This window comes from Pseudodesulfovibrio pelocollis, from assembly GCF_030282845.1.
Classification (GTDB): domain Bacteria; phylum Desulfobacterota; class Desulfovibrionia; order Desulfovibrionales; family Desulfovibrionaceae; genus Pseudodesulfovibrio; species Pseudodesulfovibrio pelocollis.
Genome location: NZ_JASTWE010000028.1, coordinates 1 through 49,998 on the forward strand (window position 1 = coordinate 1; position 49,998 = coordinate 49,998).

The window sequence follows — 49,998 nt, forward strand, 5'->3', positions numbered from 1 at the left end:
CAAACAACTACATCATTCCCGCCGACTACGACCGGCTCAGCGGCTCGTCGGCATTCTACGGCGTCACGCGGGTCCGCGTGGACAAGGTCTAGGGAGGATACGCGCATGACAAAATGGGCCATGGTCATAGACCAGCAAAAGTGCGTGGGCTGCGGTGCCTGCATCATAGCCTGCAAGAACGAGAACAACCTGAGCGAGGGCGTCAACTGGTCGTACAAGCTGACCGAGACGGTGGGGGTCTTCCCCCACGTGCGCTACCACTACACGCCGACCCTGTGCAATCACTGCGAAAACGCGCCCTGCGTGCGCGGCTGTCCCACCAGGGCCATGTACAAGCTCGACAACGGCATCACCATGCATGATCCGAAGAAGTGCATCGGCTGCCGCTACTGCATCGCCAACTGTCCCTACGGCGTCATCTTCTACAACTGGCGCAGACCCAACGAGCAGTGGGAGAACAAGGACGTGCTCATCCCGGGCTGCACCTCCTCGCCCGCCGAGATGGTGGAGAAAACCGGCGGCTCGTGCTCGCCCTATTCCAATCCCGAGCGGGGCACCACCCTGCCCGAGAGCCGCCCCCTGGGCGTGGTGGAGAAGTGCACCTTCTGCGACCACCGGGTGGTGCGCGGGCTGCTGCCCTACTGCGTGGAGGCGTGCCCGGCCGATGCCCGCATCTTCGGCGACCTCGACGACCCGGACAGCACGGTCTCGAAACTCCTTGGCAAGTTCAAGCCCCGGCGGCTGCGTGAACACCTGGGCACCGAGCCGCACGTGTTCTACATCCGCAGCTTCAACCCCGGCAGCTACACCCAGAGCAAGGGAGAGATCTCATGAGCACCAACAAGACCTTCTCCATCGTCTGGACCGCACTGCTGGCCATCGGCCTGATCCTGGGGCTCTTCACCGCAGGCAGGATCGTGACCGGCGGTCTGGGCATCTTCAACACCGACAACACGGTCTTCTGGGGGTTGCCCATGGCGGGCTACCTCTTCTTCGGCCTGACCGCGGCGGGGCTGACCCTGCTTTCGTCCCTGCCCACGGTCTTCGGCCAGAAACACCTCTACCCGGTGGCCAAGCGGGCCGCCATCCTGGCCCTGGCCACCCTGCTGACCGGACTGATGTGCAAGGGGTTGGACCTCGGCCCCTTCAGCACCCTGGTCAACACCCTGGCCCTGGTCTATTCGCCCAACTTCACCTCGCCCATCTGGTGGATGGCGATCCTGTACATGTTCTACTTCGCCTTCGTCACCTTCAAGTTCCTGGCCATGCACCGGGGCAACTGGCATGACCGGGGCGGCGTGGCCACGGCCGTGGGCGCGCTCATGCTCTCGTTCTTCTCCTACCTCTCCCTGTCCGTGGTCTTCGGCACGGTGGAGGCGCGGCTCGGGTTCATGGGCTTCACCATGGGCATCTACTTCCTGGTCACGGCCCTGGCCTCGGGGCTGGCCGCCCTGCTGCTGGCCTCGGTGGCCGGAGCCATGCTGGGCCGAGGCGCCACCGAAACCGAGGCGAGCATCCGAAGCGACCTCTCCAAGTACCTGGGTGTCGCCCTGGGTGCATCCCTGGTGGTCTTCCTGCTGCGCATCCTGCGCGCCTACGCCTCGGACGTGGACCAGATGGCCGGGTTCAAGTACATGACCGGCACCCTGTCCTTCGGTGTCGAACTGTGGGTCGGGCTGTGCATCCCCATCCTCCTGCTGCTGATTCCCACGGTGCGCACGACCCTCGGCGGCCAGTTCGTCGTGGCCCTGATGGCCCTGGTGGGCATGTTCGCGGGCCGCTACGAGCAGCTGCTGTCGGGCAATGTCCAGCCCATGGGCGTGCAGGCCGAGTACATCCACGGCTTCTCCCAGTACTCGCCCAGCCTCTCGGAATGGGGCGTGATCCTGCTGGCCCTGTCCCTCACCCTGACCATCTACACGCTGGGGGTGCGCTACCTGCGCCTCGAGGCCATGCCGGACTGACCCGGCGGCCTGTCCCACGGGTCAGAAATCAGTCACTCTCCTTGCGCGGGGCCGGATCTCCCGGCCCCGCGCCACACCCCGCAGCACGGAGACCCAGCCATGAACCAGACACCCGACCCCCGATGCCTCGCCGCCATGGAGATATTCTCCCTCCTGGCGACATGCTATTCGACCCCGGTCCCGGAACTCCCGAAAAAAATAGCTGACACGCCCGGACGGCTGCTCCCGCTGGGCGAGGACATCGCCGCCCAGGCCCGCCAACTGGCCGAGGCCCTGGAGGGCGAAGACCCCCAGGAATTGCTCAAGGACTATTCACGGCTCTTTGTCGGCCCCTTCGAACTGCTCGCCCCGCCATTCGGCTCGGTCTATCTGGACAAGGGCCGGGTGATGATGGGCGACTCGACCCGGGAAGTGCTGCGCCACTACCGCGAGGCGGGCATGAACATGAGCGACGGGTTCAAAAGCCCGCCCGACCATGTCGTGGCCGAACTGGAATTCCTCGCCCTCCAGGCCTACAGGACCATGGAGGCCGAGACCCGGGGCGATCCCGACAGTGCCCGGGAGCATGCCGACAGGCTGCGGAACTTCTTCGCCGCCCACCCCGGCAGATGGCTCGATCGCTTCGCCTCGGCCGTGGCCCAGGAGGCGCAGACCGGGTTCTACCGCGCCCTTGGCCGGTTCACGGGCCATATCCTGCCACCGCTGCGGGCCGCCATGGCCCCGGACACCTCCCGTCCCTGACACGGCCAGCCCGCTCATGAAATCTGCCTCTTTGCGCAATCAGCCCTTGACAGCGCCCATATTTGGTCATATTGCCAAATAACGAAAACGAAGGAGACGACCCCTGTGCAGCCCATCAGAACAGACACCGCCGAGGATTTCGCCCGCAGGGCGCAGGTGATGAAGGCGCTGGGCCATCCCTCGCGGCTGCGGCTGGTGGACGAGCTGTCGCGCGGCGAGCGGTGCGTCTGCGACCTGACCCAGGTCATCGGCCACGACATGTCCACCGTATCCAAGCACTTGCGCGTGCTGCGCAAGGCGGGAATAGTGGTGGACGACAAACGCGGGCTCCAGGTTTTCTATCGCCTCAAGGTGCCGTGCGTGCTCAACTTCTTCCACTGCGTGGACGCCGTGCTCGACGCCAGGTGATTTTTTTCGGACCGCTATTTGGCTGATTTGGCAAATATCAAATTGTAAGAGGCGTGAAATGACCTGGAAAACCGAATGGAAACCGCTGCTTGTCGTGCTTGGCGTGTTTCTGGCGTTCTTCTACCTCCCCCTTGGGGGAGAGCGCTTTGACAACGCCGTGTTCGAGGCCCTGTACCTGGCCCAGGACTACGCCCGCGAGCATGTGCTGCTCTGCCTTGTGCCCGCCTTCTTCATCGCCGGGGCCATCGGCGTGTTCATCAGCCAGGCCGCGGTCATGAAATACCTGGGCCCCAAGGCCAACAAGGCGGTGGCCTACGGCGTGGCCTCCTGCTCGGGCACCATCCTGGCCGTGTGCTCCTGCACCATCCTGCCGCTCTTCGCAGGCATCTGGCGCATGGGCGCGGGTCTTGGCCCGGCCTCGGCCTTTCTCTACGCGGGTCCGGCCATCAACATCCTGGCCGTGATCCTTACGGCGCGCATCCTGGGACCGGGGCTCGGTCTGGCTCGCGCCATCGGGGCCATCGTCTTCAGCATCGTCATCGGGTTGCTCATGCACTTCATCTTCCGCAAGGAGGAGAAGGAAAAGGCCGCGCAGATGGCGGCCATGCCCGAGGCCGAGGTGGCCCGTCCCCTGTGGCAGAACGCCATCTACTTCGCCACCATGATCGGCGTGCTCGTCTTTGCCAACTGGGGCAAGCCCGGCGAGCCCACCGGCCTGTGGCACGCCATCTATTCGGCCAAGTGGGTCGTCACCTCCCTCTTTTCCCTGGGCTTTGCCGCCTGTCTGGTGGCTTGGTTCCATGTCCGGCTGTGGCAGATGGGTCTGGCCGCCCTGCCCGCCGTGGCCCTGGGCCTGCTCTTCCCGCAGATGCCGCAGCTGGCCTTTGTGGCCGGAATCCTCGGCCTGTCCATGCTGACCTCCACGCGCGGGGGCGAGCTTGGCGAGTGGTTTGACCAGAGCTGGGGATTTGCCAAGCAGATCCTGCCGCTGCTCCTCTTTGGCGTGCTCATCGCGGGCCTGCTGCTGGGCAGGCCCGGCGAGGAAGGGCTGATTCCGTCCGCCTGGGTGGCCCAGGCCGTGGGCGGCAATTCGCTCCTGTCCAACTTCGTGGCATCCTTTGCCGGAGCCTTCATGTACTTCGCCACCCTGACCGAGGTGCCCATCCTCCAGGGTCTCATCGGCAACGGCATGGGCCAGGGACCGGCCCTGGCGCTGCTCCTGGCCGGACCGGCCTTGAGCCTGCCCAACATGCTGGTCATCAGAAGCGTCATGGGCACGCAGAAAACCGTGGTGTTTGTCTTGCTGGTGGTGGTCATGGCCACCATAAGCGGCATGATTTATGGAACCTTTTTCGGATAAGGAGACGACAATGAAGAAGATTCTTGTTCTGGGCCCCGGCTGCCCCAAGTGTGAGAAGCTGAAGAACGACGTGGAGACCGCCGCAAAAGAGTTGGGCATCGAGTACGAGTTGACCAAGATCGGCGACATCAACGAGATGATGAAGTACGGCGTGATGACCACGCCCGCCCTGGTGGTGGACGGCGAGGTCAAGGTGGTCGGCAAGGTGCCGTCCGTGGACGAACTCAAGAAGATGCTTGCCTGACGGGCGATTGGAGACACCGACATGATCAAACCTTGCGCATGCAGTGCGGCCCCGACGCTGATCTTCTCCTGCTCTGGAGCCGCCGACGTGGGCGAGATCGCCGACCGGACGGCCCGGCTGCTGACCCGCCAGGGCCAGGGCAAGATGTCCTGCCTAGCCGGCATCGGCGGCCGGGTATCGGGCACGATCAAGAGCACGGAAGCGGCTGGCCGCATCCTGGCCATTGACGGCTGCCCGCAAAACTGCGCCCGCAAAACGCTGGAGGAGGCCGGGTTCACCCAGTACGATCACCTCCAGCTCGACGAGATCGGCCTGAAGAAAGGCGCGTCCGAGCCCTCGGCCCACACCATCGAACTGGCCGCCGCCAAGGCTGCCGAACTCCTGAAGTAGGCAATGATGAAAAAACCCTTCCTGCTGGCCGGGCTGCTCATTCTGGCCGTGCTCGCCACCGTGGCCGTGCATGTCCTTGATCCCGCCCCGGAGAGCGCCGCGCCCGGCGCAACGCCGCAAGGCATGACCGTTTCGCCCGCCACGGCATCCGACGGCCCGGCCCTGTCCCCGGGCGTGGCCGAGCTGCTCTCGGGCAAGCCCCAGGTCACGCCAGTGCCCGGGCTGGTGACCATGGTGGACATCGGCGCGCACTCCTGCATCCCCTGCAAGATGATGGCCCCGATCCTCAAGGAGGTGGCCGCCGAGCTGGAAGGCCGCGCCGCCATCGTCTTCATCGACGTGTGGCAGTTCAACGACGAGGTGAAGAAGTACGGCATCCGAGTCATCCCCACCCAGATATTCTATGATGCACAGGGCAATGAACGGTATCGCCACGAGGGCTTCATGAGCAAGGCGGACATCGTGGTCAAGCTCGTTGAACTGGGCATGCCCGGGGAGTAGCCGATGGATCAATTCTACCTGCTCATCAACCAGTGGATCGGGAGCGGGCTGGCCCTGGCCGCCCTGGGGTGCTTCCTGTGGGGCGTGGTCAGCGTCCTCTTCTCGCCGTGCCATCTGGCCTCCATCCCGCTCATCGTCGGCTATGTGGGCGGCCAGGAGGAGCCGGTGCAGGGGCGCCGCGCCGTGGGCTACGCCCTGCTCTTCTCCACCGGGCTGTTCATCACCATCGCCCTGGTGGGCATCATCTGCGCCATGCTCGGCCGGATGCTCGGCGACGTGCCGTCGTGGTGGACCATCCTGGTGGGGCTGGTGCTGCTGTGGGTGGCTCTGGACATGCTCGGCGTGGCCCGTTGTTCCATGTCAGGCAGCCTGATGGGGCGGCTGCGGCTGCGGGGGCTTTCCGGCGCGCTGGTGCTGGGGCTGGCTTACGGCGTGCTCTCCGGGTCGTGCACCTTCGGGTTCATCGCCCCCATCCTGGCCATCATCATGGTTCAGGAGCGCGTTGCCTCGGGCATGCTGCTCATTGTCCTGTTTGGCATCGGCCACTGCCTGCCCATCCTGCTGGCCGGAAGCTCCACGGCCTGGGTCAAGCGGGTGCTCGCGAGCAGCGCCTTCGGCAGCGCGGGCCAGCGGTTCCGCCGTCTGGCCGGGGCGACCATCGGCCTTCTGGGCGTCTATTTCATCGCCCTGCCGTTTTTCGACTGATCATCCCCCGCGCCCTTTTCGGACATGCCCATTGCCTGGCCATCGAAAAGGCCAGAACATGCAGACTGTTCTAAAATGGTGAGATGCTAGGCGCGAAAAAGGTTCACAAATCCGCTGTCCTGCGGATTTGTGAACCTTTTTAATAAGTTCTCTGTACGGCTCGAAGACTCGCCTACAGTCACTTAACGACAGCAGATTGCCGTTTTTGAACAGTCTGTTACACGAAGACGATGCTGTCCGCCTGCACCGCGTCGCCCATGACCTGGGCGATCTGCACGGCGGACTCGCTGTTGGTCCCGTCCGCGTAGAACCAGAGGATGGAGGACTCGAAGTAGAAGCAGGCGCTGCTCACGTCGATCAGGGCGGCGGAGGTGAAAAAGTATTCCGCCCCCAGGGTGCCTGTGCCCGACTGCCCGAACTCGGCATAGGCGAAGTGGAAGAGGTCCTCGAAATAGTCGAAGTCCGTGATCAGGTCGCCGCCCTCGTCGGGCGAGCCGTAGTAGAAGGTGTCGTTGCCGGTGCCGCCGGTCAGGGTGTCCGCGCCCTGGCCGCCGCTGATCAGGTCGTTGCCCGCGCCGCCGAAGATGACGTCGTTGCCGCGCCAGCCGAAGAGGACGTTGTTGGCGTCGTTGCCGATGATGGTATCGTTGCCGTCGCCGGTGTGGACGTTCTCAATGATGGTGGTCCCGGAAATGGTCAGGGACGCGCCCGCGATGGTGCTGACCGCGCCGGGGGTGAGGTCGATGTAGCTGTTGCCGGTCACGGCCGAGGCGTTGATGGTGTCCGTGCCCCCGTCGTCGTCCGTGAGGGTGGCCCGCGCCGGGTCGGTGGCCGCCAGCGAGGCGTATTCGTCGGTGAAGATGTAGTAATCGTCATTGGAAGGATTGTCGCCGTACAGGGTCAGGCTCCAGCCGTTGAAGGTGCCGATGTCGCCAAGGACCGTGTCCTTGACCGTCAGCACCCAGTCGCCCAGGCCGAACTCGCCGAACGGGGTCACAGTCATGAAGGACCAGGTGGTGTCGGTTTGGTTGAAGGTGGAGGTCTTGGCGGCCAGGTAATCCGAGGCGGACATCTTCAACTCCGTGGCGATGCCCTCGATGCTCGGATGGTACAGGAGCACGCTGTATGTACCGTCTGGCGAGGTCAGGGTGATTTCGAGGTCGTCGAAGCGGGGGTGGGTGATGTCCACGGTGACCACGGCCTGCTGCACGATGATGTCCGAGCCGATGGTGATGGTGGAGGTCGCACCCGTGGTCGAGCCGTCGGGGATGGCCTGGAGCGGGGCCTGGGAGCCGGTGCGCGTCTGCTGATTGGCGTGGGTCCGGGCGGTCTGGTCCCAGGACTCGGCCAGGCGCACTGCCGCCGTGGCGTCCACCAGCCCGAAGCCGTAGTCGTGGCTGGCGTGCATGCCGCCGCCGTTCCAGTTTTCCGCGCCGTTGATCTGCCAGTCCCAGGGTTTGCCGTCGGCCGAGGTCATGCCTGAGGTGCGCACGGCCGTGGCCGCCAGGATGGTCTGCACGTCGCGGTAGCCCAGGCCCGGGTTGGCCTCAAGCATCAGGGCCACCACGCCGCTGACCATGGGCGAGGAGTAGGACGTGCCGCTGCCCGAGTGGAAATAGGAGTTGGGGTCATCCCCGGCCGGGGGCGTTCTGTCCGTGGTCAGCACGTCATGACCCGGGGCCGTGACCAGCAGGTTGGGCCCGGCGCAGCTGAAATCGGCATAACTGCCATCCCTGTTCACCGCACCCACGGAGAAGGCAAAGGGCGAATTGTTGGTGTTGTAGTAGGTGGACATGATCTCCAGCTCGCGCTCGTTGGAGCCTGCAAAAACCACCACCGTGCCCAGCCCGCCGCGTCCGCTCTGGGCCAGGGTCTCCACGGAATCCAGGACCGTGGTGGGATTGACAAAGGGAGACAGGGTCCAGCTGTTCTGGGAAATGTCAAAGGTGGTTTGGCGCAGCAGGACAGGCGCCAGCGCGCCTTCCACGTCACCATCCACGAAGGAGGCGATCTTTGCATCGTAGGCCACGCCCTGGATGCCGTACCCGTTCTTGGCCGCGGCGATGAAACCGGCCACGGCCGTGCCGTGGTTCTGGCCTTCGGCCGGGTAGCCGTCGGTCCCGTCACTTTCGTTGTAGCCCTCGCCCACCAGATAGTTGGGCGCCAGGTCGGGATGGTTGTAGTCCACGCCGTCGTCGCACACGGCAATGCGGATGCCCTTGCCGGTGTAGTCCTCCCACGCCTTGACCACGTTGAGGTCCACCCCGCCGGTGGTGTTCTTGATATACCACTGCTGGGACACGAGGGGGTCGAAAGAATCGACCACCGGCACGTCTGCCGGTTTGTCCTCGATGTTCCGCTCCTCGTTGACCACGCCAACCTGCCCGGAGCCCGGGGGCGGCCCAAAGGAGCCGAAGGGCACCGGCGGCGAATAGGCGATGTCAAGCAGCAGGCCGGGATCGGGAAGACCGGGCGAGCCGCCGGAAGGCCCGCCAAAGGGGCCGCCAAACGGTGTGCCAAACTGTCCGCCTTCGCCCATTCCGCCGCCAAGACCTCCGTCCGCCAGAGGGCCGGTGGGCCACAGCAGCGACGACCCGCCGCCAAGGCCGCCCGGGCCGAAGCCTCCGGAAAAATCATCCTCGGTGTCGGCCCCGTCGCCGCTGTCCCCATCCTGATTCAAGCCGCCGAACACACCCTCGCCGGAACCGTCGTCACCATCGGGATCGCCGAAATCGGCATCGTCAGGGTCCACAAAGGGGGTCGGCGGCATGCCGCCCGGTCCGGGCTGGGGCTGCGGGGAAAGCTGCGCCACCATCTCGCGGGGAGTGGGGCTGGGGCTTGCGATGGGGTTCGAAGCGCCGAAAATCTGCGGGGCGGTCAGTTTGTTCTGATCGGGCATCGGTGGCGCACCTGCGGCTTGGGTTTGGGTAATCTCAATGGAAGCTTACCCATAAGGCATGGCAGCCGTAAATACAAGCCGTGAATATCCGCGAGATGGTGAAATCGCCGGGTCGCGGACAACATTGCCTGTTGCCGGGGACGGCCCGGGTTGCTAGAGAAGGGCCAGCGCGGGCACGAGCCCGCAACCGGCTTCCCGCGCACGCGCCGGGGAGCGCGCAACACCCGGTCGGGCACGGCCCGGCACCGGAGGAACCATGCACAAATTCGGAACAGTGGCCCTGATCGGTCCGCCCAACGCGGGCAAGAGCACCCTGATGAACCACTATTTAGGGCAGAAGGTGGCCATTGTCTCGCCCAGGCCCCAGACCACGCGCAACCGCATCAGCGGCATCCTGTCCACGGACGAGGCCCAGGTGGTGTTTCTCGACACCCCGGGCATCCACCAGCTGCGCGGCAAGATGAACCGCTTTCTGCTGGAGGCGGCCTGGAGCGCCCTGGCCGGGGCCGACGTGGTGGTGGTGCTCATCGACGCGGCCCTGTACTCGAGCAAGCCGCACATGATGGACAAGGAGCTCAAGCCCCTGGTCAAACCCGTGGCCGAAACAGGCAGGCCGGTGCTGGTGGCGATCAACAAGATCGACCGGGTCAAGGACAAGGCGGCCCTGCTGCCGCTTCTGGCCCGGACGGGCGAGCTGTGGCCCGAGGCGGAATTCATCCCGATCTCGGCCCTCAGGGGCCAGGGTGCGGATGTGCTGCTCAAGCGGGTGCTCGATTTCATCCCCGAAGGCCCGGCCATGTTCCCGGAAGACCAGCTCTCCACCGCCCCGGTGCGCTTCATGGCCGCCGAGATCATCAGGGAAAAGCTCTTCTACCAGCTGCGCCAGGAGCTGCCCTACACCACGGCCGTGGAGATCGAGGCCTGGGACGAGACCGCCCGCGAAGGCATGACCGTGATCAACGCGGTCATCTACACGGCCCAGAAGAGCCACAAGGGCATGATCATCGGCAAGCAGGGCGCGAGCCTCAAGAGGATCGGGTCCGAGGCGCGCCTTGAGATCGCCGAGCTGCTGGGCACCAAGGTCCACCTCGAGCTGTGGGTCAAGGTGCGCGACGGCTGGACCGAGGACCCCGGATTCCTGCGCGCCATGGGCCTTGGCGAGTAGCAGGCTGTTGAAAAACGGCCAGAGAGGGATTAGCCGTCCAGGAATCCTGTCAGCACCTTGATGAACTTTTCGAGGGCCTCGTGGTCTTCCCGGCCCTGCTGGGCGTCGCTGACCGTGTCGGTGTAGCAGCGCAGCATGTAACGCTTGAGGATGAGCTTGTTGGCGGACTGAAGGGCCGAGCGCACGGCGCGCACCTGGACCAAAATGTCCTCGCACTCCTTGCCCTCCTCGATCATGCGCTGGATGCCGCGCACCTGCCCCTCGATGCGCTTCATGCGCGAAAGGACGTTCTGCTTGAGTTTTTCCTGTTCCTGCTCGTTCGCGTTCATGGCTCGCTCCTTGTCCGATGCTCTCGCCCCGGCCTGTGCGGGGCGGTTCGTTTCGTGGTCAGGCCGGTCCCCGCATTGCCGGGGCGGCGAAAATACCGTACGCTCGCAGGGTATCTACGCTTGCGCGTAAGGAGGAGCGTCCGTGGCCGGTTTCGCCATCACCAACCATACCGACAGAGTCTTTCTACTCAACGCCTTGGAGCTGCTTGCAACCGTGTTCCGCGGTCCTGACAGGGACGGCTGGCAGGGGGTTTTCGACACCGGACTGCCCGAGCTGATGGCCCAGGCCCCGTCGCGGTTCGGGCACCTTACCGACATCCTTGGAGGTCTGCAAGCGGCCCGGCCCGCCGACCTCGACGAGCTGGAGAGCGAATACGTGCGCCTTTTCATCGCGGCCGGGGGCGGGGTGGCCGCGCCCCTCTACGAGTCGTGCCACACGGGCACCACACCCCGGGTCATGGGCGAGAGCGCCCTGGCCATGAGCCGCCGTCTGGCCGAGGCCGGGCTGGAACCGGCCGGGCAGGCCAACGAGCCGCCCGACCACCTGGCAACGGAGATCGAATACCTCTACCACCTGCTGGCCACGGGCTGGACCCGCGACGATCCCGAGGCCGAGGCCCTGGGCCTCGCCTTTGCCCGCGAGGTCATGCGCCCGTGGACCGGCCGGTTTACTGCGGCCCTGGACGCGGGCAGTCCGCACCCGGTCTACGCCGGGACGGCCAGCCTGCTCTGCGCCCTGCTCGACGCCTTGACCGACGCGTCGTTCAAGGCGCAACCCAGTGCGACAGGCCACGCCTAGTCCGTGCCTTCGGCGCGGATGACCGCGCTGCGAATGGCGGCCAGAAACGCCTCGTCCGGCTCGAAGTAGCCCCGCTTGACCAGCTCGATGTTCCAGGTGCCATCACCCCTGGCCCGCAGCAGGTAGGCCAGGGGCACCTGGGCCTGCCCCAGGCAGCTGAATATCTCGCCGTGCCGGTCCGCGAAGAGCGGATAGGGCACCTCGTGACGCCGCCTGAACTTCACCACAGCAAGGTTGCTGTCATAGATGAAGATGCCGATGATCTTGAGCCTGCCAGCCAGCACCGGGTCCGCCTCCACCAGCCTGAAGAAGTCACCGAGCCTGTGTGTCTCGCGCACGCACTCGGGGCAACTGGTGTTGGAGAGTTGGATGAGGGCGAACCGGGCGCTCAGATCGGCCAGCGAGAGCCACTTGGTGTCGGGCGGCAGACCGAGGTATTCGCGGTCGCCCTCGCCACTGAGCAGGGCCAGCCGACAGTCCGGGAAGGAGTCGCCAGGGGCCAGGGCGCGCTGCTCGGGCACGATTCCTTCCACCAACTCGGCATGAGCCTCCTTCCACTCGAAAAGTCCGCCCGGATACCTGTACACCGCCACATATCCCATACGCACTGCCCAGCGCGCCGCGATGCCGCTGCGCACGCACCGGAAATTGCGGCAGTAGAGGACCACGGGCCGTGTCTTGTCTTCGCCCACCAGGGCCTCGAAGGCGGCCCGCTTGGCCGGGCCAGGATCGCCCCGGTCGCCCAAGTCGAACTCCAGGTTCACGGCCCCGGTCACATGCCCGGCCTCGTATTCGTAGTCGGCCCGCACGTCGATGACCAGGGGCGACCGCTCGGCGCGAAGCATCTGAAGCAGCCCGGCCGTGTCCACCAGCCGGTAGCCGTCGCGCGCGGCCTCCTCCCGGGCCATGGCCCACCAGGAGTCGCCCGTATCGGCCAGCGCCCGGAGCGGAAAAAGGAGCAGGGCGAGAAGCAGCACGGTCAGGAAAGATTCCGATCTGGACATGCGCGCTCCTCGCCCCTGGGGGGCGCGGGACCGGAAGGATGGAGGTGACGGTTTGCCCTCCCGGTCCCGCTGGGTGTGGCTGATGGCTACTTGTTGGGGGAGATCTCGTAGCTGTTGTTGTCGCCGAACTTGATGGTGGCCTCAAGGTAGTAGACGTCCGCCACCTCGGGCCGCAGGTCCTTGAACAGGTAGAAGGCCTCGCCCGAGCGCGCGCCGGTGGCGCAGACAAAGACGATGGGCTTGTCCACGGCCATGGTCGCGGCCTGCCGCTCCACCATGTCCACGGTCATGTTCACAGAGCCGGGGATGTGACCCCCATTGAACTCGGCCACGTCGCGCACGTCGATGAGGTACACGGAGTCGGGCCGCTCCTTGAGGATGGTCTCGAACTGGGCGGTGTCGATGGCACCCTCGACCTCGCCCGCCTTGACGGCCACGCCGCCAGCCGCGCCGTAAAGCTCCTTCCAGGCCGGGTAGCCGGCCTCGGCCACCATGACCGTCTTGTAGCCCAGGGCGCGGGCCTTGATGGCCGACTTGTGGGAGAGGACGCAATCAAAGCCGCCGCAGTAGTAAATCAGGGAGACCTCGTCCTTGCCCACGGGCAGCATGCCTCGCTTGTCAGCGAACTCGCGCTCCGGGATGGAGATGGCCGAAGGGATGGCCCCTTCCAGGAAGAGCTTGGCCGGGCGGGCGTCCACCAGCATGTACTTCTCGCCCTTGGTCATCATCTCCATGACCACTTCCACGCCGATGGAGTGATAGGAGGCCTTCTTCTTCCAGTCCGGATATCCGGCGGCGTAGACATGGACATTGGTGTAGCCCAAGGCTTCGGCCATGAAGGCCGCCTTGTGCGAGAGCGGGCAGTCGAACCCGCCGCAGTAGAAGATGAGGACGGCCGCCTTGTTGGCTGGCAACTGGTCGGTCATCTTCTCGAACTGGCTGGTGGGGATGGACACCGCCGTGGGGATGTATCCGGCCACGAAGGTGGGCTTGTAGGGCCGCGAGTCGATGATCATCGCGTCCTTGGGCTTGGGCATGACCGCGTACTTGGCCACAAAGCTGTAATCCACGATGGAATGGAATTCCTTGAACTGGGGCTTGGCGCCCTCCTGGGCCAGAACCGGGCTCGCCATCAAGGCAAAAGCCAGAAACATGGCCATCCAGATGCGTGTCGTTTGCATGATGCATTCCCTCTTGTTGCTGTGTGTCGTTTGCCCTGCCTGCCAGCCCCTCGCTGTCGGGCGGGGCGTTTCCTTCCCTCGTATCCGTACCGGCGGCGTCACTCGCCGTCGGTGGTGATCTTGTTCCACCACAGCCGGTGGTGGTGTCTGGCGTAGCCGTCGGGCACCACGCCGGTGAACATGGACTTGAATCCGGGCCGCTCCTCGGGCGAGATGGCCGCCATGTAGATGTGGACCAGCAGCCCGGCAAAGACGAGGCCCACGGCGATGAAGTGCAGGGTCACGGACCAGCCCACCAGCCCCGATGCACCGGAACCCAGAGCACGGTCGGACAGGAGCATGATCAGCCCGGTCACGGCGATGACCACGCCGCCCACCACGCTGGCCTGGGCAAAGGCCTTCTGGCCCATGTTGTAGTATCCCTGGTCGGGCAGTTCCGGGTCCATGCCCACGGCCTTGAGCGCCCGGGGGCCGAGGGTCATCAGGACCATCTTCCTGACCAGCCAGGCCATGTCGCGGGCCGGACTGACCGAGAAGACCTCGCCCAGAAAGAACCGGGCACCCTTGAAGTTGACGATCAGGTAGAGGACAAAGCCGAGTATCCAGACCACGCCGATGACCTCGTGGATGATCAGCAGGTTGGCCCCGCCGCCCACCAGGGCGCGCATGGCCTCGGGATAGCCCGAGCCGAACGGGTCGATGGCCGGGTTCTGGATCAGCCCCACCCCGGTGAGCAGGAGCAGCAGCCAGCAGGCCGCGTTGAACCAGTGGATGAAGATGTCGGAGCGGTCGTGTCGCTTGTGCACTCTAGGCATCGGTATTCTCCTTGTCGCCGGACGGACCGGAGCCGGAGTGACTGTCGCCGGACCCGGCCAGCAGCTGGCGGCCGAGCATGACCAGCACGCCGAGGCCGGACAGGGCAACGATGCCCTTGATCAGCGGGGCCGACTGCTTCAGGGCCACCATGGAGGCCGGGATGACGGCCTCGCCCGCCCAGTGCTCCGGGCCGGGGTCGCCGAGGTAGAACATGTTGGGCTTGGTGTCAGTGGCCGCCACCACCCGGGCGAGGCGCTCCTTGTTGGCCAGATAGAGCCGCCCGGCCTCGCTCTGCGGGTCGTTGATGTCGCCGAACACGCGGGCCTTGGTCGGGCAGGTGTCCACACAGGCGGGGTCGAGCCCGGCCGAGCGGCGCTCGGGGCAGTAGTTGCACTTGTCCGCCTTGCGCTTCTCCGCGTTGCGGAAGCGGGCGTGGTAGGGACAGGCCGGGAGGCAGTTGCCGCAGCCGATGCACAGCCCCTCGTCAATGACCACCTCGCCTGTTTCGGCGTCCTTGTAGGTGGCCCCGGTGGGGCAGGCGGCCACGCAGGTGGGGTTATCGCAGTGCATGCACGCCCCGGGCTGGAAGCGGGCCTTGCGGTTGCTGGCACCGGGCCTGGGCGGGCTGTCGTCGAGCTTGATCCAGTTGCGCCACTGGCCCTCGGGCGTGTGGTTGGCCACCTTGCAGGCGGCCACGCAGGCCTTGCAGTCCATGCACTTGGCCGAATCGATGACCATTGCCAGTTGCCGTGCCATCATGCCACCTTCCTTGTTACGGTCACGAATGTCAGGTGCAGGGCCGCGTTGCCGGTGACGGTGTCGTAGCCGCCGTCGAGGATCTCGGCGATGCTCGCGCCGTTGCCGTGGGCCAGCCGCTGCTGGGTGGACAGGGTGTTGAATCCGGTCAGCATGTAGACCGTGTCCTCGCGGATCTTGTCCGTGACCTCGGCCCTGATGGCCTGGCGGCCCACCGCGCTCGATACCTCCACCAGATCGCCGTCCGCTATGCCCAGCTTCCCGGCCGGGCCGGGGTTGAGCCACAGGGTGTTGGTGGGCACGAACTCGTGCAACAGGGTATTGTTGGTGGTGGACCCCTGGGTGACCAGGGCGTTGCGCCCCACCACCAGCCGGAACTGGTTCGCAGGCGGCTGGACGGGCGGGGTGTAGACCGGCAGCGGATCGATGCCCATCTGCTCGTAGCGCTGGTTGTACAGCTCCACCTTCTGGGACAGGGTCTTGTAGACCAGCCCGTCGTAGATGCCGTAGACCTTGCTCGGATTGTAGTAGACGCCGTCGCGATCCATGATCCCGTCGGCTCCGGGCAGGTCGGCCAGCTGCTTCTCGCGGAACTGCTCGATGGTGAAGTCGAAATACTCGCCAAGGTCCAGGCGGCCCGCGATGCCCTTGACGATGTCGAAAAGGGGCCTGGATTCGTAGAGCGGCTCGATGACCGGATCGCGCTTGACCACGCAGGCGCAGGCGGACGAGCCCTGGAGGCCCGAGCAGGGGTCGATGCGCTCCAGATAGCTCTGGGAGGGCAGGACCAGGTCGGCATACCAGGCCGTGTCGGACATGGCGATGTCCACCACGGTGACAAAGTCCATCTTGTGCATCATCTCGATGGTCTTGGCGCGGTTGGGCGCGGTGGCCATGGGGTTGGTCTTGTACACGAACCAGCCCCGGATGGGATACGGGTCGTCGGCCAGGATCGAGTCGCGGGTGACCATGAAGCTGCCCTCGTGCTCGAACATCATGGGCACCTTGCCCGCGTCGATGCGGTCGTCGTGGTTGTCGTCGTACCAGGGGGCGTCGTAGGGCACGCCCTTGAGGCCCACGGCCCTGGCTCCCAGCAGGCCGCCGGGGCGGTCCCAGTTGCCGAGCAGGCCGTTGACGATGGCAAAGGAGCGGCGAATCTGGGTGGAATCCTCATAGTCCGAGCTGCGGCGGCCGGGATAGACCATGGAGGCCGGGGCGGCCGCGGCCAGCTCCCGGGCAATGCGGGCGATATCCTCGGCCGGGATGCCGCACTGCTCGGCGGCGAAGCCCGGGGTATAGGGCTTCACATGCTCGCGCAGCTGCTCCATGCCGTAGGTCTTCTCCTCGATCCACTGCGGGTCGTAGAGGCCCTCGCCGACGATGACGTGGGCCAGGGCGAGCATGAAGGCCATGTCCGTGCCCGGCCTGATGGGATACCACTCGTCGGACAGGGCCGCGGTCTTGGTATAGCGCGGGTCCAGGGTGACGAGCTTGCAGCCGTGCTCGCGCATGGCGGTCATCAGGTCCATGGAGTCCGGGGTGACCAAGGCTTCGAAGCGGTTGGCCCCGACCATGATCACGTACTTGGAGTGGAGCACGTCGGCAAAGGGCACCTCGCCAAAAGTGTCGAGGAAGGCGCGGCTGCCCGAGACCAGACACAGGGACTCATGCGAGGTGAGATTGAAGGAGCCGTATGCCTCGGCCAGCCGCTCCACGAACAGGGACTGCATGTCGGTCCCGGCCGTGAAGAGGTGGCCGCAGGGCAGGTACTTTTCCCGCACCTCGTCCATCTTCTGCGCGGCCATGTCCAGGGCCTCGTCCCAGGGAATGCGCTGCCACTTGCCCTCGCCGCGCCCGCCCTTGCGCAGCAGGGGGTGCTTGAGCCGGTCCGGGTCGTAGACGTGGCTGATGCCCGCGTTGCCGCGCGCGCAGAGCATGCCGCGCGACTTGACGAACTTGGGGTTGGGGTCGAGCTTGGTCACCACCCCGTTTTCCACGCGGGCGATGAGGCCGCACTTGTTGAAGCACATGTCGCAGACTCCGAACCTGGAGTCCCAGGCCGGGGTCATGGTCTCTGTGGCGGCCTGGGCCGTGCGCAGACCGCCCAAGAGAGCCGGGCCGCCCAGCGCGCCCGCCGCCAACAGGCCGGATGCCTTGAAGAACTCGCGACGCGAAAGGGTGCGAGAGGTTTGCGCCATCAATGATCGCCTCCTGGCGTCGGGGCGACCCGGCGACCGATCAGGCCGCCGGGTCGGCACCCCCGCCGTTTTCTGGCCGCCGTCCCCGCCCCCCGGGGGGACGGAAAGGACCGGGACGGTGCGGCCGATTTCGACACGCCCCTCAGAGAGAGGCCGCGTCGCGGTCGGTTGGCTCGATTAGCTGCACTTGGCCGGGGACGGGGAATCCTTGGCGTAATCGTACAGGTAGGTGTAGATGTCGTTGATGTCCTCGTCGCTCAGGGTCCAGTCGCCGCTGCACTTGATCTTGCCCATGTCCGAGAAGGTGGCCTGCCACTCGGCCTGGGTCCGGTCGGCCGGGCTCAGGTCAGCGGCGGTGCCCCCGTTGTGACAGGAGCGGCAGTTCTTGCTGTACAGGAACTTGCCCTTGCGTCCGTTGCCGCCGCCCAGGGCAAAGGCCATGGACACGGACATGCCCAGAACCAGGGCCGCAGCGGTGAGAATCATGAATTTGCGGTGCATATCTTCCTCCAATGATCAGATGTTCCAAAAACGATTCCTCTGTGGAACGCGTTTGGCCGACCCCTCGGCCGAATACCCCGCCTGGGTATGACGCGTTTGTCTCACCAATACCCATACCGGGTATCCATGTCAAGGGGGTTCGTCAAATAATAACGCCCGCCCGCATCGGCGCTTTCCATTGAAATACAACGAAAAACTGCATGGTGAGCCATGTCGGGCCTGACGTGAAGGATAATTTTTATCGAATAGCGAGGGCGTTTAAAAAGACAGAATAAGAAGGCTTTTCAAAAATGGTGAGATGCTAGGCGCGAGAAAAGTTCAAGGCCGAAGCCCTTGAGCCGTTGGCGAGTCTTCGAGCCTTACGGATCATGAGAGCAGAGATGTACTTCCTGTACGCGAGGATTTGAACTTTTTAAAGCAACGACGCAGATCGCCGTTTTTCAACAGCCTGACAGGAGGAGGGGAAACGGCTACCAGAGCCTGTCGGCAAAGGCCCGGGGGAATCCCCTGGCCTCGATCAGGGCCACGGTGGCCGCGATGTCGTAGGGCACGCGGCGCAGGGTCACGGTGCGCGTGGCCGTGTCGAAGAGCACGTACTTGGCCCGGTTGTCGCCATCGCGGGGCTGACCCACCGCGCCCACGTTGATCAGGTGGCGCAGGCCCGGCTCAAGCACGGTCTCGCCCGGTGGCAGTGCCAGTCTGGGGCTGGCTCCGATGCCCGGTTGGTAGGTGAAGCGCATCAGGTCGTGGGTGTGGCCCACAAAGCAGAATTCCTCGGGATACCGGGCAAAAATCTCGCCCATGTTGGTCTCGTGCCGCCACAGGTACTCGCTGACCGAATCGGGCGGCGTGCCGTGGACCATGCGGCAGCCATGGGCCACCAGCCCCTTGGGCCGCGATATGAGCCACTGATAGGTGGTCTCGTCGATCAGCTCGCGGGTGCGGCGCAGCACATCGGCCGCAGGCTGGTTGAAGCCGCGCAGGTAGTGAATGTTGATCAGCCCCTGCTCGTGGTTGCCCATGAGCAGCGTCACCCGGGCCTCGCGCAGCAGGTCGCAGCACTCCTGCGGCTGCGGGCCATAGCCGATGGCGTCGCCCAGGCAGTATGTCGCGTCCGCGCCCTGATCGACCACGTCGGCCAGCACCCGGGTCAGGGCCGCCACATTGGCGTGGGGATCGGACATGATGGCAAGGCGCGGCATGATCCGATGGTATACCCTTGCCCGGTTCAGGGCAACAGCCCGGCCCGCTGCACCACCTCCAGGCAGAGGTCGGCCCGGTTGAAGGGATAGAGATGGACGCCCGGTGCGCCGTGCCTGAGCAGGTCGGCCACCTGGGTGGCGGCCAGGGCCACGCCGTATCGGCGCACGCCCTGGTCGCCGTCTTGGGCGTGGGCGGCCTCGATGGCGGCCAGGATTCTGCCCGGCACTGGCGCGTCGCACAACTCCGTGACCCGCTTGATCTGCCCGAGGCTGCGCACGGGCAGCACGCTGGGGATGACCGGCTTGGCGCAACCCATGGCGGCCAACCGGTCCACCATGTCGAAATAGCGGCGGTTGTCGAAGAAGAGCTGGGTCACGGCGAAATCCGCGCCCTGGTCGAGCTTGAACTTCAGGAACGCAATGTCATCAACCATGGAGCGCGAATCCGGGTGGCCGTCCGGGTAGGCGGCCACGCCCACGGCCATGCCCGGGGCCAATTTCCGCACTCGGGCGACCAGGTCCGAGGCGTGGCGGAATCCACCGGATTGCGGCTCGGCACCCGGCGGGAAATCGCCGCGCACGGCCAGCACGTTGCGTATCCCGCCCCCTTGCAGCGCTTCCAGCCGGTCGGCCAGCCCGGTCGGTTCCTCATGCACGCAGGTCAGGTGCGGCATGACCGTGAACCCGTGGTCCCCGGCCAGGGCGCGGGCTGTCTCCGCAGTGCCCACGGCCCCGCGTCCGCCCGCCCCGCAGGTCACGGCCGCAAAGAGCGGGTGCACCGCCTTGAGGGCCTCCACGGCCTGCCAAAACCCGCCCTGCTCTGCCTCGCCGCGCGGCGGCAGCAGCTCCACGGACACAAAGGGCCGCTCACTGGCCCGGATGGCCTCGGGAATATGCATTGCAACCTCCTGTCTTTGTGCGTATATCAATATATCCCAATATACGGATTAATTGATGTGTGTCTACAGCGACCAGTCCGGGGCGTCAAGAAAAAAGGGGGCACGGCAGAAGGGGCGCGAAACAGCGCCGGGCTTTGATGCGCAATCGTCGGCCCGCCGTCACCGAAGCGTCAATCATCACGGGCCGGACAGGGGTAGATGAAGCCATCATCACTCTCATCTTCCGGAGGACTCCATGACCGATACGCAACGTCGCGAGATCAAGGACCACCTGTTGAACGGATTGAGCACCCTGGCCGCGCAGGAAACCGCCGAGATTTTTACGGTGGAGAACTGCCCGGACGACACCGACTTTGCCGCCCAGCTGGCGCAGCAGGGGGTGAGTCTGGCCATGCAGCGCCGCCGCATGGCGCGCATCAAGGAATACGAGGCCGCCATCAGACGGCTGCACGAGACCCACTACGGCACCTGCGAGGAGTGCGGCGACCCCATCGGGCTGGCCCGGCTCAAGGCCAATCCCTCGGCCCGGCTGTGCATCCTCTGCCAGTGCGCAGCCGAGGACGGCCTGCTCTCGGACGCTGTGCGCTGCGCCTGACGCGCCGCCAAAACCAAGCGAGGCATTCATGGCCGAATCCCGGTTCCGGGTGGACATGCACGTCCACTCCAAGCATTCCACCCGTCCCTCGCAGTGGATCCTGCAAAAGATCGGCTGCCCGGAGAGCTTCACCGAGCCCGCCGCCCTCTACGCCACTGCCCGCGAGCGCGGCATGGATCTGGTGACCATCACCGACCACAACACCATCCGGGGCAGCCTTGAGATCGCCGGGCTGCCCGGCGCATTCGTCAGCGAGGAGATCACCACCTATTTTCCCGAGGACAAGTGCAAGCTGCACGTCCTGGCCTACGACATCACCGAGGCCCAGCACGACGACATCCAGCACTGCCGCGAGAACGTCTTCGATCTGGTGGCCTATCTGCGCGGACAGGACATCGTCCATGTCCTGGCCCATCCCCTGTTCGCGGTCAACGACCGGCTGACCCCGGCCCACTTCGAGCAGAGCCTGCTGCTCTTTGACGTGTTCGAGGAGAACGGCACCCGCGACGCGCGCCAGAACCAGGTCCTGCGCCAGATCCTGACCAAGCTGACCCCGGTGGACATGGAGCGGCTGGCCAACACCCACGGCATCGCGCCCCACGGCGACAGGCCGTGGGAAAAGGGAATCATCGGCGGGTCCGACGATCACAGCTCGCTGAACATCGCGCGCATGCACACCGAATTTCGCGGCGAGCCATCGCTGGGCGCGGTGCTCTCCGGGGTGCGCGACCACACGGCCCGGCCCGGCGGCACCCCGGCCACGCCCCGGACCATGGCCCACAATCTCTACGGCATCGCCTACGGTTTCTATCGCTCGCGCATCGGCTCCCTGGGCCACGCGGCCAGCGAGCACCTCTGCTTTCGCTTTGCCCGGCACGCCCTCTCTCCCGAGCGCTCGGCGAGCTGCTCGCTGGTGGAGCGCTTCCTGCGACTGGTGGGCCGGGGCAAGGCCTCGCTGCACCGGGAATACGGTTCGACCCGTTCTGTGCAGGAAATGCTGCTCAAGGAGGCGGGCAACATCGTGGCCCGCGACCCGTCCCTGATGCGCATCGCCCGGGGCGAGGAGCGCGACCCGCTGGTGCTGGAACGGGAGTGGTCCCGGTTCGTGTCCCTGGCCGCCAACCGTGTCCTGGCCCAGTTCGCGGACCGCACCCTGAGCGCCGCCCTGGGTGCCAACCTCTTTGATGTCTTCCACTCCATGGGCTCGGCCGGGTCCCTCTATACCCTGCTGGCCCCGTACTTCGTGGGCTACGATCTTTTCTCGCGCGAGCGGCGCTTCTCGCTCGATTGCCTGGCCCGGTTCCGGCCCAAGGCCGCCAGACGCGACGCCACCAACCTGCGCATCGCCCATTTCACCGACACCTTTGACGAGATCAACGGCGTGGCCCGGACCATCCGCCAGCAGCTGGCCATGGTCGCCCGCCACGGCAAGGACATGACCGTGATCACCTGCGGGGCCAGCGCCGACATCCCGGGCGCGGTCAGTTTCGCGCCGGTCGGCCGGTTCGCCATTCCCGAATACCCGGAGATCGAGCTGGCCTATCCGCCCTTTCTGGACATGCTCACCCACTGCTTCGAGCAGGAGTACGACTGCATCCTGGCGGCCACGCCCGGCCCGGTGGGCCTGGCCGCCCTGGCCATCGCCCGCATCCTCAAGCTGCCCTTTCACGGCACCTACCACACCGCCTTTCCCGACTACGTGGGCGCCCTGACCGGCGATTCGGCCCTGGAGGACGGCTGCTGGCGCTACATGAGCTGGTTCTACAACCAGATGCAGGTCATCTACGCACCCAGCGAGGCCACCCGCTTCGAGCTGGCCGACCACGGCATCGACCAGCACAAGATCGTGACCTACCCGCGCGGGGTGGATACCGACCGATTCCATCCGGCCAAGCGAAACGGATTTTTCTCCAGGTACGAGGTGGAGGGGCGGACCAAGCTGCTCTATGTGGGCCGCGTGTCCCGCGAAAAGGGGCTGGACGTGCTGGCCGAGGCCTACCTCAAGGCCGCGCGCCTGCGCCACGGGCTCCAGCTCATCGTGGTGGGCGACGGCCCCTACCTGGCCGAGATGAAACGGCTGCTGCGCGGCTCCCCCGCCACCTTCACCGGCATCCTCAAGGGCGAGGCCCTGGCCCAGGCCTACGCCAGCTCGGACATCTTCGTCTTCCCCTCGGCCACGGACACCTTTGGCAACGTCATCCTCGAGGCCCAGGCCTCGGGCCTGCCGGTCATCGTCACCGACAAGGGCGGCCCGTGCGAGAACATGCTCCCCAACGAAACCGGCCTCGTGGTCCCGGCCGGGAACCCGGACGCCCTGCTGCGGGCGGTGCTGCACCTCGTCGACACCCCGGAGCGCATCGAATACATGCGCCGCAAGGCCCGCTCCCACGTGGAGAACCGGACCTTTGACGCCACCTTCCTCAAGACCTGGGAAATCTTCGGCTCCCACGTGGCCCGCCAAGGCCACGCGTCGTAAGGGGGGCGGCTTACCGTGTGTAAACGGCGATGTTACACAGCAATATACGAGCGCGAATAGCTATGCTGTTGTTCACATCTTGATACAGTATTCGCTGACCCGCCCGTTGTGGCAGAGCCAGAGGACGAGTAGGTGTGAGGGTTTTGATTACAAAAATTAGTGAGCAATGCTGCAAAGGGCATGCCGAATAACCACACTAAATATATGCGGTAGCTTATTCCCGGTCATGTTAGGGCTTCAATTTCTAGGAGAAGGCTTGAAGTCGTATTGAGTTCAACGCATGAAGGTCTGTATATTGCGAGACGTTCAGAATCACCACCTTTTGCATTTATTGTAATAACTTCTGATACTGTGAAGCAGATGAACTGCTTGATGGTCTTGCGTTTAGTTTGATCTTCGCATGAAACTCTTGCTATCAGAAGATCACCACAGGAAGGCTTATAGTCAGAGATTTCCATGAGTGAATACGTAAAATTATGTCCAGGGTACATTGTGTAGGAATATTGCCTATCAAAGATTTTCACGGGCTTGCTATCAATGAAAAGAAAAATCTCTAGCTTTGGGTCTAAGGCTGTTAGCTCCCCATAATTGTGAATCCTGTAGTTGAGCCATTTGCCTTCTTTTACGTTAAATAAAGGAGCATCCCAGTCTGCGCCTATGCGAACGTGCTTATTCCGCTGATCAAGAGTAAAAAGGTAAATGCTGAAAGCAACAGAGATGCAGGCAGAAACACTTGCAATGCCTGACAGCAAGATAGCAACAATATCAATATTTTGAGTCAGCTGTCCTCGAAAAACAATAGCTAGGGCTAACAAAGAAACAATAGTCACGCCGAGGGTTATTTTTAAGGCGTTATTCACTGAATCCTCCTTATCCATGGACAAATCACAAACACTCAGCAATTGAACCGGTTGAAAAAAATTGTCTGTCTCTCCGCCTATTTTGGTATGTAGTATTGCCCTTTCGGGCGGCCTTCCTGTCTTCCGGCAGGGTTTTGCGGGCTCAGAATCCCACGCGCAGGTAGTCTCGGTCGAGGCGGTTGATGAGCTGGATGTAGCGGGCGTTGCCCTTGAGCTGGGCCTCTTCCACGATCTGGTAGCCCCGGCTGCGGCAGTCCGGGCAGGCGTGGATGGGGATTTCCACGCCCAGGCACTGGGGGCCGGAGTCGGCACGGGTCTCGATCTTGAGCAGGCCTCGGCACTTTTCGCACAGAAACAGGGTCTCGCGCTGGGTCTCGTTGATGCCGTCGGTGTCGTAGTAGATCTGGCGCTGCCTGACCAGGGTGTCGCCAGAGATCACGCCTTGGCGGACGTCGTTCTTGCGGTTGTAGGGCGGCGGGTCAAAGTAGAGGGCGGGCAGCTGGCGGCACAGCTCCTCGATGTAGGCGGTGGTGCGCGCGTCCTGGCGGATGAGCTCCGGGCTGAAATTGGGCTCGCGGATGTGGGAGTAGTCCACCCCGGCCATGGACAGGCACAGGCCGAGGTTGATGTAGGGCAGTGCGCCCTGGATGGAGTAGCCCCCTTCGAGCACCGCGATGTCCGGCTTGAGCATCTCGCTTAAGGCCGCGTAGCCCCGGGCCGAGAAGTTCATGTCCGTGATGGGGTCGGTGAAGTGGTTGTCCTGTCCGGCCGAGTTGATGACCAGATCGGGCTTGAAGTGGTCGAGGATGGGCATGACCACGCGCTCCATGACCATGAGGAATCCCTCGTCAGAAGTATTGGGCGGCAGGGGGATGTTCAGGGTCCGGCCCATGGCCTGTGGCCCGCCCAGCTCATGGGGAAAGCCCGAGCCGGGATACAAGGTGCGCCCGTCCTGGTGCAGGGAGATGAACAGGGTGTCCGGGTCATGCCAGTAGACGTCCTGGGTGCCGTCGCCGTGGTGGCAGTCGGTGTCCACGATGGCCACGCGCTTGTGGCCGTAGGTCTCGCGGATGTGCTCGACCATGACGGCCTCGATGTTGATGCTGCAGAAGCCGCGCGCGCCATGGACCACCTTCATGGCGTGGTGGCCGGGCGGCCGGACCATGGCAAAGGCCCGGTCGCACTCGCCGCGCATGACGAGGTCTGCGGCCTTCATGGCCCCGCCCGCCGAGATGAGGTGCGAGCGGGTGGTCACCGCGCTGACCTCGGGGAAGCAGAAGTGGACGCGCTCCACATCCTCGATGGCGGCCACGTCGGGCTTGTGCTCGGTGACGCCCTCGATGTCGAAGAGCCCTTCCTCGCGCAGCTGATCCTGGGTGTAGAGCAGCCGCTCCTGTCGCTCCGGGTGGGTGGGCGAGATGGCCCAGTCGAAAGCCGGGAAAAAAACGATCCCCAGGGATTTGTCCGCCTTGAGCATGATCAGCCCTCCCGAATAATGGCGACCACGCCGGGCCGAACCTGACATTTGACGCGAATGTTGCGGCCCACCAGATCCATGTCCTCGACCATGTTGAAGCTCGACGCGTGGGTGATCTGGGCGTCCTCGGGCCGCAGGAACACGCCCATGGAGTCGAGCTGCATGGCCAGCTGGTTCATGGCGTCCTTTTCCGCATCGCGCTGGTCGTAGCTGGTGTGGATGTTCTCGCGATAGGACAGGGACGGGATGAAGAGCACATGGCGCTGGGTATCGGCGAAAAGCTCCAGCTCCCAGGTGGTGCGGGTCAGGGCCGCGCCGATGGCGTTGGCCACCTCGTAGTGCTCCGGCACCTCGGTGGAAAGCTGGAACCGCTGGAACAGCTCCATCTTCAGCGCATTGGCCGGGCCGCCCATCAGGTAGACCTTCTTGGGCACCACCCGTTTGTCTTCGAGCAGTTCGTGGATGGTGTAGACGGGCTTGGAGTTGATCTCGTCGATGAGGTCGCGGGTGGCGTTGTGAATGGTTGTGGAGGCGTAGTCCACGGCATCGCGGGCCATGGCCTCGGTGCTCAACCCGTGGGCGGCGGCCAGGGTGTTCAGGGCCGCGCGCGAGGCGGCCGTGTCGCCCACGGCGCAGGCGCCGATGACGTTGAGGGCGTCGGTCAGGGCCGGTCGCTCGCCGCCCAGGCACACGGACGGTCCCAGCCGGTTCGGCCCCACGCGCACGGTGGACGACGCCTCGGACACCGAGATGGCAGAGTCGCCGCCGATGCCGATGGAGAGCACCTTGAGGGCCGGAACCAGGGTGGGGTGCGAGCCGATGGCGATGCCCTCGCGCTCGATGAGGGGCGCGCCGTCGGCGAACACGGCGATGTCCGTAGTGGTGCCGCCGATGTCGAGGATGATGGAGTCGTGAAAGATGTCGGTCAGGGCGATGATGCCCATGACCGAGGCGGCCGGACCGGAAAAGATGGACTGCACGGGCATGCGCCGCGAGCGGGTCAGGGGCATGGTCCCGCCGTCGGCCTTGAGCATGTTGACCTTGACGTGGCCAAGGCCCATGCCCTCCAGGGCGCGCTCCACGGCCGTGGCAAAGGTGTTGTAGAGCCGCCACACGGCGCAGTTGAAATAGGCGGTGGCCACCCGGCGCGGGAAATTGAGCGCCCCGCCCAGTTGGTGGCCCGAGGTGACGAAGTCCGCATACTCGCAGTCCGCTTCCTCGCGGCACTGGAGCACGGCGCGGCGGATGGCGTTTTCGTGGCGTGGGTTGCGGGTGGAGAACTTCGATACTGCCGCGTAGACGCGCACCTCGTTGGCCCGGCAGGCGTCCACCGCGTCCGAGAGCTGGCGCGGCGACAGGGCGCGCACCTCGTTACCCCGGTGGTCGATGGACCCGTCGATGACGTGGAAGTCGCGGCACGGCATGAAGTTGTGCGGGTCAATGCCCGGCCCGGCGCTGACGATGACGCCCACGTCCTCGATCTTGCCCTGGACGATGGCGTTGGTGGACAGGGTGGTGGACAGGTTGAGCTGAGTCACCCCGGCCGGGTCCACTTGGCCCAGGATGTTTTCCAGGGCCTCGGTCACGGACGAAAGCAGGGCGTCGTGGCGGGTGGGCACCTTGCAGGAGGCAAGGATGCGGGCTCCCCCTTTCAGGCCTATGGCGACGGCGTCGGTGTGGGTGCCGCCCACGTCAATTCCAAGCAGCATGCGCTCTCCTTGAACTATTTCAAGCCAACTCTGCGTCTAGCACCGCGCAGGGCGGGTGCGCAACCCGGAATTCGGCGAGCGGCCGGTTTGGGACGGGGAGTGGTCGGACCGAGATCAAGGCCATGGCCGGGCGTGCGAGGGCGGAAACGGGGAAACGATCAGTCGTTGTCGCGGTTGCGCAGGTCGTCACGCCATGCGTTGAGGGGGGCGCAGCAGCCCTGGCCTTCGTGCTGGCCCTCGCGCACCTCGGCGGCGGTCTCGGGGTTGAGCATCAGGTCGCACAGGTAGCGCCCTTGCGCCTCGTCCCAGCGCAGGTCCGGGCATCGGCGCAGGTAGCCGTAGCGTCTGTGCGAGTCCATGCAGGGGTCGGTCAGGCAGCACCAGCCGCAGCCGACGCAGGGTTTGGTCATGCATATCCCGTGGTTTGTCGTGTGCCGGAGCCGTGGCGATACGACGGACGGGCCGCAAAGGCAAGCCCGGTCAGCGGATCACAGGATGAAGTCCTGGATCACCTGCCAGCCGGTGCGGATCTGGAACAGGGCCAGGGCCAGGAGCAGCAGGTTGCACACCCCGTGCGCCAGGGGCAGGGTCGTGCGCCGCGCCCGGACCCGGTCCATGTACGCCCCGGAGACGAGGCCGAAGACCAGCAGCGGCAGCATGATCAGGGCCACCTGATAGTGCGCGCCGGTGACGAAGTTGACCCCCCACTGGATGCGGGCCACGGCCAGTCCGCCCAGCAGCCCGAGCAGCCACAGGACCATGGCGGCCCGGCCGGTGTTGACGTGTCCCTTCCACCGGAAGGTCACCCTGGCCCCGAAATGGTTGGCGCGCAGCCGTTGCAGGCCCAGCCATGCGGCGTAGAGCCCAAGCAGCGTGGCCACTGATTGCAGAATAGGGTGGAACCAGAGCATGGCGACCTCCTTGTCAGGCTGTTCAAAAATGTCCGATTGCTGCGTTGCTTCAAAAAGATCAAATCCTCGCGTACAGGAAGTACGCTTCGGCCTTGTTCTTTTTTCGCGCCTGGCACTCGAACCTTTTTGAACAGCCTGGAGAAATGATTAATCAACTCCCAGCTGTGGCGGTGGTTGGCGGCACAGGGACTGGCCTCAAGCCTACACCAACTTTTGCCCGAGTCAAAGGGGCGGCGCGGAAATCAGGAAAAGAGCTTGGGTGCCAGGGCGCTCCAGACCATGTCCGGGGTCAGGGCGCGCATGCAGTTGTGATGGCCCAGCGGGCAGCGTTTTGGGCCGTGCAGGCCGCAGGGGCGGCAGTCAAGGGGCATTTCCAGGACGGCTGAGCCCTTGCCGCGCGGAAAGAAGCCAAGGGTGCGCACCGTGGGGCCGAACAGGGCCACCAGGGGGGTCTCCTGCACCCAGGCCAGATGCATGGGGCCGGAGTCGTTGGTCAGGTAGGCGTCGAGCCGGTCGATCCAGGTGGCCAGCTCGGGCAGGGAGAGCTTGCCGGCGAGATTGACAAGTCCGTCCGGGGGTGCGCCCCGGGCCAGGGCTTCGGCCGTCACCGCATCGGCCACGGCCTCCTCGCCCGGCCCGGCAAAGACCAGCACCAGCGCGCCCGCCCCGGCAGCCATGGCCGCCACCTGGCCGAAGTATTCCACGGGCCAGCACTTGGTAGGCCAGGTGGAGCCGGGGTGGATGCCCAGCACCGGACCCTGGCCGCAATGCTCGCGCCAGAAGGCATCGGCCTTGGCCACGGCCGCAGGCGGCAGCACCAGCCGCGCCTCGGGTGCCGGGGCGTCACTGCCCAGCGGGCCGAGCAGCCCCATGAGCCGCTCCACCTCCTCCAGTTCGTGAAAACGCCGATTGACCACATCGGTGTAGGCCAGCCGGTTGAACCACGGCCGGTTGTAGCCGATGCGCCGGGAGATGCCCGTGGCCGCCGCCACAGCGGCAGAGCGCAGGCTGGCATGGGCCGAAATCCACAGGTCGAATCCCTGGCGGCCGATGTCGCGTCCCATCGTGAGCGCCGAGAGCATGGATTTTTGCGCGCCGCGTTTGGCAAAGCCGCGCACCGCTGTCAGCTCGGGCTGGGCCTCGAAGAGCGACTCCAGCCCGGCCCGCACAAAGAGATGGATCTCGGCCCCGGGGTGCGCGTCGGCCAGGGCGCGGAGCATGGGCAGGGTGAGCACGGCGTCGCCCAAAAAGGCGGTCTGCCAGACCCCGATCTTGCTATATGGCTGCATCGGCCCGTCATATCGCGTGGCTGCGGTTCAGGCAATGGTTGATATCGTGTCCGCAACCGCCTATTGTGCGACAAACGGTCGGTCGGTATCCGGTCGGTGCAGTCACATTCAAGCGGCAGGAGCGAGGCCATGAAGTACATCATGTTCGAGGATTTTTCCGGCGCGCCCACGCCCATCATCTTTCCCAACCGCATCGACCATGCGGACATGCGCGAGCAGATGCCCTACACCAGGGCGCTCTCGGCGGGCTATGTGTCCATGCGGGCCGATGGCTTCCACTGCCACGGCAGTTCCAAAGGGCTCGACCTCAAGGCAGAGCCGGGCGATGCGGCCATCATCGCCGACAAGTTCGCGGACCCGGAGAGTTAGGAGCGCAAACACACAGGGGGAACGCATGTTTTGTCTCTACGCCTTCAGCGGGGAGTTGTCCTGTTTCGTCCATGTGCTGCTCAACGGCCTGGACATGGCCGAGCGGGGGCACAAGGTGGCCATCGTCTTCGAGGGCGCGGCCGTGACCCTGGTGCCGGAGCTGGAAAAGCCCGACAACCCGCTCAATGCCCTGTACCGCAAGGCGCGGCAGCAGGGGCTGGTGGACGGTGCCTGCCGCGCCTGCTCGTCCACGCTCGGCGTGCTCGACGCGGTCCGGGCGGCCGGGCTGCCCCTGCTCGACGACATGTCCGGCCACCCGTCCATGGCCGAATACGTCAGCCAGGGCTACACCATCGTCACCTTCTGACCTGCGCTGCCGACCCTTTTCGCCACTAGATGCGGGTGGCCTGAGGACGGTGAACACGGCCGTGCTCGCGCGTTTCCAGCGCTTTTCCCATTAGGCATTGTCCCTTCCCTCTTCCCCTGCTACGCTCATCCTGCCCGGAACCGGGTCGCGGCCTGGTGACGGAGCAATACAGACAGGAGGAACAGCCATGAGAAAGGTGACGGATTGCGTGTCGTGGGTCGGGGTCACGGATTGGGACAGGCGGCTTTTCGATTCCCTCATCCCCCTGCCGGACGGCACCACATACAACGCCTACCTTGTCAGGGGCTCGGAAAAAACCGCGCTGCTCGACACGGTGGACCCCGACTTTTCCGAGACCCTCCTGGCCGCCCTGGATTCGGTGGCCCGGCTGGACTACATCGTGTCGCACCACGCCGAGCAGGACCATTCGGGGACCATCCCCCTGGTCCTTTCCCGTTTTCCCGAGGCCAGGGTCGTGGTCACGGCCAAGGCCAAGGGGCTGCTCATGGACCTGATGCCCATCGCCGAGGAGCGCTTCATCGTGGTCAATGACGGCGACACCCTCTCCCTGGGCGACAAGACCCTGCGCTTCATTCACACCCCATGGGTGCACTGGCCCGAGACCATGGTCACCTATCTCGCCGAGGACAAGGTGCTTTTCAGCTGCGACTTCTTCGGCTCCCACATCGCGGCCAGCGAACTCTTCGTCAGGGACCAGTGCCGGGTGCACGAGGCCGCGAAGCGCTATTTCGCCGAGATCATGATGCCCTTTCGCTCCGTCATCGCCAAGAACCTGGAAAAGCTGGCGGACTGCGACATCGCCATGATCGCCCCCAGCCACGGCCAGATATACGGGGAGCCGACCTGGATCATGGAATCCTACCGGGAGTGGGTGTCCGCCCCGCCCAAAAATCTGGTGACGCTGCCCTTCGTGTCCATGCACGGCAGCACGCGCATCATGGTCGATCACCTGGCCGAGGCCCTGTCCGGGCGCGGCGTGGAGGTGGAGCTGTACAACCTCGCGGTGACGGACATCGGCAAGCTGGCCATGTCCCTGGTCGATGCGGGGAGCGTGGTGCTGGGCGTGCCCACCGTGCTGGCCGGGCCGCACCCTCTGGCGGCCTATGCCGCTTTCCTGGCCAACGCCCTGCGGCCCAAGGCCCGGTTTTTGTCCATTGTCGGCTCCTACGGCTGGGGCGGCAAGACGGTCGAGACCCTGGCCGGGATGATCCCGAACCTCAAGGTGGAGGTGCTGGACCCGGTGCTGTGCAAGGGCGTGCCCCGGCAGGAGACCCTGGCCGCCCTCGACAGGCTGGCCGAGGCCATCGCGGCCAGGCATCTGGAGGCCGGTTTCGAGAACCGGTGAGGGGACAGGCTGCCACCCGGGGGTTGTCCCCGCCCTGCGGCCCGGGCTATCCTCAGAGGATGAAGAAAGCACTTTCCCTTGCCGCTCTTTCCGCAGCGGCCGCCGCAGTGGTCGCGCTGGCCGGGCTCCATTACGGGCTGGCCGTGCCCAATGGGCTGCTGTGGAACAGCGAACGCGTGACCGTGACCGCCTACAATTCCACCCCGCGCCAGACCGTGGGCGATCCCTTTGTGGCCGCCTGGGGCGACCGGCTTGAACCGGGCATGATGAGCGTGGCCGTGTCGCGCGACCTGCTTGAGCTGGGCCTTGACCATCGCACCGAAATCCACATCGAGGGGCTGGGCGGGCCGTACCTGGTGCTCGACAAGATGCACCACCGTTTCGAGCGGCGGGTGGACGTCTATTTCGGCCTTGATGTGACGGCGGCCAGGGAGTTCGGCAGGCAGGAGGCCGTGATCTACTGGCGGTGAGAGGGACATGAACCAAGGCGCGGCCCGTTCTTCCAAGGGGAAGGACGGGCCGCGAACCGTTGATGCGGGGGATGTCTGCGGCCTGGGCCGCCGGGGGTCACATGGCGTCGCAGTGCTTGAGCACAAAGGCCTCGGCCTGCTCCACCGAGGTGACGTCGTTGGCGATCTGGGCGGTGAGCAGGGCATCGCGGATGACGCCGATCATGGGGCCGGGCTTGAGTCCGGTCAGGGTCATGATCCGGTTGCCGTCCAGCAGCGGCTCGATCTCGTCCTCGGGAATGTCGGCCCGCTCGGCCATCTTCAGGTTGTGGTTGAACTCGCGCCAGGAGCCGTTTCTGGCCTTGATGTCGGCCCGGACCATTTCCATGACCCGCGGGTATTCGTCCAGGGAGCGCAGGCGGCGGATGCCCTTGTCCGTGAGCATGAAGTGGGGCCGCATGTGGTTCTTGACCAGATCGCAGATCAGCTCGATGTCCTGCTCCTCGAAGCGCAGCCGCTTGAGGATCTTGCGCGTGACCTTGGCCCCCACCCGGTGGTGCTGCAGGAAGTTCCAGCGGCCGTCGTAGTGTTCGGCGGTGTAGAGCTTGCCCACATCGTGGAAGAGGCAGGCCACCGTGCCGAACCAGTCGTAGGGCAGTTCCTCGGGGTATGCCTTCATCACCGCGAAGGTGTGCTCGATGACGGTCTCTTCCGCTGTGGCGTCCGGGTTCTTGATCTGCTTGACCCGCGACAGGGCGGCGATCTCCGGGATCAGGCCGTGCAGCAGGAGGGAGTCGAAGAGCAGGCGGAAGAAGCGGTGCATGCACTCGGCCTCGACCTTGCGCCACTCGTCGAGGAAATCGCTCATGGGCACGTAGTCGAGCACGCGGCGCGCGTTGCGCACGATGGCTATCCAGGAGTTGGCCTCGATCTCCTTGTCGAAGTTGGCGGCAAAACGCAGGGCGCGGTAGGCCAGGGAGTAGTCCTTTTTCAGGGCCTGATCGGGCACGCCCTTGAAGCGGATGACGCCCTCGGAAAAGTCCGCGAAGTCCGCGTACATGTCCTTGGCCTTGGGGATGAAGGGGCACACGGCCGAGAGCGGGATGTCGCCGCGCTTCTCAAGCCTGCGCAGCAGCCTCGGGGTCATGGTGGACACGGCCTCCTCTGTGTAGGAGGCGTCGTCCACGTCGGCCGGGTAGAAGTAGTAGGTCACGCCGCCTTCGCTCAAGGTGCCGAGCACCTCCTTGTCGCGCGACTCCTCGATGGCCGGGAAGTATTTCTGCAATTCCGAGAATCCCGCCTCGGTGCAGATGTCCAGTTCGCGTTCGCTGCCCGTCTCGTCCAGGGTCAGGGCCTGGAGCCGGACGTTGATGACGTAGGCGTCGTAGCCGTTGCGCATGATGGTCTTGCAAAAGCCCACGGCGTCCTTGAAAGGCTGGCTCATATATTTCCTCACGAAATGCTTGATTGATTGGACCACCTGTCCGCGAAGCCTCTGGTTTCGCAGCCCAGCCTATACAATCTTTTTGCCCTGAATGAAATGGGTTTTTACCCGCCCCCGCAGGACAGAGCCTGTCAGCGGCGTGTTCTTGCCCTTGGAGCGCAGGGTGTCCGGGCCCACGGTCCACGCCTCGTCCGGGTCAAAGAGGAAGAAATCCGCCGGATCGCCCGGGGTGAAGGTGTTCACCGGCAGGCCGAAGATGGCGCACGGCCCGGTGGTCCAGGCGCGCAGGAAGGTTTCTCGCGAGAGTCTGCCGTCGGCCACCAGCGCCCAGGTCACGGACAGGGCGGTGTCCAGGCCGGTGATGCCGCAGGGGGCCACGTCGAACTCGGTCTCCTTTTCGTGGGCCGCGTGGGGGGCGTGGTCCGTGGCCAGGATGTCGATGGTGCCATCGGCCAGCCCGTCGAAGAGGGCCTGCTGGTCGTCGGGCGTGCGAAGCGGCGGGTTGACCTTGGCGTTGGTGTCATATTCCGTGGCCTCGGCTTCCAGGTATTCCTCGGTCAGAATCAGGTAGTGTGGCGCGGTCTCGGCCGTGACCCGCACCCCGCGCCCCTTGGCAAAGCGGATCAGGTCCACGGACTTGCGGCAGGAGATGTGGGCCAGATGGATGGGCAGGTCCAGGTACTCGGCCAGCAGGATGTCGCGGCCCACCTGGAGCGCCTCGGCCACGTCGGGCTGTGCCGGCAGGCCCAGGCGGCTCGACACCGCGCCCTCGTTGACCCCGGCGCCCACGCCCAGGTAGGGGTCCTCGCAGTGGTCGATGACCACCCGGTCCCAGTTGGCGGCGTATTCCATGGCCCGGCGGAACAGCTCGGTGGACCTGACCGGCACGCCGTCGTTGGAAAAGGCCACACAGCCCGCCCGGGCCAGCTCGGCCATGGGGGCCAGCTCCTCGCCTTTGAGCCCCTTGGTCAGCGCGCCGATGGGGAAGAGGCGCGGCCCCTTGGGCCAGGCGCGCCGCGCCTTGTCGAGCATCAGTTCGGTCACGGAGCCGTCGTCGTTGACCGGCCTGGTGTTGGCCATGCACATGATGTTGGAGAACCCACCCCAGGCCGCAGCCCGCAGCCCGGACTCGATGTCCTCCTTGTACTCGAAGCCCGGCTCGCGCAGATGGACATGGGCATCGGTCATGGACGGCATGAGCGTCAGCCCGAAGGCCTCCTCCACCGTCGCCTCGGCCACGGCGTCCCTCGGCTCAAGAGTCTTGGCCGAGGGCGCGACCTCGACGATCTTCCCCCGGCTCACGAACACGTCCACGTCCCTGCCGTCGAGCTTCGCCCTGCGGACGATCAAATCAATCCTGGCCATCTTTTGTCTCCGTCGCCTTGAGTCTCAATCGATCAGATGTATTGCCATAAGGCTGTTCAATTTGCCGTTCTTATTCGCCCTTGCGGGTCATATAGAGGAAGAGCAGGGCCATGCGCACCACCACGCCGCTTGCCACCTGATCGAGGATCAGGGAGTCGGCGCAGTCGGCCAGCTCGGAATTGATCTCCACCCCCCGGTTCATGGGACCGGGGTGGAGGATCTTGACCTCGGACTTGGCCAGTTCCACATGGCGCGGCCCCAGGCCGTAGGTGCGGGCGTACTCGCGCAGGTCGGGCAGCAGGCCGTCCTGCTGGCGCTCCAGTTGCAGGCGCAGGCACATGACCGCGTCCACGCCGCGCACCGCCTCGCAGAGGTCCGAATACACGGTGGCGGGCCAGGAGCGCACCTGGGGCGGCAGCAGGGTGCGCGGCGCGCACAGGCGCACCGTGGCCCCCAGCTTGTTGAGCAGGATGACGTTTGACCGGGCCACCCGGCTGTGGGCGATGTCGCCCAGGATGAGGATGGTCTTGCCCGCCACCTCGCCCCATTCCTGGTGCAGGGTGAAGCTGTCGAGCAGCGCCTGGGTGGGGTGGGCGTGACGGCCGTCGCCCGCGTTGATCACCGAGCATTCCACCCGCCGGGCCAGGAACCGGGCCGCGCCGCTGCACCAGTGGCGCAGGACGATAGCGTCCGGGGCCATGGCCTGGAGCGTCAGGGCCGTGTCCTTGAGGGTCTCGCCCTTGGTCAGGCTGGACGAGCTTTTGGCCAGGGAGAAGGTGTCGGCCGAGAGGCGCTTGCCCGCCACGTCGAAGCTGGTCTTGGTGCGCGTGCTCGGCTCGGCGAAGAAGAGAATGACGCTACGTCCCTTGAGGGTGGGCACCTTCTTGACCGGCCGCTGTTGCAACTCCTGGAACCGGCCCGCTGTCTCGAAGATCGCCATGACCTCGGCGCGCGACAGCTGGGACACGTCCAGCAGGTCCTTGTGTAGCCACTTCATATGCTCTCATGCCTCCGGCGCTGGTGGAATGGTCGATGGAAATGGTCGGTGGAAATGGTCGATGACGGCCGCTGGGACCGTGGAAAAGGCGGCCACCCGGCCCGGCTCGATGGTCCCCAGCCGATCTCCCGCGCCCAGGATACGGGCCGGGGTCCGGGTGATCATGGCCAAAAGCTCGGTCAGGCTCAGGTCGCCCTCAAACCGCTCGGCGAAATACAGGGCCTCGGCATACAGGTCGAGGTCGTGGTTGGAGGCCAGGGAGTCGGTGCCCAGGCACAGGGGCGTGCCCGAGGCGACCCATTTTTCCCACGGAGCGCGGTCTCCGCCGATGAAGTGGTTGGAGCGCGGGCACAGGCAGACCGTGGCCCCGGATGCGCGCACGGTTTCGATGTCCTGGTCCGTGACCTTGACGCAGTGCACGGCCAGGGTCGTCTCGTCGAGCAGGCCGAGGTCTGCCGCGTGCTGCACCGGGCCCTTGCCGGGCGGGGCGAAATCGAGCAGCCGCCCCCGGCTTCGGAGCAGGTCGAGAAACGCGCTCGGTTCCCCGGCCATGATGGCCACCTCGTCGTCGTGCTCGGCCAGATGCAGCGAGAAGGGCAGCCCGCGCGCTCCGGCCTCGGCCTTGGCCGCGCGAAGCACCTCGCGATGGGTGGTGTAGAGCGAGTGCCCGGCGACAGACAGGACACCTCGGCCGTGCCCGGCCTGGGGGATGAAGCTCTTTTTGGGCACGGCCTCGCCGATGGCCTCGGCAAAGACCACGAAAAAAAGGCCGGAAGCTTCGAGCGTTCCGGCCATCTCCTTAGCAAAGCGGGTGGCGATGTCTCCGACCATGACGGTCCCGGTTCGTTTCAGCTCGTCAAGGGCCTTGTAGAGCAGGGCGGGATCGAGGTCGAAGATGGGCCGGGTCAGCAGGTCCTCGACCCAGGCCATGAACCCCTGGCCCTGGGGGCACAGGCCGCGCAGGTGGGCCAGCTCGAGATGGGAGTGGGCGTTGACCAGACCCGGGGCGAGGGTGACGTCGCCCAGATCGGTCACGGGGCCGCAATGGGTCGGGGCGAGGCAACGGTAGGTGCCGACCTCGGTGACGATCCCCTGGCTGACGATGACGGCCGCGTCGTCGATGACGGGCGCGCCGGGGATCATGGTCGCGGCCTTGGCCGCACGAAACAATTCAGGCATTCGCTGCTTCCGGCTCCCCCATGGTCAGGGCTGATTGGCTGGTGACGTGTCCGCGCACGGACTGAAATTGGTGAATACCCCGTTTTGCCGTCAGGGTCCAGGGAAATCGGGCCGCCGGGCAGGACTGACGCCCCCCCCTTCTCAAACCATGGACGAACGCGCAAAACACGGGTATCAAAAGGGGATGAAGTGGTTTTTCATACTTTTTGCCCTGCTGGCCGGGGCGGGCATGCCGCTTCAGGCGGGCATCAATCTGCGCCTGCGCCACGCCCTGGGCGAGCCGGTCATGGCCGCGCTGGTGTCCTTTGCCGTGGGCACGGTGTGCCTGCTGGCCTATGCGGCAGCGGCGCGGACGCCCCTGCCGCCCGCGGGCGTGCTGGTCGGCACGCCCTGGTGGGCCTGGACCGGCGGGGCGCTGGGCGCGTTCTTCGTCTTTGCCACCATTGTCCTGGCCGGGCAGCTGGGCGCGGCCACCACCATGGCCTGGCTGCTGGCCGGGCAGTTTCTGGCCGCCCTGCTCCTGGACCACTACGGGCTGGTCAGCTTTGCCATGCGCGAGATCACCTGGCCGCGCGTGGCGGGCGTGGCCCTGATCATCGCGGGCGCGGTGCTGGTCAACAGATACTGACCCGCACGCCCGGCCCCGCACACCCGAGGGAGGAACCCATGTCGTTTGCCAAGGACCTGAGCGTGGTCTGCCGGATGATCAAGATCGAGCACTCGGTCTTTGCCCTGCCCTTTGCCTATGCCGGGGCCTTTCTGGCCGCCGGGGGATGGCCCGGGGTGTGGAACATGCTCATCCTGACCATCGCCATGGTGGCCGTGCGCTCCTTTGCCATGGCCTTCAACCGCTACGCCGACCTGGACATCGACCGAGACAACCCGAGAACCCAGGACCGGCCACTGGTCACGGGCGAGGTGTCCACCCGGTTCACCCTGGTCTTCATCGTCGCCACGGCAGTCATCTTCATGGCCGCCTGCGCGCTGATGAACCCGCTGTGCCTGCTGCTCTCGCCTGTGGCGCTGGGGCTCTCGGCCTTTTACAGCTTCTGCAAGCGGCTGACCCGCTGGTGCCATTTCGTGCTCGGCGCGGTGCTGGGGCTGGCCCCTGTGGCGGGCTGGCTGTGCGTGGACCCGGTGCTGACCCTGCCCGCTGTGCTCCTCTTTTTCGGCGTCACCTTCTGGGTGGCCGGATTCGACATCCTCTACGCCTGCCAGGATGCGCAGTTCGACACCGAGCGCGACCTGCATTCCATGCCCGCGCGACTGGGCATCGCCTGCGCCCTGGAAATTTCCACCATGAGCCACGTGGTCACCGGCGTCTTCTTCCTGCTGGCCGGCTGGAGCGCGGGCCTCTCCTGGCTCTATGCCCTGGTGGCCCTGGCCGTGTGGGTGGTGCTCATGGTCGAGCACAGGCTGGTGCGGCCCGATGACCTGAGCCGGGTCAACGTGGCCTTCTTCACCCTCAACGGACTGATCTCGGTGGCCCTCTTCGCCGGGGTGGTCATTGATCTGGCCCTGACCGGCCCCTAGCCGCACCCGGAGCCCCGCGCATGGAGCAGCTCGACCGCATCGTCGCCTTCCTCGGGCAATGGCTCGACGCCAATGTCCTCAACTGGCTGATGGCCGTGCAATGGGGCGTGGTGGCCGGGTGTCTGGTCCTGGCCGCGCTCCTGTGGCGCACCGTCGGGGGCCAGGCCGTCCGCCTTGTCGAGGCCAACGTGCCCGGGGCGCTGGTGCGCTCCATGCTCACGGCCCTGCTCGGGGTGGGGGCCAGCGTCCTCTTCCTTGTCCTGCTGCGCGCCAGCGCCGCCGTGTTCACCGCTGCCGACTTCTCGCCCTGGCTGCTCCACGCGGCCAGCGATCTGGCCGTGGCCTGGATCGCCATCAGGCTGCTCACGGGCATGATGGTCAGCCGATCCCTGGCCCGGGCCGTGGCCGTGACCGTCTGGACCGTGGCGGCCATGAGCGTCTTCGGCCTGCTCTCGCCCATCACGGACTTTTTGCAGAGCTTGAGCTTTTCGGTGGGGGACAGCACCTTCACCGCCCTGGGGGCCATCAAGGGCTTTCTCCTGGCCGGAATCTGCCTCCAGGTGGCCTCGGTGGCCGCCCGCTTCGCCGAGGGACGCATCCACACCGTGGCCGACCTCTCGCCCTCGCTCCAGACCCTGCTGGTCAAGACGGTCAAGGTGGCCCTGTTCACCACGGCCATCCTCTTCGCCCTGTCCAGCGTGGGCATCGACCTGACCAACCTAGCCATCTTTTCCAGCGCCCTTGGCGTGGGCATCGGCTTTGGCCTCAGGACGATCATCTCCAACTACGTGGCCGGGGTGCTCCTGCTCCTCGACCATTCCATCAAGCCGGGCGATACCGTGGAGGTGGGCGGCGTGTTCGGCGTGGTGCGCGGCATGCACAGCCGCTACACCACCGTCCTGACCCGCGACGGCAAGGAATTCCTCGTTCCCAACGAGCAACTCATTTCGGGCGAGGTGGTCAACTGGACCCACTCGGACACCAATGTACGCCTGAAGATTCCCGTGGGCGTGGCCTACGGGAGCGATGTGGAAAAGGCCCTGGCCCTGCTCGAACAGGCAGCCCAGGCGGCCCCGCGCGTGCTGCGCGACCCGGCTCCGGCGGCCCGGCTGATGGGCTTTGGCGACAGTTCGGTGGACCTTGAGTTGCGCGTCTGGATCGCGGACGCGGAAAAAGGGCTGGGCAGCGTGCGCAGCGACGTGCTGCTGGCCGTGTGGAAACTTTTCCACGAGCACGGGGTGGAGTTCCCGTTCCCGCAGCGCGATGTGCTGCTCAAGCCGGGCTCGAACCTGTCCGTGACCATGAACCGTCCCGGTAAAACCGGCAGCACAGACAAGGAAGACGGCGGCACCTGATCCACTCACGCGGACAACCCCGGGCCGGGACCGGGCCACGGCAACGTTGAAGGGAGAAAGCCATGGGCAAACTGTGGATAGTGATCATCCTGGTGGGCGGGTTCCTGCTCTGGGACGTGGGCTGGTGGCTCGGCTACGGCGTGTCGCCCATGAGCCCGAGGGAGCTGAAGCTGGCGGTCAACGAGGGCCGCGCCCCGGTGATCATCGACGTGCGCACCCGGGCCGAGTTCGAGTCCTTCCACATTCCCGGCGCGGTCAACGTGCCCTACCCGGCCACCCTGGCCGCGCTGGCCTCGACCTCCCCAGACCCCACCCGGGCCGTGGTGGTGGTCTGCCTGACCGGCCACCGCTCGCCGCCCGTGGCCGACCAGATGCGCCGGGGCGGCTACACCGCCGTGACCAACCTCACCTGGGGCATGCTCGCCTGGAAACTCTTCGGCGGCGAGACGGTCTCCGGGCCGTGAAACCCCGCACCCCGCCATTGACCGGACCGGGCACCAATCGTACCATGACCCCATGAGTGAATACCTCGACGACCTCGACACCGGGCCGGGCGTGGGCCTTGTGGAAAAACAGTTCTTCACCTTTGGCTCACCGGACAAGCCCCTGGTGCTGGAGAGCGGCCGCTCGCTGGGGCCGGTGACCCTGGCCTACGAGACCTGCGGCACATTGAGCGCGGCCCGGGACAACGCGGTGCTGGTGTGCCACGCCCTGACCGGCGACTCGCACGTGGCCGGACGCTATAATGAGGACGACCCCAAGCCCGGCTGGTGGGACATCATGGTCGGCCCTGGCAAGCCCATCGACACGGACAAATACTTTGTCATCTGCTCCAACGTCATCGGCGGGTGCATGGGCTCCACCGGCCCCATGTGCCTTGACCCGGCCGATGGCCCTCACCAGGGCACGCCCTATGGCACGCGCTTCCCCGTGGTCACCATCGGCGACATGGTCCGCTGCCAGCGACGGCTCATCGACCACCTGGGCATCGGGCGGCTGCTGGCCGTGGTGGGTGGGTCGGTGGGCGGCATGCAGGTGCTGGAGTGGTCGGTGCGCTACCCGGAGCGCGTCTGCGCGGCCCTGCCCCTGGCCACCACCACCAAGCACTCGGCCCAGGCCATCGCCTTCAACGAGGTGGCCCGGCAGGCGATCATGGCCGACCCGGCCTGGATGGGCGGCGACTATTACGCCACGGGCCGCCCCGAACACGGGCTGGCCGTGGCCCGGATGATCGGCCACATCACCTATCTCTCGGACGAGTCCATGCGCGACAAGTTCGACCGCAGGCTCCAGGACCGGTGCGAGCTGTCCTTTGATTTCGAGGCCGACTTCCAGGTGGAGAGCTATCTGCGCTACCAGGGCAACAAGTTCGTCAGCCGGTTCGACGCCAACAGCTTCCTCTACCTGACCAAGGCCGCCGACTATTTCAACCTCGAGAACCAGCACGGCGATGGCTCGCTGGTGGCCGCCTTTGCCAAGGCGCGCTGCCGGTATCTGGTGGTCTCCTTCACCTCGGACTGGCTCTATCCCACCTACCAGTCGCGGGACATGGTCAAGGCCATGAAGAAGAACGGGCTGGACGTCAGCTTTTGCGAGATCGAGGCCCCCTGGGGGCACGACGCCTTCCTGCTGCCCAACGCGCGATTCGACGCGCTCATCGCCGGGTTCCTGGAGCGGGTCAAGGGCCAGTGCGCAGCCGGCCAGTGCGACGCGGCCAGCGCAGGCGCAGGGAATGCGGGGACCGGATGCGGCGCGGACCAAGGCGGAGGCTGCCATGCGCTTTGATCTCCAGGTCATCGCCTCCTGGATCGAGCCCGGGGCGCGGGTGCTGGACCTCGGCTGCCGCACCGGATCGCTGCTCGATCACCTGCGCCGGGAAAAGCACATCCGGGGCACGGGCATCGAGATCGACGAGCAGGCCGCGGGCGAGGCCATCGCCAAGGGGCTCTCGGTCATCCACGGCGACATCTACGAGGAGATCGAGGACTACCCGGACAACGCCTTTGACCACGTCATCCTCTCCCAGACCCTGCAACAGGTGCACGACCCGGCCCGGCTGATCCGCGAGATGCTGCGGGTCGGGACGCGCTGCATCGTCTCGTTCCCCAACTTCACCCACATCGGCAACCGGATGCAGATGTTCTTCACCGGCCGCGCGCCCGTGTCGCGCGAGCTGCCCTACCAGTGGTACGACACGCCCAACATCCGGGTCATCCCCATCACCGATTTCCGGCGTTTCTGCCGCGACATCGGCGTGCCCATCGTCAGGGAGGTGGCCATCTCCACCCACCACCACGACACCCGGGGGCGGGTCATCACCTTTCTGCCCAACCTGCTGGCCACCTTCGGCATCTTCATGCTGGGCAGCCCCGGCCAGGGAAGCGGGCCGGAGGTTTCAAAGCCGGACGGTTCATAGCCGGGCGGTTCACAGATCAAAGCGAAAGGTCTTGTCCCCGGTCTCCTTCTTCCCCTTCCCGGCCTTTTTCCCCCGGCCCTTTTTGCCTCGGACCGGCTTTCCGGCCAGGGCGTCCACGTCGTACTCGCTGCCGCCCTTGGCCTTGTCCTGACCGCCCCGGCTCCTGCCCGTCGAGGGCACGCGGTTTTGCGCGCGCTTGAGGCGCTGCCGGGCCGTGGTGTTGTCAGGGTCGAGAACGAGGACATGCTCGAAGAAGGGGACCGCGTCGTCATAGCGGCGCAGGTCGAGAAACAGGGAGCCGATGTTCAGGGCCACGCCCACGCTGCCCGTGAAAAAGGCCTGGTCCAGGGCGAGGGCCGCCTCGAAGCAGCCCAGGGCGGTCATCCGCTCGCCGCCCTCCCAGTAGGCCAGGCCCATGTTGTAGTGGATGGCCGGGTCGTCGCGGACGATGCCCAGCGCCCTTTCGTAGACCTCCACCGCCTCCTGCCACTTGCCCTGGCCGCGCAGGATGATGCCCAACCGGTTGAAGTGGACGAGATCGTCGCGGCCGAGCACCCGCTTGCCGCCCAGCACCCGTTGCAGGTACTTGACGGCCAGCTCCGGGGCGCGCCCGGCCACGGCGTCCACGATGCGCTCTGTCAGGTCGCCCGCGATGCTCAGCTGCTCGCGCTCGGCCACGTCCACGCTCTGGTCCAGGTAGGTTTCGGCCTGCTCGGGCTCGTCGCGCAGCAGATGCTGGCGGGCAATCTCTATCTTTCGTTCGGGGTTGAGGGGGCTGATCTCGTCGAGCTGCTTCATGTAGGCCAGGGCGCGCTCGTCCTCCATGTCGACGAAAACACCGGCCAGCTTGATGAGCGGGGCCATGAAGATGGGGCGGCTCTCGTGGGCGGCCATGTAGGCCTGGACCGCCTTGTCCGGCTCGCCGATGCCCATCAGGGCGTCGCCGCGCATGACCAGCCCGCGCGCGCTGTCCGGCTTGAGCAGCAGGATGCGGTCGGTCGCTTCCAGGGCCTTGTCGTACTCGCGGGCCTTGAGCAGCTGCTCGCAGCGGTCCATCTGCCGCTTGAGGACCGAGGGCGGGTTGATGGCCGCGGCCAGATCCTCGATGACCCTGTTGGCCGAGGCGGGCTTGACCAGCACCCGGCTGACACCCAGCTCGAAGAAATAGGCCACGGTCTCGCGCGTGGCCTCCCAGGTGAGCACCACCATGCGCACCTCGGGAAACTCGCGGCGAAGGCGCAGGATGAAATCCGTGGTCGGCCGCTCGGCCAGCATGCGCTCCACAAAGACCACGCAGGGCACGCCCGCGTCGCGCAGCTCAAGACACTTGTCCATGGCCGTCTGGGGCTGGGCAAAGGGAAAGAGCACGTCCCCCTTGGAGCCGATGATCCGGCCGACGATGTTGCGCAGGGCGCGGATGAAGACGGTGTCGTCCGAAAGATAGACGATGACCCCCCGCTCCAGGAACTCCTGGACGATGTGGTCGTACTGGTGGGCGTCGGCCATGAACCCTCCCGGGCGCGCCGCGTCATGGCGGCGGCACTTGTCCGGGAGGGTACGTGAAATCCGGCTGCGGGGTCAAGGATGGGGCCGGAGTCTTATCGATTGAGGGCGTCGAGCTTCTGCCTGGCCGTGGTGTTGCGCGGGTTGAGGGCCAGGGCGTTTTCCAGGAAGGGGATGGCCTTCTCTGGCTGGCGCAGGTCGGCGTAGATGGTGCCCAGGTTGAGGGAAGCCACCTCGCTCGACTTGTGGAACTCGGGATTCTTGTCCAGGGCGGTCTCGAAGCACTTGGCGGCCATGCGCTTGTCGCCGCCGTCGAAGTAGGCCATGCCCATGTTGTAGTAGAGCCCCTCGTCGTCGGGCGATATCTCCAGGGCGCGGGAGTAGTTGTCGATGGCCTCGCGCCACTTGCCCTGGCCGCGCAGGGCGATGCCCAGCTTGTTGAATAGGGCGATGTCGTCCTTGCACAGGGAGCGCCCCTTGGATTCGAGCACCTTGCTCAGGTATTTCTCGGACATCTGCGGCGAGACCTGACCCACGGCCTCGGATATCCGCTCGGCCACGGAACCGACCATGCTCATGGCCTCGCGAGTGGCGGCCTCGATGGCCTGGTCAAAGTATTTCTCGGCCCGGTCCATCTCCCTGCGCTGCACATGGACCCGGCCTATGTCGGTCTTGCGCTCGGTGTTCAGCGGGCTGAGTCTGTCGAGCTTCTTGAGGTATTCGAGGTGTTTGTCTTCGTCCACGCCTTCATAGGCGCGAGCCAGCCGCTTGAGCGGCTCCAGGTACAGGCGCGAGCTTTCGTGGGCCTTCATGTAGCTTTCCACGGCATCCTCGCGGCGGCCCGCCTCAAGGAAGACATCGCCGCGCAGCATCAGCCCGGCCGGGCTGTTGGGCTTGATGGTCAGGATCTTGTCGCTGATCTGCAGGGCCTCCCGATACTTGCCTGCGGCCAGGAAGCGCTTGCCCGTCTCCATGTATTCGCTCAGCTTGCCCAGGGGCTTGATGGTGAAGGCCATCTTCTCGATGAGGTTGTTCATGGACGCGGGTTTGGAGATGACGTTGTTGACGCCGATCTCGTAGAAATAGGCGATGTTCTCGCGCTTGGTCTCGCTCACCAGGACGATGACCCTCTGGTCCGGCAGGAGCCGCTTGATGGTGATGATGGTGTCCGTGCTCGGGCGGCCGCCGATGAGCCGCTCGATGAAGACGATGCACTCGATCTTGCTTTTCTGGCACTCCTGGAGCTTGCGCAGGCCCACCTGGACGTTTTCATAAGCGAAGAAGCAGTCGCGTTTGGTGCCGATGATCTTGAAGATGGTCGAGGAGAGCGTTTTCTTGAAAAGGGGGTCCTCGCTCAGGAGCAGGACCGCCCCGTTTCCGTTCTCGAAAAAGTCGTAGACGATGGAATCGTATTTCTTGTCCGCCATTTGATCCTCATGTCCGTCCCATCCCCCGGGACGGCGTGTGGTTTTTCCGCGCGGGACCCTCTTCCCGCACGGCAATTGTCTCATGAAACGGGTTTCGTCGGAAGGAAATTATTTTTTTGCCGGGTCGCACCCAGGACAGCTTACAGTGGCCGCCGAAGGGAGCCGAGATAGATGGCCGCCAGGGCCAGAACCACGCCGGTCAGCTCCACCGGGGAGGTGGGCTTGCCGAAGAACAGAATGTCCCAGACATAGGACAGGGTGGGCTGCAACAGCAGGATGAGCCCCACCAGCGAGGTGCGCACCTGCTGGATGCCCCGGGTGATGAGATACCAGCCCACGGCATGGCAGACAAGGGCCAGTACGGCCAGGGCAGCCAGGGAGCGGGTGTCGGGGATGGCGAAGGAGTCGCCCCGGCCAAGGGCCAGCCCGCCCAGCATCAGGCCGGTGATCAGGGCCACGGACCCGGCCATGGCCAGGGGATCGACCCCGGCCCGGCTCAGGGAGAATTTGAGGGCGAGCAGGTACAGGGCATAGAACAGGGCGGTGAACAGTCCATAGACCACGCCCAGCCTGAAGTCCGGGGTGAAGGAAGCCCAGGACACCCCGACCATGAGGTAGAGCCCGGCCAGGGCCATGGGGATGGCCAGCAGAAACGGCCTGGACACGCGCTCCTTCAGGAAGAGGACCGAGACCGCTGCCAGCGCGATGACCTGGAAATTGGCGAGCATGGTGGCCAGCCCGGGCCCCACCAGCCCGATGGCCCTGTGCCAGCAGTAGAAATCGGCGGCAAAGAACAGGGCCGAGACCAGGGACCAGCGCCAGACATGCGGCGTCATCTGGCGCAGCTTGCCCAGCCGCCAGAGGATCACGGCCATGCCCAGGCCGCCCACCGTCAGCCGGTAGAAGCCCGCCACGTCCGGCGGCACGTTGGCCAGCTTGACCATGACCGACGAGAAGCTGATGATCACGGCCCCGACGATGAACCCGGTCATGGCCGCACCACCCGGAGCCTCTGGGCCAGCCGGACGCCGGACTGGTCCACCTCGGCCACCAGGGGCCACGCCTCCACGCCCCGGTCAAGGGCCTCGCAAAACAGCCCGGCATAGACCGGGTCCACCACGTCTGCCGGGCCGAAGCAGCGACCGTCAGTTCGCTGGACAAGGAAGAAGAGGGCCACGCGCGCCCCGGTCTTGGCCAGGGCCATCAGCTCGCGCAGGTGCTTGTGGCCGCGCTCGGTCACGGCGTCGGGAAAGCAGGCCACCTCGTCCTCGACCATGGTCACGTTCTTGCACTCGACCCACAGCGTGCCGCCCGGCCCGTCCAGCCGGGCGTCCAGGCGGCTTTCTCCGGTCCGGGCCTCGGCGCGGAAGGTGTCGTACCCCGCCAGTTCCGGCAGGGCGCGGGTCTCCCAGGCGCGGCGCAGCATGCGGTTTGGCATCAGGGTGTTGACCCCGACAAATCGGCCGTCAAGCTCCAGCGCCTCCAGGGTATAGGGCAGCTTGCGGCCCGGACTGGCCGCGGGCGAGAGCAGGGCCGTGGCCCCGGGCCGCAGCAGGCCGAGCATGGAGCCGGTGTTGTTGGTGTGGGCCAGCACGGTGCGCCCGGCATCGGGTCCGTCCAGAGCCACGGCCTCCACCGTGAACCGCTTGTCCCGCCGGACAAATGTGGCCCGGCAGCATTGGCCGGGGTGGAGGATGAAGCATGTGGTGTCAGCCAAGTCGCCTCCCTGTGGGCTTCAAGCAACGGATTTCTCACTCTTTTGCACCCGTGGCAAGGAGTATTCCTGTTGCCTGGCGGGCGGAAATCGACTACCCTGATAAACAAGGGCTTTTTTGCGGGGAGGATGTCCGTGCCGAAAATGAATCTGTCGCAGCTTGAACCGGGCATGATCCTGGCCGATGACCTGACCACGACCGAGGGGCGCATGCTCCTGCCCCGCGGGGCCATGCTCACCGAGGCGCACATCCGCACCTGCCGGGTCTGGGGCGTGGTGGAGGCCGACATCCAGGGCGACGAGGACGAAACCGACGACCGCTTCACCTCCTTTGACCAGATCCACCCCGAGGTACTCGACGCCTGCAAGATCATGGCGGCCCAGCGCTTTGTGCTCAACAACGCCCAGCGGCCCGCTGTCAGGGAGATGGCCCGGCTCTACGTGCTGCATCAGGCGCGCGGGCTTGGGCCCGAGCAGGCGCGCTGGATGGTGACCACCTGCCAGCACGACGACGCGGTGGACATCTTCGCCCCGCCGCCCACCAGCGAAGCGGGCATCAATCCCGAGGCCGTGGTGCGCCAGGAGATGGAGCTTGCCTCGCTACCCAACATCTTTTTCCAGATCACCGAAAGCCTGAACAATCCGCGCAGCTCCGCTTCCTATGTGGCCGAGGTCATCAGCAAGGACGTGGCCCTCTCGGCCAGGCTGCTCAAGATGGTCAACACCCCCTTCTACGGCTTCCCCAGCCGGATCGACACCCTGTCCCGGGCCGTGACCATCGTGGGCACCAACCAGCTGACCAACCTGGCCCTTGGCGTGTCGGTCATCGCGGCCTTTGACGGCGTGCCCGAGGAATTCTTCACCCTCAAGGAGTTCTGGCTCCACTCGGTGACCTGCGGCATCTTGGCCCGGCTGCTGGCTGGCCGCGCCGGACTGGGCGGCGACGAGAAGTTCTTCGTGGCCGGACTGCTCCACGACATCGGGCGGCTGGTCATGCTCAAGAACCACCTCAAGGCGTCCATCGAGGTGCTGCGCCCGGCCAAGGTGGGGCGGCGCGGGCTGGTGGACGTGGAGCGCGCGGTCTGGGGCTGCACCCATGCCGACATCGGCGGCCGGATGCTCAAGAGCTGGGGGCTGCCCCCCTTCCTCGAGGTGCTGGTCCACCATCACCACACGCCCATGGAGGCGTCCATGCCCGTGGAGGCGGCGGTGGTCCATGTGGCCGACTTCATGACCCACGGCATCGGCATCGGCTCAAGCGGCGCCTCGCTGGTACCGGAGCTTGACGAGCGGGCGTGGAAACGGCTCGGCCTGAGCGAGGCGGACATGCCCGAGATCGTGCGCCAGGCCGAGCGCCAGGCCGGGGATGTCATGGCCGCCTTCTTCCCCGACGAGCAATAGCCCCGGTCACTCTCCCGCTTTTGGCCACCCTCTGCCCGGAGTGTTGACGGCCGCAAGCACCTTCTCCCCCTCGCCCTCGTAGGCCGTGCGCTCCTCCCGGGGCGTGGGTCGCGTCACCGACGACCAGACGCCGGGCTGCGGCTCAGGGCCCTTGCGGGCCTCGACGCTGGGCTCGGTGTCGGCCATGGCCGGGGTCCTGCGGATGTCCACGCCCGGCACGGGCGCGCTGAACTCGATGGGGATGTTGTTGGGGTCAAAGGCGTAGATGGAGTGGATGAAGCCGTGGTCCACCACCTCGGAGCACCAGAACCCGGCCGCTTCGAGTTTGTCCTTGATCTCCCACAGGTCGTCCTCGCCCGCCACGCCAAAGGAGACGTGATCGAAACAGACCGGCCCCCGGACCGGGAAGCCGTGATCGCGCTCGGGCACAGGCTCGATGCCCGGCCACTCGAAAAAGGCGATCATGTCCTGGTCGGAAATCTCAAGGAAATAATGGCGGTAGCCGGGATGGCCCAGCCCGGCCACCAGACGCATGCCCAGGAGATCGCGCCAGAAGCGCAGGGTGGCGTCCATGTCGCCGGTGACCATGGCCAGATGATTGATGCCTGTGTAGGTGGGCATGACGCTCCTCTTGGCTCGGGGTGGGGTCGGGCGGCCAGATTCGGCGGCCGGCTCGGGCGGCTCAATCAGGCTGGCTGGGCCTTGCCCTCCTCGATGGCCCGTTCGCGCTGGCGCATCTCGCGCCGCAGTTCGGCCTCGCGGTGGCGGCGCTGGGCCGTGGGGGTGTCCAGCAGCAGGGGCGGCACGGGCATGGGCTTGCCGTTGTCGTCCAGGGCCACAAAGGTGAGGTAGGCTGAATTGGTGTGGCGCACCTCGCCGGTGCGCAGATTCTCTGCCTCCACGCGCACGCCGATCTCCATGCTGGAGCGGCCCACATGGTTGAGGCTGGCCTTGAAGGTGAGCAGCTCGCCCATGTAGGCGGGCAGCTTGAAGGCCATGCGGTCGATGGACACCGTGACCACGTTGCCGCGCGTGTGGCGCTTGGCCACCACGCCCGCCGTGGTGTCGATGTGGCGCAGGATGACGCCGCCGTGCAGGTTGCCCGCCGGGTTGGCGTCCTGGGGCAGCACCAGATGGGTCATGATGACCTCGGATTCCTTGGCCGATTTCGGCTTCATGCCTGTTCTCCCTTGCTTTTTCCGTACTGGACCCGCGCCTCCCAGACCAGCTTGCCCACCTTGCGGCCCAGGTCGGCCTGGCGGGCGCGCATGAGCGCCTCTCCCGCCTCAGCGTTGCCCTGCTGCCTGAGCAGGGTGGCGGATTCGAGATCGCGCAGGTGTTTCTCGCACTCGTGGATGAGGGCTGAGAGGTTCAGCGTCTCAAGCTCCCTTGGCACACGGACAGAGCGCACTTTTCTGCTCATCTGGGCCTCCCCTGATTTCACGGTGTCATGCATTTTGATGACAGAGCGTGGCGCGCGGTGTCAAGCGGACGGGGGCTATGCCAAGAGCCTCTGGTGCGCTCTGTCGAGAGCCTCCGGCGGCCCCTTCGGGGAGACCAGGGCGCTGCCCTGGACCCGCCAGGGGCCTAAGGCCCCTGGACCCCAGGGTTGCGGTTTGAAGCCGAAAAAACGGGCGAGACCGCATTCCCCGCTCCGGGGTCGTTCGCCGTTTTTTCGGCTTCAAACCGCGGGGGATGTCTGTCTGTGCACTGGTCAACAAGCCGTGGTTCGGC

Annotated in this window: 51 protein-coding genes; 24 read left to right on the forward strand and 27 right to left on the reverse strand. The window is 65.6% G+C overall.

Going from position 1 to position 49,998, the window contains the following annotated elements:
• Positions 1–105: 105 nt before the first annotated feature.
• From QQS14_RS10605 to QQS14_RS10645, 9 genes are all read left to right on the forward strand, one after another.
• Positions 106–834: a 4Fe-4S dicluster domain-containing protein gene (locus QQS14_RS10605; protein ID WP_285906968.1), complete on the forward strand. Its 729-nt coding sequence runs from the start codon at positions 106–108 to the stop codon at positions 832–834.
• A complete protein-coding gene (gene nrfD / locus QQS14_RS10610; protein ID WP_285906969.1) occupies positions 831–1,964 on the forward strand; it encodes an NrfD/PsrC family molybdoenzyme membrane anchor subunit in 1,134 nt (377 codons plus the stop codon). Before QQS14_RS10605 ends, nrfD begins: the two co-directional genes overlap by 4 nt.
• A 99-nt stretch (positions 1,965–2,063) precedes the next feature.
• Positions 2,064–2,705 (forward strand): TorD/DmsD family molecular chaperone, encoded by a 642-nt coding sequence (locus tag QQS14_RS10615; protein ID WP_285906970.1) that lies wholly within the window; start codon positions 2,064–2,066, stop codon positions 2,703–2,705.
• Between the two features lie 105 nt (positions 2,706–2,810).
• Complete coding sequence (locus QQS14_RS10620; RefSeq protein WP_285906971.1) at positions 2,811–3,113, forward strand: ArsR/SmtB family transcription factor; 303 nt, start codon at positions 2,811–2,813, stop codon at positions 3,111–3,113.
• Positions 3,114–3,171: 58 nt separating this feature from the next.
• Positions 3,172–4,473 carry a permease gene (locus tag QQS14_RS10625; RefSeq protein WP_285906972.1) on the forward strand — a complete coding sequence of 434 codons (1,302 nt, stop codon included), beginning with the start codon at positions 3,172–3,174 and terminating at the stop codon, positions 4,471–4,473.
• A gap of 10 nt (positions 4,474–4,483) precedes the next feature.
• Positions 4,484–4,717, forward strand: a complete 234-nt coding sequence (locus tag QQS14_RS10630; RefSeq protein WP_285906973.1) for a thioredoxin family protein — start codon at positions 4,484–4,486, stop codon at positions 4,715–4,717.
• Positions 4,718–4,738: 21 nt separating this feature from the next.
• Positions 4,739–5,107, forward strand: a complete 369-nt coding sequence (locus QQS14_RS10635; protein ID WP_285906974.1) for a putative zinc-binding protein — start codon at positions 4,739–4,741, stop codon at positions 5,105–5,107.
• Between the two features lie 6 nt (positions 5,108–5,113).
• Positions 5,114–5,608, forward strand: coding sequence for a thioredoxin family protein (locus QQS14_RS10640; protein WP_345782796.1), 495 nt, complete (start codon positions 5,114–5,116; stop codon positions 5,606–5,608).
• Positions 5,609–5,611: 3 nt separating this feature from the next.
• Positions 5,612–6,313 (forward strand): cytochrome c biogenesis CcdA family protein, encoded by a 702-nt coding sequence (locus tag QQS14_RS10645; RefSeq protein WP_285906975.1) that lies wholly within the window; start codon positions 5,612–5,614, stop codon positions 6,311–6,313.
• Between the two features lie 217 nt (positions 6,314–6,530).
• On the opposite strand, the gene QQS14_RS10650 is transcribed toward QQS14_RS10645, so the two are convergent.
• Entirely contained in the window at positions 6,531–9,212 is a 2,682-nt protein-coding gene (locus QQS14_RS10650) for a S8 family serine peptidase (RefSeq protein ID WP_285906976.1), read from the reverse strand.
• A gap of 256 nt (positions 9,213–9,468) precedes the next feature.
• Here QQS14_RS10650 and era point away from each other — a divergent pair, with 256 nt between their 5' ends.
• Complete coding sequence (gene era, locus QQS14_RS10655) at positions 9,469–10,377, forward strand: GTPase Era (RefSeq protein WP_285906977.1); 909 nt, start codon at positions 9,469–9,471, stop codon at positions 10,375–10,377.
• A 29-nt stretch (positions 10,378–10,406) separates the two neighbouring features.
• Here the strand turns inward: era and QQS14_RS10660 are convergent, their stop codons facing one another.
• A complete protein-coding gene (locus QQS14_RS10660) occupies positions 10,407–10,706 on the reverse strand; it encodes a metal-sensitive transcriptional regulator (protein WP_285906979.1) in 300 nt (99 codons plus the stop codon).
• A gap of 142 nt (positions 10,707–10,848) precedes the next feature.
• On the opposite strand from QQS14_RS10660, the gene QQS14_RS10665 reads away from it, so the two are divergent.
• On the forward strand, positions 10,849–11,505 hold the full coding sequence (locus tag QQS14_RS10665; protein WP_285906980.1) for a TorD/DmsD family molecular chaperone: 657 nt from the start codon (positions 10,849–10,851) through the stop codon (positions 11,503–11,505).
• Here QQS14_RS10665 and QQS14_RS10670 read toward each other — a convergent pair.
• The 8 genes from QQS14_RS10670 to QQS14_RS10705 all read right to left on the reverse strand — a co-directional run bounded on the left by QQS14_RS10670 (position 11,502) and on the right by QQS14_RS10705 (position 20,062).
• The gene (locus QQS14_RS10670) at positions 11,502–12,509 is read right to left on the reverse strand and encodes a rhodanese-like domain-containing protein (RefSeq protein ID WP_285906981.1); all 1,008 of its coding nucleotides are present in this window, start codon (positions 12,507–12,509) and stop codon (positions 11,502–11,504) included. The genes QQS14_RS10665 and QQS14_RS10670 overlap by 4 nt on opposite strands.
• Positions 12,510–12,595: 86 nt before the next feature.
• Positions 12,596–13,690 (reverse strand): rhodanese-like domain-containing protein, encoded by a 1,095-nt coding sequence (locus tag QQS14_RS10675; protein WP_285906982.1) that lies wholly within the window; start codon positions 13,688–13,690, stop codon positions 12,596–12,598.
• A gap of 98 nt (positions 13,691–13,788) precedes the next feature.
• Positions 13,789–14,505: a formate dehydrogenase subunit gamma gene (locus QQS14_RS10680; protein ID WP_285906983.1), complete on the reverse strand. Its 717-nt coding sequence runs from the start codon at positions 14,503–14,505 to the stop codon at positions 13,789–13,791.
• Entirely contained in the window at positions 14,498–15,262 is a 765-nt protein-coding gene (locus tag QQS14_RS10685; protein ID WP_285907019.1) for a 4Fe-4S dicluster domain-containing protein, read from the reverse strand. The genes QQS14_RS10680 and QQS14_RS10685 overlap by 8 nt, the downstream gene beginning before the upstream one ends.
• Complete coding sequence (locus QQS14_RS10690) at positions 15,262–17,460, reverse strand: molybdopterin-containing oxidoreductase family protein (RefSeq protein WP_285906985.1); 2,199 nt, start codon at positions 17,458–17,460, stop codon at positions 15,262–15,264. The genes QQS14_RS10685 and QQS14_RS10690 overlap by 1 nt, the downstream gene beginning before the upstream one ends.
• 177 nt (positions 17,461–17,637) lie before the next feature.
• Entirely contained in the window at positions 17,638–17,961 is a 324-nt protein-coding gene (locus QQS14_RS10695; protein ID WP_285906986.1) for a c-type cytochrome, read from the reverse strand.
• 470 nt (positions 17,962–18,431) lie between these two features.
• Positions 18,432–19,163 (reverse strand): metallophosphoesterase family protein, encoded by a 732-nt coding sequence (locus tag QQS14_RS10700; protein WP_285906987.1) that lies wholly within the window; start codon positions 19,161–19,163, stop codon positions 18,432–18,434.
• A 26-nt stretch (positions 19,164–19,189) separates the two neighbouring features.
• A complete protein-coding gene (locus QQS14_RS10705) occupies positions 19,190–20,062 on the reverse strand; it encodes a methylenetetrahydrofolate reductase (RefSeq protein WP_285906988.1) in 873 nt (290 codons plus the stop codon).
• Positions 20,063–20,297: 235 nt separating this feature from the next.
• Between QQS14_RS10705 and QQS14_RS10710 the strand changes: the two genes are divergently transcribed.
• Both QQS14_RS10710 and QQS14_RS10715 read left to right on the forward strand, forming a co-directional pair.
• Positions 20,298–20,657: a TraR/DksA family transcriptional regulator gene (locus QQS14_RS10710; protein ID WP_285906989.1), complete on the forward strand. Its 360-nt coding sequence runs from the start codon at positions 20,298–20,300 to the stop codon at positions 20,655–20,657.
• A 28-nt stretch (positions 20,658–20,685) separates the two neighbouring features.
• Positions 20,686–23,133 carry a glycosyltransferase gene (locus tag QQS14_RS10715; protein ID WP_285906990.1) on the forward strand — a complete coding sequence of 816 codons (2,448 nt, stop codon included), beginning with the start codon at positions 20,686–20,688 and terminating at the stop codon, positions 23,131–23,133.
• A 224-nt stretch (positions 23,134–23,357) separates the two neighbouring features.
• On the opposite strand, the gene QQS14_RS10720 is transcribed toward QQS14_RS10715, so the two are convergent.
• The 6 genes from QQS14_RS10720 to QQS14_RS10745 form a co-directional block, all read right to left on the reverse strand.
• Positions 23,358–23,993, reverse strand: a complete 636-nt coding sequence (locus tag QQS14_RS10720; RefSeq protein ID WP_285906991.1) for a hypothetical protein — start codon at positions 23,991–23,993, stop codon at positions 23,358–23,360.
• Positions 23,994–24,135: 142 nt separating this feature from the next.
• A complete protein-coding gene (locus QQS14_RS10725; RefSeq protein WP_285906992.1) occupies positions 24,136–25,470 on the reverse strand; it encodes a histone deacetylase family protein in 1,335 nt (444 codons plus the stop codon).
• Positions 25,471–25,472: 2 nt separating this feature from the next.
• Positions 25,473–27,179 carry a hydantoinase/oxoprolinase family protein gene (locus QQS14_RS10730; RefSeq protein ID WP_285906993.1) on the reverse strand — a complete coding sequence of 569 codons (1,707 nt, stop codon included), beginning with the start codon at positions 27,177–27,179 and terminating at the stop codon, positions 25,473–25,475.
• A gap of 158 nt (positions 27,180–27,337) precedes the next feature.
• Positions 27,338–27,589 carry a hypothetical protein gene (locus tag QQS14_RS10735; protein WP_285906994.1) on the reverse strand — a complete coding sequence of 84 codons (252 nt, stop codon included), beginning with the start codon at positions 27,587–27,589 and terminating at the stop codon, positions 27,338–27,340.
• Positions 27,590–27,667: 78 nt separating this feature from the next.
• A complete protein-coding gene (locus QQS14_RS10740; protein ID WP_285906995.1) occupies positions 27,668–28,090 on the reverse strand; it encodes a DUF4079 family protein in 423 nt (140 codons plus the stop codon).
• A gap of 242 nt (positions 28,091–28,332) precedes the next feature.
• On the reverse strand, positions 28,333–29,379 hold the full coding sequence (locus QQS14_RS10745; protein ID WP_285906996.1) for a glycosyltransferase family 9 protein: 1,047 nt from the start codon (positions 29,377–29,379) through the stop codon (positions 28,333–28,335).
• A gap of 129 nt (positions 29,380–29,508) precedes the next feature.
• Here QQS14_RS10745 and QQS14_RS10750 point away from each other — a divergent pair, with 129 nt between their 5' ends.
• From QQS14_RS10750 to QQS14_RS10765, 4 genes are all read left to right on the forward strand, one after another.
• Complete coding sequence (locus tag QQS14_RS10750; RefSeq protein ID WP_285906997.1) at positions 29,509–29,748, forward strand: hypothetical protein; 240 nt, start codon at positions 29,509–29,511, stop codon at positions 29,746–29,748.
• Positions 29,749–29,773: 25 nt separating this feature from the next.
• Complete coding sequence (locus QQS14_RS10755) at positions 29,774–30,115, forward strand: DsrE family protein (RefSeq protein WP_285906998.1); 342 nt, start codon at positions 29,774–29,776, stop codon at positions 30,113–30,115.
• A gap of 187 nt (positions 30,116–30,302) precedes the next feature.
• Positions 30,303–31,481: an FprA family A-type flavoprotein gene (locus QQS14_RS10760; RefSeq protein WP_285906999.1), complete on the forward strand. Its 1,179-nt coding sequence runs from the start codon at positions 30,303–30,305 to the stop codon at positions 31,479–31,481.
• A gap of 59 nt (positions 31,482–31,540) precedes the next feature.
• Positions 31,541–31,951, forward strand: a complete 411-nt coding sequence (locus tag QQS14_RS10765; RefSeq protein ID WP_285907000.1) for an RlpA-like double-psi beta-barrel domain-containing protein — start codon at positions 31,541–31,543, stop codon at positions 31,949–31,951.
• 97 nt (positions 31,952–32,048) lie between these two features.
• Here QQS14_RS10765 and QQS14_RS10770 read toward each other — a convergent pair whose 3' ends face one another.
• The 4 genes from QQS14_RS10770 to QQS14_RS10785 form a co-directional block, all read right to left on the reverse strand.
• Positions 32,049–33,374 (reverse strand): HD domain-containing protein, encoded by a 1,326-nt coding sequence (locus QQS14_RS10770; protein ID WP_285907001.1) that lies wholly within the window; start codon positions 33,372–33,374, stop codon positions 32,049–32,051.
• A 69-nt stretch (positions 33,375–33,443) separates the two neighbouring features.
• Positions 33,444–34,739, reverse strand: coding sequence for a dihydroorotase (locus QQS14_RS10775; RefSeq protein WP_285907002.1), 1,296 nt, complete (start codon positions 34,737–34,739; stop codon positions 33,444–33,446).
• A gap of 70 nt (positions 34,740–34,809) precedes the next feature.
• Positions 34,810–35,736 carry an aspartate carbamoyltransferase catalytic subunit gene (locus tag QQS14_RS10780; protein ID WP_285907003.1) on the reverse strand — a complete coding sequence of 309 codons (927 nt, stop codon included), beginning with the start codon at positions 35,734–35,736 and terminating at the stop codon, positions 34,810–34,812.
• A gap of 6 nt (positions 35,737–35,742) precedes the next feature.
• The gene (locus tag QQS14_RS10785; RefSeq protein WP_285907004.1) at positions 35,743–36,915 is read right to left on the reverse strand and encodes an amidohydrolase family protein; all 1,173 of its coding nucleotides are present in this window, start codon (positions 36,913–36,915) and stop codon (positions 35,743–35,745) included.
• A 184-nt stretch (positions 36,916–37,099) separates the two neighbouring features.
• Between QQS14_RS10785 and QQS14_RS10790 the strand changes: the two genes are divergently transcribed.
• The 6 genes from QQS14_RS10790 (at position 37,100) to metW (ending at position 42,219) form a co-directional block, all read left to right on the forward strand.
• Entirely contained in the window at positions 37,100–37,543 is a 444-nt protein-coding gene (locus tag QQS14_RS10790) for a DMT family transporter (protein WP_285907005.1), read from the forward strand.
• 38 nt (positions 37,544–37,581) lie between these two features.
• Entirely contained in the window at positions 37,582–38,448 is an 867-nt protein-coding gene (locus QQS14_RS10795; RefSeq protein ID WP_285907006.1) for a UbiA-like polyprenyltransferase, read from the forward strand.
• Between the two features lie 20 nt (positions 38,449–38,468).
• Positions 38,469–39,803, forward strand: a complete 1,335-nt coding sequence (locus QQS14_RS10800) for a mechanosensitive ion channel family protein (protein WP_285907007.1) — start codon at positions 38,469–38,471, stop codon at positions 39,801–39,803.
• Between the two features lie 62 nt (positions 39,804–39,865).
• A complete protein-coding gene (locus tag QQS14_RS10805; RefSeq protein ID WP_285907008.1) occupies positions 39,866–40,267 on the forward strand; it encodes a rhodanese-like domain-containing protein in 402 nt (133 codons plus the stop codon).
• A gap of 52 nt (positions 40,268–40,319) precedes the next feature.
• Positions 40,320–41,588 carry a homoserine O-acetyltransferase MetX gene (gene metX / locus QQS14_RS10810; RefSeq protein WP_285907009.1) on the forward strand — a complete coding sequence of 423 codons (1,269 nt, stop codon included), beginning with the start codon at positions 40,320–40,322 and terminating at the stop codon, positions 41,586–41,588.
• Positions 41,578–42,219, forward strand: a complete 642-nt coding sequence (metW, locus tag QQS14_RS10815) for a methionine biosynthesis protein MetW (protein WP_285907010.1) — start codon at positions 41,578–41,580, stop codon at positions 42,217–42,219. The genes metX and metW overlap by 11 nt, the downstream gene beginning before the upstream one ends.
• 9 nt (positions 42,220–42,228) lie before the next feature.
• Here the strand turns inward: metW and QQS14_RS10820 are convergent, their stop codons facing one another.
• The 4 genes from QQS14_RS10820 to sfsA all read right to left on the reverse strand — a co-directional run bounded on the left by QQS14_RS10820 (position 42,229) and on the right by sfsA (position 46,866).
• A complete protein-coding gene (locus QQS14_RS10820) occupies positions 42,229–43,725 on the reverse strand; it encodes a tetratricopeptide repeat protein (protein ID WP_285907011.1) in 1,497 nt (498 codons plus the stop codon).
• Between the two features lie 92 nt (positions 43,726–43,817).
• Positions 43,818–45,149, reverse strand: a complete 1,332-nt coding sequence (locus QQS14_RS10825; protein ID WP_285907012.1) for a tetratricopeptide repeat protein — start codon at positions 45,147–45,149, stop codon at positions 43,818–43,820.
• A gap of 140 nt (positions 45,150–45,289) precedes the next feature.
• Positions 45,290–46,141, reverse strand: a complete 852-nt coding sequence (locus QQS14_RS10830) for a DMT family transporter (protein ID WP_285907013.1) — start codon at positions 46,139–46,141, stop codon at positions 45,290–45,292.
• Positions 46,138–46,866, reverse strand: a complete 729-nt coding sequence (gene sfsA, locus QQS14_RS10835; protein ID WP_285907014.1) for a DNA/RNA nuclease SfsA — start codon at positions 46,864–46,866, stop codon at positions 46,138–46,140. The genes QQS14_RS10830 and sfsA overlap by 4 nt, the downstream gene beginning before the upstream one ends.
• A 141-nt stretch (positions 46,867–47,007) precedes the next feature.
• Between sfsA and QQS14_RS10840 the strand changes: the two genes are divergently transcribed.
• Complete coding sequence (locus QQS14_RS10840; RefSeq protein WP_285907020.1) at positions 47,008–48,264, forward strand: HDOD domain-containing protein; 1,257 nt, start codon at positions 47,008–47,010, stop codon at positions 48,262–48,264.
• A 6-nt stretch (positions 48,265–48,270) separates the two neighbouring features.
• On the opposite strand, the gene QQS14_RS10845 is transcribed toward QQS14_RS10840, so the two are convergent.
• From QQS14_RS10845 to QQS14_RS10855, 3 genes are all read right to left on the reverse strand, one after another.
• Positions 48,271–48,885, reverse strand: a complete 615-nt coding sequence (locus QQS14_RS10845; RefSeq protein WP_285907015.1) for a VOC family protein — start codon at positions 48,883–48,885, stop codon at positions 48,271–48,273.
• Positions 48,886–48,950: 65 nt separating this feature from the next.
• A complete protein-coding gene (locus QQS14_RS10850) occupies positions 48,951–49,442 on the reverse strand; it encodes an acyl-CoA thioesterase (protein WP_285907016.1) in 492 nt (163 codons plus the stop codon).
• Entirely contained in the window at positions 49,439–49,687 is a 249-nt protein-coding gene (locus tag QQS14_RS10855) for a hypothetical protein (RefSeq protein ID WP_285907017.1), read from the reverse strand. Before QQS14_RS10855 ends, QQS14_RS10850 begins: the two co-directional genes overlap by 4 nt.
• Between the last annotated feature and the right edge of the window lie 311 nt (positions 49,688–49,998).

Bases quoted from the DNA above. Each gene is read 5' to 3' on its own strand.
- QQS14_RS10700 (WP_285906987.1), bottom strand. From the start codon at position 19,163: ATGCCGCGCCTTGCCATCATGTCCGATCCCCACGCCAATGTGGCGGCC.
- QQS14_RS10705 (WP_285906988.1), bottom strand. From the start codon at position 20,062: ATGCATATTCCCGAGGCCATCCGGGCCAGTGAGCGGCCCTTTGTGTCC.
- QQS14_RS10825 (WP_285907012.1), bottom strand. From the start codon at position 45,149: ATGGCGGACAAGAAATACGATTCCATCGTCTACGACTTTTTCGAGAAC.
- nrfD (WP_285906969.1), top strand. From the start codon at position 831: ATGAGCACCAACAAGACCTTCTCCATCGTCTGGACCGCACTGCTGGCC.
- QQS14_RS10605 (WP_285906968.1), top strand. From the start codon at position 106: ATGACAAAATGGGCCATGGTCATAGACCAGCAAAAGTGCGTGGGCTGC.
- QQS14_RS10820 (WP_285907011.1), bottom strand. From the start codon at position 43,725: ATGGCCGACGCCCACCAGTACGACCACATCGTCCAGGAGTTCCTGGAG.
- metW (WP_285907010.1), top strand. From the start codon at position 41,578: ATGCGCTTTGATCTCCAGGTCATCGCCTCCTGGATCGAGCCCGGGGCG.
- QQS14_RS10750 (WP_285906997.1), top strand. From the start codon at position 29,509: ATGAAGTACATCATGTTCGAGGATTTTTCCGGCGCGCCCACGCCCATC.
- QQS14_RS10675 (WP_285906982.1), bottom strand. From the start codon at position 13,690: ATGCAAACGACACGCATCTGGATGGCCATGTTTCTGGCTTTTGCCTTG.
- QQS14_RS10695 (WP_285906986.1), bottom strand. From the start codon at position 17,961: ATGCACCGCAAATTCATGATTCTCACCGCTGCGGCCCTGGTTCTGGGC.
- QQS14_RS10855 (WP_285907017.1), bottom strand. From the start codon at position 49,687: ATGAGCAGAAAAGTGCGCTCTGTCCGTGTGCCAAGGGAGCTTGAGACG.
- QQS14_RS10845 (WP_285907015.1), bottom strand. From the start codon at position 48,885: ATGCCCACCTACACAGGCATCAATCATCTGGCCATGGTCACCGGCGAC.
- QQS14_RS10805 (WP_285907008.1), top strand. From the start codon at position 39,866: ATGGGCAAACTGTGGATAGTGATCATCCTGGTGGGCGGGTTCCTGCTC.
- QQS14_RS10795 (WP_285907006.1), top strand. From the start codon at position 37,582: ATGTCGTTTGCCAAGGACCTGAGCGTGGTCTGCCGGATGATCAAGATC.
- QQS14_RS10755 (WP_285906998.1), top strand. From the start codon at position 29,774: ATGTTTTGTCTCTACGCCTTCAGCGGGGAGTTGTCCTGTTTCGTCCAT.
- QQS14_RS10670 (WP_285906981.1), bottom strand. From the start codon at position 12,509: ATGTCCAGATCGGAATCTTTCCTGACCGTGCTGCTTCTCGCCCTGCTC.
- QQS14_RS10635 (WP_285906974.1), top strand. From the start codon at position 4,739: ATGATCAAACCTTGCGCATGCAGTGCGGCCCCGACGCTGATCTTCTCC.
- QQS14_RS10640 (WP_345782796.1), top strand. From the start codon at position 5,114: ATGAAAAAACCCTTCCTGCTGGCCGGGCTGCTCATTCTGGCCGTGCTC.
- QQS14_RS10775 (WP_285907002.1), bottom strand. From the start codon at position 34,739: ATGGCCAGGATTGATTTGATCGTCCGCAGGGCGAAGCTCGACGGCAGG.
- QQS14_RS10730 (WP_285906993.1), bottom strand. From the start codon at position 27,179: ATGCTGCTTGGAATTGACGTGGGCGGCACCCACACCGACGCCGTCGCC.
- QQS14_RS10615 (WP_285906970.1), top strand. From the start codon at position 2,064: ATGAACCAGACACCCGACCCCCGATGCCTCGCCGCCATGGAGATATTC.
- QQS14_RS10685 (WP_285907019.1), bottom strand. From the start codon at position 15,262: ATGGCACGGCAACTGGCAATGGTCATCGATTCGGCCAAGTGCATGGAC.
- QQS14_RS10765 (WP_285907000.1), top strand. From the start codon at position 31,541: ATGAAGAAAGCACTTTCCCTTGCCGCTCTTTCCGCAGCGGCCGCCGCA.
- QQS14_RS10710 (WP_285906989.1), top strand. From the start codon at position 20,298: ATGACCGATACGCAACGTCGCGAGATCAAGGACCACCTGTTGAACGGA.
- QQS14_RS10785 (WP_285907004.1), bottom strand. From the start codon at position 36,915: ATGCCTGAATTGTTTCGTGCGGCCAAGGCCGCGACCATGATCCCCGGC.
- QQS14_RS10740 (WP_285906995.1), bottom strand. From the start codon at position 28,090: ATGCTCTGGTTCCACCCTATTCTGCAATCAGTGGCCACGCTGCTTGGG.
- QQS14_RS10800 (WP_285907007.1), top strand. From the start codon at position 38,469: ATGGAGCAGCTCGACCGCATCGTCGCCTTCCTCGGGCAATGGCTCGAC.
- QQS14_RS10770 (WP_285907001.1), bottom strand. From the start codon at position 33,374: ATGAGCCAGCCTTTCAAGGACGCCGTGGGCTTTTGCAAGACCATCATG.
- QQS14_RS10680 (WP_285906983.1), bottom strand. From the start codon at position 14,505: ATGCCTAGAGTGCACAAGCGACACGACCGCTCCGACATCTTCATCCAC.
- QQS14_RS10725 (WP_285906992.1), bottom strand. From the start codon at position 25,470: ATGCTCAAGGCGGACAAATCCCTGGGGATCGTTTTTTTCCCGGCTTTC.
- metX (WP_285907009.1), top strand. From the start codon at position 40,320: ATGAGTGAATACCTCGACGACCTCGACACCGGGCCGGGCGTGGGCCTT.
- QQS14_RS10660 (WP_285906979.1), bottom strand. From the start codon at position 10,706: ATGAACGCGAACGAGCAGGAACAGGAAAAACTCAAGCAGAACGTCCTT.
- QQS14_RS10780 (WP_285907003.1), bottom strand. From the start codon at position 35,736: ATGAAGTGGCTACACAAGGACCTGCTGGACGTGTCCCAGCTGTCGCGC.
- QQS14_RS10630 (WP_285906973.1), top strand. From the start codon at position 4,484: ATGAAGAAGATTCTTGTTCTGGGCCCCGGCTGCCCCAAGTGTGAGAAG.
- QQS14_RS10790 (WP_285907005.1), top strand. From the start codon at position 37,100: ATGAAGTGGTTTTTCATACTTTTTGCCCTGCTGGCCGGGGCGGGCATG.
- QQS14_RS10840 (WP_285907020.1), top strand. From the start codon at position 47,008: ATGAATCTGTCGCAGCTTGAACCGGGCATGATCCTGGCCGATGACCTG.
- QQS14_RS10715 (WP_285906990.1), top strand. From the start codon at position 20,686: ATGGCCGAATCCCGGTTCCGGGTGGACATGCACGTCCACTCCAAGCAT.
- QQS14_RS10830 (WP_285907013.1), bottom strand. From the start codon at position 46,141: ATGACCGGGTTCATCGTCGGGGCCGTGATCATCAGCTTCTCGTCGGTC.
- QQS14_RS10850 (WP_285907016.1), bottom strand. From the start codon at position 49,442: ATGAAGCCGAAATCGGCCAAGGAATCCGAGGTCATCATGACCCATCTG.
- era (WP_285906977.1), top strand. From the start codon at position 9,469: ATGCACAAATTCGGAACAGTGGCCCTGATCGGTCCGCCCAACGCGGGC.
- QQS14_RS10760 (WP_285906999.1), top strand. From the start codon at position 30,303: ATGAGAAAGGTGACGGATTGCGTGTCGTGGGTCGGGGTCACGGATTGG.
- QQS14_RS10625 (WP_285906972.1), top strand. From the start codon at position 3,172: ATGACCTGGAAAACCGAATGGAAACCGCTGCTTGTCGTGCTTGGCGTG.
- QQS14_RS10645 (WP_285906975.1), top strand. From the start codon at position 5,612: ATGGATCAATTCTACCTGCTCATCAACCAGTGGATCGGGAGCGGGCTG.
- QQS14_RS10745 (WP_285906996.1), bottom strand. From the start codon at position 29,379: ATGCAGCCATATAGCAAGATCGGGGTCTGGCAGACCGCCTTTTTGGGC.
- QQS14_RS10650 (WP_285906976.1), bottom strand. From the start codon at position 9,212: ATGCCCGATCAGAACAAACTGACCGCCCCGCAGATTTTCGGCGCTTCG.
- QQS14_RS10735 (WP_285906994.1), bottom strand. From the start codon at position 27,589: ATGACCAAACCCTGCGTCGGCTGCGGCTGGTGCTGCCTGACCGACCCC.
- QQS14_RS10690 (WP_285906985.1), bottom strand. From the start codon at position 17,460: ATGGCGCAAACCTCTCGCACCCTTTCGCGTCGCGAGTTCTTCAAGGCA.